Origin of the sequence: Salmonella sp. SAL04157 (genome assembly GCF_046551635.1) — a bacterium.
GTDB classification, from domain to species: Bacteria; Pseudomonadota; Gammaproteobacteria; order Enterobacterales; family Enterobacteriaceae; genus Salmonella; species Salmonella enterica.
The window spans coordinates 1-56,674 of sequence record NZ_JBGDVS010000014.1 but is presented as its reverse complement, the minus strand read 5'-3'; the positions used below and the strand labels follow the sequence as shown (position 1 = coordinate 56,674).

The 56,674-nt window shown below is 52.0% G+C and carries 61 protein-coding genes (1 of these 61 cut by a window edge); 54 read left to right on the top strand and 7 right to left on the bottom strand.

The window, feature by feature from the left end; translation table 11 throughout:
• The 29 genes from ACLJRE_RS21245 to ACLJRE_RS21105 form a co-directional block, all read left to right on the top strand.
• A protein-coding gene (locus ACLJRE_RS21245; protein WP_410957554.1) for a transcription termination factor NusG crosses the window boundary here: on the top strand, positions 1-55 show its 3' portion. It extends 491 nt beyond the left edge of the window; only the last 55 of its 546 coding nucleotides appear in the window; the start codon falls outside the window, past its left edge; it ends in the stop codon at positions 53-55.
• 182 nt (positions 56-237) lie between these two features.
• Complete coding sequence (locus ACLJRE_RS21240) at positions 238-894, top strand: hypothetical protein (protein WP_410957553.1); 657 nt, start codon at positions 238-240, stop codon at positions 892-894.
• On the top strand, positions 866-1,168 hold the full coding sequence (locus ACLJRE_RS21235; protein WP_410957552.1) for a TraR/DksA family transcriptional regulator: 303 nt from the start codon (positions 866-868) through the stop codon (positions 1,166-1,168). The genes ACLJRE_RS21240 and ACLJRE_RS21235 overlap by 29 nt, the downstream gene beginning before the upstream one ends.
• A 288-nt stretch (positions 1,169-1,456) precedes the next feature.
• Complete coding sequence (locus ACLJRE_RS21230) at positions 1,457-2,440, top strand: TcpQ domain-containing protein (protein ID WP_410957551.1); 984 nt, start codon at positions 1,457-1,459, stop codon at positions 2,438-2,440.
• On the top strand, positions 2,440-2,871 hold the full coding sequence (gene pilM / locus ACLJRE_RS21225; protein ID WP_079849693.1) for a type IV pilus biogenesis protein PilM: 432 nt from the start codon (positions 2,440-2,442) through the stop codon (positions 2,869-2,871). The genes ACLJRE_RS21230 and pilM overlap by 1 nt, the downstream gene beginning before the upstream one ends.
• A 17-nt stretch (positions 2,872-2,888) precedes the next feature.
• Entirely contained in the window at positions 2,889-4,508 is a 1,620-nt protein-coding gene (locus ACLJRE_RS21220; protein ID WP_170875672.1) for a PilN family type IVB pilus formation outer membrane protein, read from the top strand.
• Positions 4,509-4,512: 4 nt separating this feature from the next.
• Positions 4,513-5,796: a type 4b pilus protein PilO2 gene (gene pilO2 / locus ACLJRE_RS21215; RefSeq protein ID WP_410957550.1), complete on the top strand. Its 1,284-nt coding sequence runs from the start codon at positions 4,513-4,515 to the stop codon at positions 5,794-5,796.
• Positions 5,783-6,313 (top strand): type IV pilus biogenesis protein PilP, encoded by a 531-nt coding sequence (pilP, locus tag ACLJRE_RS21210; RefSeq protein WP_410957548.1) that lies wholly within the window; start codon positions 5,783-5,785, stop codon positions 6,311-6,313. The genes pilO2 and pilP overlap by 14 nt, the downstream gene beginning before the upstream one ends.
• Before the next feature lie 31 nt (positions 6,314-6,344).
• Complete coding sequence (locus tag ACLJRE_RS21205; RefSeq protein WP_410957546.1) at positions 6,345-7,844, top strand: GspE/PulE family protein; 1,500 nt, start codon at positions 6,345-6,347, stop codon at positions 7,842-7,844.
• On the top strand, positions 7,837-8,952 hold the full coding sequence (locus ACLJRE_RS21200) for a type II secretion system F family protein (protein ID WP_165801328.1): 1,116 nt from the start codon (positions 7,837-7,839) through the stop codon (positions 8,950-8,952). The genes ACLJRE_RS21205 and ACLJRE_RS21200 overlap by 8 nt, the downstream gene beginning before the upstream one ends.
• 25 nt (positions 8,953-8,977) lie before the next feature.
• Positions 8,978-9,571 carry a type 4 pilus major pilin gene (locus ACLJRE_RS21195; RefSeq protein ID WP_410957544.1) on the top strand — a complete coding sequence of 198 codons (594 nt, stop codon included), beginning with the start codon at positions 8,978-8,980 and terminating at the stop codon, positions 9,569-9,571.
• A 13-nt stretch (positions 9,572-9,584) separates the two neighbouring features.
• The gene (locus ACLJRE_RS21190) at positions 9,585-10,055 is read left to right on the top strand and encodes a lytic transglycosylase domain-containing protein (protein ID WP_410957543.1); all 471 of its coding nucleotides are present in this window, start codon (positions 9,585-9,587) and stop codon (positions 10,053-10,055) included.
• Positions 10,055-10,657 carry a prepilin peptidase gene (locus ACLJRE_RS21185; protein ID WP_410957542.1) on the top strand — a complete coding sequence of 201 codons (603 nt, stop codon included), beginning with the start codon at positions 10,055-10,057 and terminating at the stop codon, positions 10,655-10,657. The genes ACLJRE_RS21190 and ACLJRE_RS21185 overlap by 1 nt, the downstream gene beginning before the upstream one ends.
• Positions 10,658-10,726: 69 nt before the next feature.
• Positions 10,727-12,007 carry a shufflon system plasmid conjugative transfer pilus tip adhesin PilV gene (gene pilV / locus ACLJRE_RS21180; protein ID WP_410957540.1) on the top strand — a complete coding sequence of 427 codons (1,281 nt, stop codon included), beginning with the start codon at positions 10,727-10,729 and terminating at the stop codon, positions 12,005-12,007.
• A gap of 735 nt (positions 12,008-12,742) precedes the next feature.
• Positions 12,743-13,249 carry a DapH/DapD/GlmU-related protein gene (locus tag ACLJRE_RS21175; RefSeq protein WP_410957539.1) on the top strand — a complete coding sequence of 169 codons (507 nt, stop codon included), beginning with the start codon at positions 12,743-12,745 and terminating at the stop codon, positions 13,247-13,249.
• A 462-nt stretch (positions 13,250-13,711) separates the two neighbouring features.
• Positions 13,712-14,863, top strand: coding sequence for a site-specific integrase (locus ACLJRE_RS21170; protein WP_410957537.1), 1,152 nt, complete (start codon positions 13,712-13,714; stop codon positions 14,861-14,863).
• Between the two features lie 730 nt (positions 14,864-15,593).
• Positions 15,594-16,049: a DotD/TraH family lipoprotein gene (locus ACLJRE_RS21165; protein WP_410957535.1), complete on the top strand. Its 456-nt coding sequence runs from the start codon at positions 15,594-15,596 to the stop codon at positions 16,047-16,049.
• On the top strand, positions 16,046-16,867 hold the full coding sequence (locus ACLJRE_RS21160; RefSeq protein ID WP_410957534.1) for a type IV secretory system conjugative DNA transfer family protein: 822 nt from the start codon (positions 16,046-16,048) through the stop codon (positions 16,865-16,867). The genes ACLJRE_RS21165 and ACLJRE_RS21160 overlap by 4 nt, the downstream gene beginning before the upstream one ends.
• On the top strand, positions 16,864-18,033 hold the full coding sequence (traJ, locus tag ACLJRE_RS21155) for a plasmid transfer ATPase TraJ (protein WP_410957533.1): 1,170 nt from the start codon (positions 16,864-16,866) through the stop codon (positions 18,031-18,033). Before ACLJRE_RS21160 ends, traJ begins: the two co-directional genes overlap by 4 nt.
• The gene (gene icmT / locus ACLJRE_RS21150) at positions 18,023-18,289 is read left to right on the top strand and encodes an IcmT/TraK family protein (protein WP_079896959.1); all 267 of its coding nucleotides are present in this window, start codon (positions 18,023-18,025) and stop codon (positions 18,287-18,289) included. The genes traJ and icmT overlap by 11 nt, the downstream gene beginning before the upstream one ends.
• 11 nt (positions 18,290-18,300) lie before the next feature.
• A complete protein-coding gene (locus ACLJRE_RS21145; RefSeq protein ID WP_410957532.1) occupies positions 18,301-21,765 on the top strand; it encodes a DUF5710 domain-containing protein in 3,465 nt (1,154 codons plus the stop codon).
• A 15-nt stretch (positions 21,766-21,780) separates the two neighbouring features.
• Entirely contained in the window at positions 21,781-22,251 is a 471-nt protein-coding gene (locus ACLJRE_RS21140) for a hypothetical protein (RefSeq protein ID WP_109272561.1), read from the top strand.
• Between the two features lie 62 nt (positions 22,252-22,313).
• On the top strand, positions 22,314-22,988 hold the full coding sequence (locus ACLJRE_RS21135; RefSeq protein ID WP_410957530.1) for a DotI/IcmL/TraM family protein: 675 nt from the start codon (positions 22,314-22,316) through the stop codon (positions 22,986-22,988).
• Positions 22,988-24,016: a DotH/IcmK family type IV secretion protein gene (locus ACLJRE_RS21130; RefSeq protein ID WP_410957529.1), complete on the top strand. Its 1,029-nt coding sequence runs from the start codon at positions 22,988-22,990 to the stop codon at positions 24,014-24,016. Before ACLJRE_RS21135 ends, ACLJRE_RS21130 begins: the two co-directional genes overlap by 1 nt.
• Positions 24,016-25,218 carry a conjugal transfer protein TraO gene (gene traO / locus ACLJRE_RS21125; protein WP_410957528.1) on the top strand — a complete coding sequence of 401 codons (1,203 nt, stop codon included), beginning with the start codon at positions 24,016-24,018 and terminating at the stop codon, positions 25,216-25,218. Before ACLJRE_RS21130 ends, traO begins: the two co-directional genes overlap by 1 nt.
• The gene (locus tag ACLJRE_RS21120; protein ID WP_410957526.1) at positions 25,215-25,970 is read left to right on the top strand and encodes a hypothetical protein; all 756 of its coding nucleotides are present in this window, start codon (positions 25,215-25,217) and stop codon (positions 25,968-25,970) included. Before traO ends, ACLJRE_RS21120 begins: the two co-directional genes overlap by 4 nt.
• A gap of 9 nt (positions 25,971-25,979) precedes the next feature.
• Positions 25,980-26,510, top strand: coding sequence for a conjugal transfer protein TraQ (traQ, locus tag ACLJRE_RS21115; RefSeq protein ID WP_410957525.1), 531 nt, complete (start codon positions 25,980-25,982; stop codon positions 26,508-26,510).
• A 15-nt stretch (positions 26,511-26,525) separates the two neighbouring features.
• Positions 26,526-26,924: a DUF6750 family protein gene (locus tag ACLJRE_RS21110; protein ID WP_410957523.1), complete on the top strand. Its 399-nt coding sequence runs from the start codon at positions 26,526-26,528 to the stop codon at positions 26,922-26,924.
• Positions 26,925-26,981: 57 nt separating this feature from the next.
• Positions 26,982-27,434: a hypothetical protein gene (locus ACLJRE_RS21105; RefSeq protein WP_410957522.1), complete on the top strand. Its 453-nt coding sequence runs from the start codon at positions 26,982-26,984 to the stop codon at positions 27,432-27,434.
• 288 nt (positions 27,435-27,722) lie between these two features.
• Here the strand turns inward: ACLJRE_RS21105 and ACLJRE_RS21100 are convergent, their stop codons facing one another.
• Positions 27,723-27,968: a hypothetical protein gene (locus ACLJRE_RS21100; protein WP_410957520.1), complete on the bottom strand. Its 246-nt coding sequence runs from the start codon at positions 27,966-27,968 to the stop codon at positions 27,723-27,725.
• A gap of 323 nt (positions 27,969-28,291) precedes the next feature.
• Between ACLJRE_RS21100 and ACLJRE_RS21095 the strand changes: the two genes are divergently transcribed.
• The 8 genes from ACLJRE_RS21095 (at position 28,292) to ACLJRE_RS21060 (ending at position 37,589) form a co-directional block, all read left to right on the top strand.
• Entirely contained in the window at positions 28,292-28,900 is a 609-nt protein-coding gene (locus tag ACLJRE_RS21095; protein ID WP_410957519.1) for a hypothetical protein, read from the top strand.
• On the top strand, positions 28,897-31,959 hold the full coding sequence (locus tag ACLJRE_RS21090; protein ID WP_410957517.1) for an ATP-binding protein: 3,063 nt from the start codon (positions 28,897-28,899) through the stop codon (positions 31,957-31,959). Before ACLJRE_RS21095 ends, ACLJRE_RS21090 begins: the two co-directional genes overlap by 4 nt.
• A gap of 18 nt (positions 31,960-31,977) precedes the next feature.
• Complete coding sequence (traW, locus tag ACLJRE_RS21085; protein WP_410957515.1) at positions 31,978-33,198, top strand: conjugal transfer protein TraW; 1,221 nt, start codon at positions 31,978-31,980, stop codon at positions 33,196-33,198.
• A complete protein-coding gene (gene traX, locus ACLJRE_RS21080; protein WP_079916342.1) occupies positions 33,195-33,713 on the top strand; it encodes a conjugal transfer protein TraX in 519 nt (172 codons plus the stop codon). The genes traW and traX overlap by 4 nt, the downstream gene beginning before the upstream one ends.
• Positions 33,714-33,764: 51 nt before the next feature.
• Complete coding sequence (locus tag ACLJRE_RS21075) at positions 33,765-35,915, top strand: DotA/TraY family protein (RefSeq protein ID WP_410957514.1); 2,151 nt, start codon at positions 33,765-33,767, stop codon at positions 35,913-35,915.
• Complete coding sequence (locus tag ACLJRE_RS21070; RefSeq protein ID WP_410957513.1) at positions 35,912-36,520, top strand: hypothetical protein; 609 nt, start codon at positions 35,912-35,914, stop codon at positions 36,518-36,520. Before ACLJRE_RS21075 ends, ACLJRE_RS21070 begins: the two co-directional genes overlap by 4 nt.
• Before the next feature lie 155 nt (positions 36,521-36,675).
• Positions 36,676-36,990, top strand: coding sequence for a hypothetical protein (locus tag ACLJRE_RS21065; protein WP_410957512.1), 315 nt, complete (start codon positions 36,676-36,678; stop codon positions 36,988-36,990).
• Positions 36,987-37,589, top strand: coding sequence for a hypothetical protein (locus tag ACLJRE_RS21060; RefSeq protein ID WP_410957511.1), 603 nt, complete (start codon positions 36,987-36,989; stop codon positions 37,587-37,589). Before ACLJRE_RS21065 ends, ACLJRE_RS21060 begins: the two co-directional genes overlap by 4 nt.
• An 82-nt stretch (positions 37,590-37,671) precedes the next feature.
• Here the strand turns inward: ACLJRE_RS21060 and ACLJRE_RS21055 are convergent, their stop codons facing one another.
• Entirely contained in the window at positions 37,672-37,830 is a 159-nt protein-coding gene (locus tag ACLJRE_RS21055; protein ID WP_001644829.1) for a hypothetical protein, read from the bottom strand.
• Positions 37,831-38,054: 224 nt separating this feature from the next.
• On the opposite strand from ACLJRE_RS21055, the gene ACLJRE_RS21050 reads away from it, so the two are divergent.
• The 8 genes from ACLJRE_RS21050 (at position 38,055) to ACLJRE_RS21015 (ending at position 46,323) form a co-directional block, all read left to right on the top strand.
• Positions 38,055-38,708, top strand: coding sequence for a DUF5710 domain-containing protein (locus ACLJRE_RS21050; RefSeq protein WP_410957510.1), 654 nt, complete (start codon positions 38,055-38,057; stop codon positions 38,706-38,708).
• Positions 38,709-39,206: 498 nt separating this feature from the next.
• Positions 39,207-39,302 (top strand): DinQ-like type I toxin DqlB, encoded by a 96-nt coding sequence (gene dqlB / locus ACLJRE_RS21045; RefSeq protein ID WP_000247681.1) that lies wholly within the window; start codon positions 39,207-39,209, stop codon positions 39,300-39,302.
• A gap of 875 nt (positions 39,303-40,177) precedes the next feature.
• Positions 40,178-40,273, top strand: a complete 96-nt coding sequence (dqlB, locus tag ACLJRE_RS21040) for a DinQ-like type I toxin DqlB (RefSeq protein ID WP_000247681.1) — start codon at positions 40,178-40,180, stop codon at positions 40,271-40,273.
• Between the two features lie 143 nt (positions 40,274-40,416).
• Complete coding sequence (locus ACLJRE_RS21035; protein ID WP_410957509.1) at positions 40,417-41,715, top strand: conjugal transfer protein TrbA; 1,299 nt, start codon at positions 40,417-40,419, stop codon at positions 41,713-41,715.
• Positions 41,716-41,848: 133 nt separating this feature from the next.
• On the top strand, positions 41,849-42,871 hold the full coding sequence (locus ACLJRE_RS21030; RefSeq protein ID WP_410957508.1) for a hypothetical protein: 1,023 nt from the start codon (positions 41,849-41,851) through the stop codon (positions 42,869-42,871).
• The gene (gene trbC / locus ACLJRE_RS21025; RefSeq protein WP_410957507.1) at positions 42,858-45,053 is read left to right on the top strand and encodes an F-type conjugative transfer protein TrbC; all 2,196 of its coding nucleotides are present in this window, start codon (positions 42,858-42,860) and stop codon (positions 45,051-45,053) included. Before ACLJRE_RS21030 ends, trbC begins: the two co-directional genes overlap by 14 nt.
• Before the next feature lie 60 nt (positions 45,054-45,113).
• Complete coding sequence (locus ACLJRE_RS21020; protein WP_410957602.1) at positions 45,114-45,653, top strand: phospholipase D family protein; 540 nt, start codon at positions 45,114-45,116, stop codon at positions 45,651-45,653.
• A gap of 94 nt (positions 45,654-45,747) precedes the next feature.
• The gene (locus tag ACLJRE_RS21015; protein ID WP_023208040.1) at positions 45,748-46,323 is read left to right on the top strand and encodes a DUF2913 family protein; all 576 of its coding nucleotides are present in this window, start codon (positions 45,748-45,750) and stop codon (positions 46,321-46,323) included.
• A 96-nt stretch (positions 46,324-46,419) separates the two neighbouring features.
• On the opposite strand, the gene ACLJRE_RS21010 is transcribed toward ACLJRE_RS21015, so the two are convergent.
• Together ACLJRE_RS21010 and ACLJRE_RS21005 are read right to left on the bottom strand one after the other, a co-directional pair.
• Complete coding sequence (locus ACLJRE_RS21010) at positions 46,420-46,908, bottom strand: hypothetical protein (RefSeq protein WP_410957505.1); 489 nt, start codon at positions 46,906-46,908, stop codon at positions 46,420-46,422.
• A 68-nt stretch (positions 46,909-46,976) separates the two neighbouring features.
• On the bottom strand, positions 46,977-47,348 hold the full coding sequence (locus ACLJRE_RS21005) for a hypothetical protein (protein WP_410957504.1): 372 nt from the start codon (positions 47,346-47,348) through the stop codon (positions 46,977-46,979).
• Between the two features lie 268 nt (positions 47,349-47,616).
• On the opposite strand from ACLJRE_RS21005, the gene ACLJRE_RS21000 reads away from it, so the two are divergent.
• A complete protein-coding gene (locus ACLJRE_RS21000) occupies positions 47,617-47,874 on the top strand; it encodes a TfoX/Sxy family DNA transformation protein (protein WP_410957503.1) in 258 nt (85 codons plus the stop codon).
• 98 nt (positions 47,875-47,972) lie between these two features.
• On the opposite strand, the gene ACLJRE_RS20995 is transcribed toward ACLJRE_RS21000, so the two are convergent.
• Complete coding sequence (locus tag ACLJRE_RS20995; RefSeq protein WP_410957501.1) at positions 47,973-48,275, bottom strand: hypothetical protein; 303 nt, start codon at positions 48,273-48,275, stop codon at positions 47,973-47,975.
• A gap of 262 nt (positions 48,276-48,537) precedes the next feature.
• On the opposite strand from ACLJRE_RS20995, the gene ACLJRE_RS20990 reads away from it, so the two are divergent.
• The 3 genes from ACLJRE_RS20990 to ACLJRE_RS20980 all read left to right on the top strand — a co-directional run bounded on the left by ACLJRE_RS20990 (position 48,538) and on the right by ACLJRE_RS20980 (position 51,286).
• Positions 48,538-49,071, top strand: coding sequence for a hypothetical protein (locus ACLJRE_RS20990; protein ID WP_410957500.1), 534 nt, complete (start codon positions 48,538-48,540; stop codon positions 49,069-49,071).
• A gap of 149 nt (positions 49,072-49,220) precedes the next feature.
• Positions 49,221-50,174, top strand: coding sequence for an Rpn family recombination-promoting nuclease/putative transposase (locus ACLJRE_RS20985; RefSeq protein WP_410957499.1), 954 nt, complete (start codon positions 49,221-49,223; stop codon positions 50,172-50,174).
• A gap of 311 nt (positions 50,175-50,485) precedes the next feature.
• On the top strand, positions 50,486-51,286 hold the full coding sequence (locus ACLJRE_RS20980; RefSeq protein WP_410957498.1) for a nucleotidyltransferase domain-containing protein: 801 nt from the start codon (positions 50,486-50,488) through the stop codon (positions 51,284-51,286).
• 276 nt (positions 51,287-51,562) lie between these two features.
• Here the strand turns inward: ACLJRE_RS20980 and ACLJRE_RS20975 are convergent, their stop codons facing one another.
• Positions 51,563-51,925, bottom strand: coding sequence for a hypothetical protein (locus tag ACLJRE_RS20975; RefSeq protein WP_410957497.1), 363 nt, complete (start codon positions 51,923-51,925; stop codon positions 51,563-51,565).
• A gap of 287 nt (positions 51,926-52,212) precedes the next feature.
• Here ACLJRE_RS20975 and ACLJRE_RS20970 point away from each other — a divergent pair, with 287 nt between their 5' ends.
• The 3 genes from ACLJRE_RS20970 (at position 52,213) to ACLJRE_RS20960 (ending at position 54,916) form a co-directional block, all read left to right on the top strand.
• Complete coding sequence (locus ACLJRE_RS20970) at positions 52,213-53,460, top strand: phosphoadenosine phosphosulfate reductase (protein ID WP_023208046.1); 1,248 nt, start codon at positions 52,213-52,215, stop codon at positions 53,458-53,460.
• Entirely contained in the window at positions 53,445-54,086 is a 642-nt protein-coding gene (locus ACLJRE_RS20965) for an IbrB-like domain-containing protein (RefSeq protein WP_410957495.1), read from the top strand. The genes ACLJRE_RS20970 and ACLJRE_RS20965 overlap by 16 nt, the downstream gene beginning before the upstream one ends.
• Positions 54,087-54,169: 83 nt before the next feature.
• The gene (locus ACLJRE_RS20960) at positions 54,170-54,916 is read left to right on the top strand and encodes a MipA/OmpV family protein (protein ID WP_023208048.1); all 747 of its coding nucleotides are present in this window, start codon (positions 54,170-54,172) and stop codon (positions 54,914-54,916) included.
• A 127-nt stretch (positions 54,917-55,043) separates the two neighbouring features.
• On the opposite strand, the gene ACLJRE_RS20955 is transcribed toward ACLJRE_RS20960, so the two are convergent.
• On the bottom strand, positions 55,044-55,397 hold the full coding sequence (locus ACLJRE_RS20955) for a hypothetical protein (protein WP_033904338.1): 354 nt from the start codon (positions 55,395-55,397) through the stop codon (positions 55,044-55,046).
• A 243-nt stretch (positions 55,398-55,640) separates the two neighbouring features.
• Here ACLJRE_RS20955 and ACLJRE_RS20950 point away from each other — a divergent pair, with 243 nt between their 5' ends.
• Complete coding sequence (locus ACLJRE_RS20950) at positions 55,641-56,135, top strand: AAA family ATPase (protein ID WP_410957493.1); 495 nt, start codon at positions 55,641-55,643, stop codon at positions 56,133-56,135.
• Positions 56,125-56,613 (top strand): GyrI-like domain-containing protein, encoded by a 489-nt coding sequence (locus ACLJRE_RS20945; RefSeq protein ID WP_410957601.1) that lies wholly within the window; start codon positions 56,125-56,127, stop codon positions 56,611-56,613. Before ACLJRE_RS20950 ends, ACLJRE_RS20945 begins: the two co-directional genes overlap by 11 nt.
• Positions 56,614-56,674: the final 61 nt, after the last annotated feature.

Below are 56,674 nucleotides of genomic sequence, written 5' to 3'. Positions count from 1 at the left end.
CACGGATACCCTTTTTTCTGATTTTCCATCACCAGAGAACTCTGGAGCCATGTAGCAGGTTCCTTTTGCCCCCTTGTGCAGGGGCATTTTTTTCGTTTCCGGACTGATGCCTGACCGGCACCCTTCATGAACAGCCCTGTTCTTCTGCCGCGTACTGTCACTCTCCTTCCCTGTCCCTGACAGCGGGTAAACAGGCATCAGTCCGGAACCGTTTCCTCTGTAAATCTGGTATCGCTTATGCCTCAACAAGAAAACCCTGTTTCGCATCTGCTGTGGTGCATGTTACTGGCCCTGCGTTGCGCCGATAATGACACACCTTTCACGACCGAATCTGCACGAAGAAAATTTCTGGCACAGTGGCTGACGGGGGCACGTAAGGTACCGGTCTTCTCAGGTCTGGCCCGCGAATTCACCGCCCTGCGCGAACTGCTTGGCAAAGATAAAACGCAACCGATCGACGGAATTTTGACAGCCCTCTGGCAACAGTCGGTCCTGAGCGAGAAGTGTGATTTCATCCGGCTTAGGGACGCCAAAAACGCACTGCATGGCAACCGCTGGCGCTGTTGTCTGTGTCGTTTCCCTGAACAAACTGTTTCGGAAACTTTCACCAGGCTGAGAACCCGGCACAATCACTATCTTCAGCTGACGCGAACAGAAGATACATTTTTGTCGACCGGCCAGATGAATGCCCCGCTGACATTCCAGCTCGTTCTGAACAAACCGTCCCACCAGTTCGAAGAGATTTTTCATCTGCATGGCTTTTCAGTAAAACCAGGCGCTGAAATCCAGACAGGGCACGCCACGCTGAGAACGGTATATATCGGCATGCCATCGCTGTCCGAAAACGTCTGGGGCGCAACCCCGGATGACCTGTGGACACCACAGTATCACTGATAAACACCTCCCCGTACTAAACCCCCGTCTTAACGCACGTTTCACCCTGATGGAGAACGCCATGCCGGATATTTGTGATCATGCCAATGAAGAAATGGAGTTTTTAAACCAGATTCAACTCTCGCGTATTTCCTCTGCCACACATCAGCCTTCAGCGACACATTGCTGCGACTGTAGGGCCCCCATTCCTGAGCCTCGCCGTGAGGCAGTACCGGGCGTCAGGCGATGTGTGGATTGTCAGGATCTCCTGGAACATTTCATCCCACTAACATAAGGAATCTAAAAATGCAGCGTAGCTTCTCGCTAAAAAGACAACATGCACAGACTCTGGAATACCAGGCAATTCGTTCCACAAACGACTGTAACACCCCGGTCAGTGCCCGCCAGGTACTGAGCGCCCTGGTGGAGTTATTGCCCTCGATCGACAAGACACAGCTCAATAACACCATCACAAGATTAAATCAGAGGAAAAGCTCATGATCCCCCTCTGGTCTGGCCGCCTCCCCCCTTCACTCTGACCTGCGTGATTACGTTTTGAAAAAAATCACCACATGGAGCCCCCATGAAACAACACACTGTACCCGCTTTAGGGCTGTTGCTCAGTGGCTGCGCGGTGCAGGGTAATCCCCAGCCGGATGTGCCTGCCGATAATGTTGTCGACCAGATGATAGCGGTCAATACACAGAAGGTCAGTTTCGTACAGCAGCAACTGATGGCAGCACTGACGCCCGTTTTACCCGCCCCTCCCCGGCCATCAGGCACATCTTCTTCGCCACCCTCTAAAAATGTGCCGCCGCAGGTGCCACCCCGGGCGATAACTTCAGCACCTCGCGTGACCACATCATCTCGCTGGCCTGCGTTGACCATTACAGGCCAGCGCCCGGCCATACCGGCACTGGCTCAGACCGGTACGGCACCGACACTGCGTCAGGCACTGGCAAAGATAGTGCCTCCCGGCTGGACCATCCACTACGACATGGGCCTGAAGCCGGAGGTCAGGCGTCCTCTGACCTGGCAGGGGAACGATCAGTGGCCCTATGTGCTTAACCGGCTGCTGGCGCAGGAAAAAATGCGCGCCGACATTAACTGGACGACGCAAAAAGTTTCCGTATCCGCGGCCAGCCAGGCAGACGGGCCTGCTGTCTCCCCTCCGGTCGTGAAAGCCACACCAGGTAAAAACACGGGTAAAAATCCCTTTACCGGGAGCAGAGTAAAAACCAGCACCGTTCCTGTGGCAAGTCAAGTCAGTGTGGTTAAAACGCCGGTAGTCAGACCCCTTATCTGGCAGGCCAGCGTGGGGTCCACCCTCAAGGACACGCTACTGGAGTGGACGACCCGGGAGAAGTGTCCGGCAGGCGGCACCTGGAAGCTGGCATGGAATACCACCGTGAATTACCGCATTGATGCCCCACTGGCGTTCAGTGGTTCATTCCGCAGTGCGATCAACGACCTGTTTATTCTGTACGGCACTGCATCCACCCCGCTTTACGCCGCGACACAGTCAGCACAGTGTGTACTGCTGGTAGATGATAAGGAGCCGCGCTGATGCCCCTGATATTTTATCTGCTGGGGATATTTGCGGTGGTGATTTATGGCGGTCAGCCGACGCCGTCAGGTCTGGCAAGAACAGAGCAGAATATCCAGAACCAGCTGCCCCAGCAGGCCCGACAGACGCTTGCCTACGTCACAGCCATCAATGACTGGCGGTATGACCACCCCCTGCAGAACGGCACCATCACAGCCAGCCAGCTGGGTATCCCGTTTTCCGGTCATCTAAAGAATCAGGTTGTCAGCAACCGCCTGTGGGTATGGCAACCGGCAAAACCGGGTCTGTTCAGCGCCCTGCTTGCTGAGAGCGGGCACTCCGCCCTGACGGGTCAGGTCCGGGGCCGCCGTCTGTTTGATGCCACCAACACCGATATGCAGGTCACCGTGCCCGACGCCGTTCCGGACGGCAGCCTGGTCTGCCTCAATTAAACAAGAGAACCCCAATAATGAAAAAAACGCTTTCTGCGCTGGCGATGTTGTGCCTGTTATCCGGCTGCAGCACGCTGGACCGCATTGACGCCGTGGGTAAACAGGCCCGGGACGATGAGAAGCTCACCAGTCAGCATCTGCAGAAGATGAAAAGTGGTGAAGTCGTTCGTGAACTCCCCAGCCAGTGGATAAACCCTGTCCCACTCAATGCCAGAGGCAATGACCGGGAACGCCTCCCGTCCTGTCTGGTACAGATTAACCGTCCTGGTGTGATATCCGTCAATGACATCAGTGCGCACATCACCCGGACCTGCCGTATTTCGGTTGTACTTACCCCGGACGCGCGGCAGGTCACGCAGGCCAGTGGGCCGACCGAACAGATTAAAGGCCCGGTTCCCGCACCGGATGCTAACGGCATGCTGCCGCTGGCACAGATGGGTGGTGCCGTGCCGGCACCTGCACAACGTGCAGGCAGCGAAGCCACACTGCGGGGTGTCTACTGGAAAGGGTCACTCGACGGTTTCCTGGACAATGTCACGGCCCGCCTCGGTCTGTCATGGCGATATGAAGAAGGCCGTATCGTCATTTTCTATCTGGATACCCGAAATTTCCCGGTGCTGTTCATGGACTCACAGGCGGGATTCACGTCGAAAACCGTCAGCGGTACCACATCCTCAACGGGCAGCAGCGGCGGCGGGAGTAGTGGAGGTATCAGCGGGGACAACAACACCTCGCAGTCCACCGACATGGCCATCAAGTCCAATCTGTACGGGGATGTCTCCGCAACCGTGAAGGCGATGCTCACACCGGGTGTGGGACGCATGAACCTGTCTGCCGGTGTACTGACCGTCACCGACACCTCCCGCGTGCTCTCACAGATAGGACGGTATATTGACGACCGTAACCGTGAGTTAAACCGCCAGGTTGTCCTTAACGTTCAGATTTACAGCGTGGAGAGCAGACGCTCTGACCAGCTCGGTATCGACTGGGATGCGGTATTAAACCTCAGCAGCGTGAAAGCCACCTTTACGAACGCATTCACCAGTGCCAACGACGCAATTGCCAGCGGCGGCGCGATGATCGTCGACGGCAAGGGAGCCGGGACAAAAGCTCTGGTCAAGGCGTTATCCGAACAGGGTAACGTCAGCGTGGCCACACAGTCCTCGAGTCTCACCACCAACCTGAGTGCCGTGCCGATTCAGGTGGCGCTGCAGCAGGACTATATCTCTGACGTTACCAGTGAGCAGACCGCCAACGTCGGCAGCAGCGTGTCCTCAACCCGCTCCACCATCACGACCGGCTTTAACATGACGGTCCTGCCGTATCTGATGCCGGCCAGCAGCAATATGCAGCTGCAGTTCAGCGTCAACATGTCTGACGACCCGACCATGCGTACCGTCCCACAGGGCGAAAAAAGCTCCGTGGAGCTGATGAAAACCCGTCTGAAGACCTTCACGCAGCGCGTCAATATGAAGTCAGGGCAGACGCTGATTTTAAGCGGGTATGAGCAACTCAATAACACCGCTGATCATCAGGGCGTCGGCTCATCCCGCTTCTTTGGCATGGGTGGCGGTGCAAGCGGTGCGCAGAACCGCACGCAGCTGGTCATGTTTGTCACACCAATCATCCTGGGATAGCCTCATGGAAAGACTGCATAACATCCACGTTGTTGACCATGTGAAAGTGCACTATGTCGCCGGGCTGAACTGGCAGGTTATTGAAACCCAGTCGGCCAGACGATCCCGGAAACAGGCAAAGGCGGAAGGGGCCGAACATTACCTGGTGTGGCGCCAGCCGGATACGGTGCTGCTGGGCATGACGGTCCTGTCGGCTTTTCAGGAAACACGGGAGCGACAGGCTTACCGTTCTCTGGCATTGCAGATTCTTCCCCTGTTGCCGAAGGACGGATATGCCGTTATTCCGCTGTCTGAATCAACCCTGTGGTTTGTGGCCACTCTCGGCGGTCAGCTCTCTCCCCTCAGTGATATTGTCGGCTCTGCCGAACAGATAAAAAAAGCCATCGATGTCTTTGTCACGATGAACCCCCAGCCCCCTGCGGGCTGGCAGGTCATTGCGCCAGATGGCTTTGCGCAGGGAGAGACACAGCCGCCACCGGCACTCACGGACTGGCTGGCACTGGAAAAAACGCGCAGGACACCACGGCTGTCACCGACGAATGTCAAAGCGGCGGCCGGGTTATGGATTGCACTTCTGGCGCTACTCCTGGCCGGTCACTTTGGCTGGCAGTATCTGCAGGAGCGCAGGGAAAATGCCGAGATTGCAGCCGCGCAGGCTGCCCTGGCGGCAAAGCGGGCTGCAGCTAAAAGTGACAGCCAGCCACGACCGTGGGCCAGCCAGGCGCGGTTTAATACCGTGTTGCGTACCTGCCATAACCACTGGAAAACGTTGCCACTCTCCATTGCCGGCTGGACATTTGCCCAGGCACAATGTTCACCCACAGGAAGTCTGTCGGTAAATTACGCGCTCCCGGAGGGCGGGACGGTGGCGGATTTTGCCAGCCGTCTGCCTTACTGGTATCCGGGCATACCGGCGGGCTTTAACATTCCTGGCGCGGCCAACATGGCCACCTTCACGCTGACCTTTGCGCCTCCCGCCAGCACCGGGGCCGAAACGGTTGGGGATAATGCGACCCAGACCCAGCGATTCACCAGTTTTGCCCAGCGTCTGAACGCCGCGTTGCAGCTTACCAAACAGGACAACGCGCTGCGGGATGAGGCCGGCAATATCATTCCTGTCCCGTGGATCACCTACGCCTTCACCTTTGTGACCGACATACCTCCTGACCGCCTGTTTCTGGCCCAGCACTTTGATGACTCCGGGCTGCGTCTGGAACAGGTTTCGCTCACACAACGCGACGGTCAGCTGACCTATACCCTGGAGGGTTATCTCTATGCTGCGAACTAGCCTGATTGCTTCGCTTGTTTTATTTCCTGTGCTGGTCCATGCGGGGTCCCCGGGCGTGGAAAGCACCGGCATCGTGCCGCCCCCGTCAGGTGAGGTGACAGTCTCTGCCCCGCCCACGGGCAAAAACGTCATTCACATGGAGGAAATCCAGGCACAGACCATGTTGTACAAGGCCCAGCTCCTGCGGGATAAGGCGCTGACAGAGCTACAGAAACTGAGCAGTGGCGCTGACAGCCCGTCAATGGCCAGCGCCCCCCTGCCGTATGACACCTCAGCCACACAGTCCGCACCGGCGGCGTCTGCCCGGGACGAACCGCCTCCGCAGGTGATTCAGATAACCGGAGAAGGTAAAACGCTCTCTGCACTGATACGTCTGAGTGGCGGTAATCAGCTGATGGTCCAGGCCGGTAATACCATTCCTGGTGCCAATCTGAAGGTGGAAAAAATCACCTTCGATGCGGTGACCGTCAGTAAGGCAGGGAAGCAACCCTGGATGCTGGCATTTACTGAGGATTAACAATGAACGATACGACTGACGGGGCAACACCATGAGCGAAGCCGCTGAACGTTATGTCTGGCTGGCCCCGGACAGGATCTTTGTTTCTGCAGACCATGCTGCCCTGCCGGAAGTCCAGAGCATAGTGGCCAGGCTGTTGCGACAAAAGTCCGGTTTTTCGCTGGAAACCTGTACCCTGCAGCAACTGAGGGAATATCAGGACGGGGAGGAAACCCGCACCGGGGTTGCCGATAACAACGCCGACAATTCTGCCGAGCAAAACCGCGTACTGGGGTATTTTCGGGACGCGCTGCTGCAGCATTCCTCGGATATCCACTTTCGCATTGGTGAAAAAGGGCTGACCCGAATTCTGTACCGCATCCACGGAGAACTCGGTGAGGCGGGTCACCTTGAAACCGCTGAAGGCGAGACGCTGGCTTCCACCATCATTCAGTCTATGTGCGATCAGGCCGAGCCCAGCTTTCATTCAAACCGCCCGCAGAGTGCGCGGCTGCGCAAGGAGTTTCTGCGACAGGTGGGGCTGTTCGGCGCACGATATGAACACTATCCCACGGAGTTTGGCCTGCTGGCGGTCATGCGGCTTATTCCCGATGACGGGGATAAGCCGCCATCACTGGTTGAACTGGGATTCCTTCCGGAACAGATAGCCCTGCTGGAGCAGATGCTGATGACACCCGAAGGCATGATGCTTATCTCAGGTCCGACCGGCTCGGGTAAGACCACAACCCTGCGCACGTTGTGCCGGATGTACATGGTACTGACCAACTTCACCCGGCATCTGCTGACATTTGAAGACCCGGTGGAAGGCGGCATACCCGGCGCGGTTCAGTGTGGTATCAAAGCAGACCGCAGTAATCCGGAAGAAGTGAGTCAGGTCTGGGCGAGCGCCTTATCCAGCGGTATGCGACTAGATCCGGATGCCATTCTGGTCGGTGAGCAGCGCGACCGTAACTCCGCTATGGCCAGTATTATCGCCGCCCTCACCGGTCACATTGTCCTGAGTACGGTACACACCCCGGATGCCATTCGTATCCTCGACCGGCTGATTGAAACGTTCGGTGTAAGCGGATCTCTGGTCATCGACCCGCAGGTCATGATGGGGCTGATGTCCCAGCGCCTGGTGCAGACACTCTGCCCTCACTGCAAACTGGACTATGCCGAACGACTCAAAACGGAGTCGTTGCCCGCGCTGAGCGCACTGCAAAAGAACCTGCTGGCCGAACATACTGACACGCAGCGTATCGCGTTCCGTCATCCGGATGGTTGCCCTCACTGCTGGAAGGGCGTTAACGGACGGCGGGCTGTCGCTGAAATTATCCGTCCCGACGCCATGTTTATGGATATGTACCAGCGACACGGCAAGCTGCAGACCCGCAGTTACTGGGTGCATTACATGCAGGGCATTACCCGCCGTGCCCATTTACAGCACTACCTTAACGCCGGAGCGGTTGATCCTTTAAACGCCCACTTCATTTGTCCGCTGGATGAAGACAAACGTCTGTTATTACCCAGGGAGGCGGTTCATGTTTAACATTATCCCCATACTGACCCGATTCATCCCTCTGCTGTCACCTTTAATAAAAGGATGGACGTACGCAGAGATCTGGCTGGGCCGAAAAACCTTTAATGCCCGCGATCGTTTAATGATTTATGAGGATCTGGCCTTTCTGCTGGATAACAACGTCAAACTTGAAGACGCTGTCAAAGGCATGAGGGATAACAGACGGGAAGGCACGTTACGCCCCGGCGCCAGCGTTTACTGTCTGCAGGAGGTGGCACAGTCTCTGACTCAGGGGAAACCTCTGGACATGGGGCTGCGGCGCTGGATACCCAGGAATGAGGCTGCCATTATTCAGTCCGGGGTAAAGGAAAAACGTCTGGCGGACGCTCTCAGACGTGCTATTTACCTGGTGCAGGCGGTACGGGAGATTCGCACAACAGTAGTGGAACGTCTCACTCAGCCGTTAATTTTGTTTATCAGCCTGATCGCGATGGCCTGCATGATGTCATGGTACTTTGTTCCGAAACTGGAAACCCTGAAACCACGAGAACTGTGGACAGGGAGTCTGGTATGGATGGCTGATATTTCCGATTTATTTGGCCAGCACCTGAGCCTGTGGGTCACCGGTATCCTGTTTTTCACCGCATGGGCTTACTGGTCTTTCGGGAATCTTACCGGGCCAGCCCGTCGCATAATGGATCGATATCCTCCCTGGTCAATTTATCGTGAAATTCAGGGAGCGACATTTTTGCTGAACTTCTCTGCACTCTCCAGAGCACAGGTCAAAAACGAAGATGCACTGAGCCAGCTAAGCCTGCATGGTTCCCCGTGGTTACGCCAGCGCCTCAATGCCACACATCGTCTGATGAGCAGTGGTCGTTCACTGGGGCAGGCACTGTATGAAAATGGCTATCAGTTTCCCTCCAGAGAGGCGATCAATCGCTTAAAACTCCTGACACAGGGGGATGGCGGGGAGACGATTATAGACAGTTTCGCCCACAATCAGCTTGCCCGCACGCTGACCAACATCCGGATGCTGGCCAGCTGGCTAAATCTGATCATTTACCTGCTTTCAGGTCTGTATCTGGCGCTGGTCGCCTATTCAACGCAAAACCTCAGCGCTGTTACCGGCGTTTAATCTCATCAAATCAAAAGGAACCTTTATGGACAACATTATGTTATCCCGACGCCCCACGTCCGTTAATCGTGGAGAAGTAAACCTGCTGGGACTGGGTCTTTCTATTGCAATAGGTGCCGTTCTCATCTACGGAGTCATTAGTTATGCCACCGGCGTTTTTAGTGCTAATGATGTGCAGGCCGAATACAGCAACGGCACGACAATCATCACGAATGCCCGCGCCCGTCTGAAAACAGACGGTATTTATGATTTCAGCGGTGCTGCTGACATGACCGGCACGTTCATACAGTTAGGTGGTGCCCCGAAAGGCATGATTGTGGGTAATAAAGCTTCGGGTTCTGCAACACTGAAAAATCAGTTTGGTGGCTCAGTTACCCTCGCGCCTGCAACCAGCAATGGTGCAGCAAAAGCGGCCTTTACGGTGACCTATAATGCCATTCCTTACGAAGCCTGCACGCAGTTGTCGACACAAATGAGCGGCAGTCCAAATGTGGCCACGACGTCGATTAATGGCACCTCAAACAGTGGTGTGGTGTCTGCAGCTAATGCCGGGAAGCAGTGCGTGGCTGACAGCGGCAGTACGGGGACCAACTCGCTGGCCTTCACCACCAACAGCTAAGACCGGAGGAGACATGGCTGTCTTACGCAACGCGTTCCTCCTGCTTGCAATGAGTCTGGGCCTGACGGCTCAGGCTCATGCCTGGTGTTTTGCCGAAGCGGGACAGCGCTACCACATTGATCCCCTGCTGCTGAAGGCGATCGCCATCCGGGAGACGGGCCTTAAACCGACGCTTATTGGTAAAAACCGCGATAAAAAGGGCAACATCACCAGCCGTGACTACGGCCTGATGCAAATTAATGACGGCAATGCCAGACGACTTATCAGCATGGGCGTCATTACAAGTTATCAGGATTTACTGTCCAACACCTGCCTGAACATTCAGGCAGGTGCCTGGGTGCTGGCGCGGCATTTTCAGGTCTGCGGTATCACCTGGGATTGTCTGGGTTCCTATAACGCGGGATTCAGCGACAAAAACGCGCCCATACGCCAGCGATATGCGCGGGATGTTTACGCCATTTATCAGCGTTTGCGGGGGAGCTGATGAATCTCTGGACCTGGGGACTCACTTTCGCGTTACTGTGCCTGTCTCTTTTTTTACAGCTACGGCAGGTCAATGCATTTCTGCATGAGCATGATGCCCCGCCTTTACCCTCCCGACTGTCAGACATTGTGTCACTGCTGTTTCTGCTGCTCGGGATGTTTCTTGTTTATCAGGGGAATTTCCCCGCTCTGCTTATGTTCAGCGCCCTGCTGCCGCTGCTGTGGCTGGATTCCTGGCAGCACTGGCTACCGCTTCGTTTTACCAACGCATTCTGGTTTGCCGGTCTCCTGGTCCGGCTGCTGCCCGACGGGGAGACCCTGCCGCTGCTACAGGCGCTGTTCAACAGCACAGTGATGTTCTGTCTGATGTGGGGCGTGTGGTGGAGCGTCAAGCGCCTCTGTAAGCGCGAAGCTCTGGGGCGGGGTGATGTCCATCTCATCGCAGGGCTGTTTGCCTGGCTGCCGGCGACCAGCGCACTCTACAGCTGCGGCCTCGCTTTTTTAATGATGCTTGTGGCGGTCGCCAGAAAACCCCAGCCACTGGCACCCTGGTTATGTCTGTCCTTAGTGGCGGGTTTGTTTATCGGGGACTCACTTCTCTGAATTTAATTATCCACCCGATAACGGGACGAAGAATAAACATGCTGTTGTTTAACTCAGCAGGAGGATTCGATGAAAAAAATCAACCAGGGTAATGCGCAACTGATGTCTCTGGTGCTGGTACTGGGTCTTGCCATGATGGCCGCCCCCAGAGGAATTGAAATGATGGCGCAGCAACAGTCAGAGCGGGTCTGGGATGTGACGGCGAGCCAGTTCAATACCGTGCAGATGGCCGCCCGGCAGTACATCAGTGACAATATCAATACTCTGGTCACACAGGTAAGACCGGGACATCCTGTGTATGTCACGGTAAACACCCTCAAGACAACCGGACATCTTCCTGCCGGTTTTGGTGCAAATGATCATAATCAGAGCTACCTCATCGCGGTGGTCAGTAACCCCAAAATGACCAGCCAGTTGCAGGCATTTGTTATGACCACGGGCGGGCAACCCTGGGATTTTGGCGCACTCCGCCATATATCGAGCAATATATCGGGCCTCGGGGGTTATGTCTGGCCAGATAACCAGGCTGTCGGCGCGGGCGGGGGCTGGAAAATGAAACTGGCAGACTACGGTCTGAGCAGTAAGCAGGGTTCACTGGTAACCTTTATCCCTTCCGACCAGTTAGGCACCAGTGGGCAGGGGAACGATCGTCTGTATCGTTACGCCGTCAACGGCCATCCCGACTTCAACCGTATGCACACCGCTATCGATATGGACGGGAATAACCTGAATAACGCCGGCGATATTACCGGTAAACAGGCGATTATCAGTGGTGAAATTAAAGGACAGCAAGCCACGATCACTGGCGATATAAAAAGTACGGGGGGATGGATAACCACGCAGGGTAATAAAGGCTGGCTGAACGAAACCTACGGCGGTGGTTTTTATATGTCAGACAGTAGCTGGATGCGCAGTCTGAATAACAAAGGAATTTATACCGCCGGAGAGATCAGAGGTGGCCAGTTACGATCTGATGGTAACGTATCTGTCGCCGGTATTCTGACACTGGATCAAATCAATGTTGCAGACACTTCATGTCCCACGAACGGGGCTGTAAGCCGCACTGTAACAGGTGCCCCACTTTCGTGCCAATCCGGTATCTGGAAAAATGTAGGAGAAGGAGATATTAAGGTGGTAAGTATTACAGCTGAAGCATGGCGCTTCCCATCCGCAACTGCGTGGTGTCCAGCGGGTAAAAAAGTCACCGGTGGCGGTGCAAACTGTTTTACTCCAGGCGGTAGTATCTGGCTTGTTCATTCAGCCCCGGCTGGTGATAACGGCTGGGTTGCGACTTGCGATACAACAAAAGATAAGAACGCATCGATAATCGTGCATGCCTTATGTCAGTGATTGTTGTTGATAACGCAGGAGCGTGGCCGAAATCATAGACATAGTTCACACCATAAAAATGGTCGACACTGGCAATTAACTCAAAGGTCAATAATAGACATTGACGTGTTCATCATCCATGAGCACGTCAGATAAAACAGTAAATGCCCATATAGTACGGTGCATACTGAGTTGCATTCGTTGCTCGCCAGTTCATATAACCGTTCGCGTCCGGAGCATCAGTGGGGATTAGTTCAGTAATAGCCAATTCGCGGCCATCAATTCTGTACGTATTTATGCATAGTTTGAATCGCCCCAGATTTACTGTTTGACCAGGCCAGATCTGGAACGTCCCTCCAATTCTCAATGAGAAATTAATGTCTTTCCAGATACCGGATTGGCACAGGGGCAAACGTGCCAATCCGGTCGTTGGACAGAAAATGGAAAGGTATCCTCATTCGAAGTTATTTCGGGCAATGATGCTTGTGGGAAATATGTTTACTCAAAAGCCTACTGCCCTGCCGGAAAGCAACTGGTTTCCGGCGGTTATATCCTTTCTAAATGGAGTGGGGGCAGCGGCTGGAACAGTCCCGACCTTTCCATGCCTGCAGCAGCAACAGAGAATGCCTGGCAAATATATACTGGTGGTGGTGTTACGGGTGGAACGTGCATGCGTGCAATTGCATGGTGCGCCAGGAACTAACTGAATGATAAAATAGGATAACTCTTATTTTTATAATGCCATGGAGGCAGACTATGTTCACTTACCTCTTTAGTAAATTCAGTAAAAAACTGAAAGTACCCACTGCCAGAACACTGTTCAATACAACAAACCTGAGAAGAAAATCACGCAATAAGTTACTCATAAAATCGGGAGTGATGTTCACTGGTCAAAGCACAGTAACCCCACCCTTTTTTTATGAATATGGGCGTATAACGATTGGTCATGGTGTGTACATCAACACTGGATGTAACTTTCTCGATCACGCCCAAATTTCAATTGGTAACGATACCCTCATAGGACCTAACGTAACACTAACGACAGCCAGCCATGAGGTTTCACCTGAATTAAGAGGTAGTGGTGTAACTCAGGCGCCAATAAGTATTGGTGATAACGTCTGGTTAGGTGCTGGAGTCGTTGTTCTACCGGGAGTTAAAATCGGCAACAACAGCGTTATTGCTGCGAATAGTGTTGTACTTTCAGATGTACCAGAAAATGTACTATATGCGGGCAGTCCAGCTGTTTTTAAGCGCCACATCTGACCTGGGCTATTGATAGCGAAAAACGCTGAAAGTGCCGTAATCACACCCATAGGACAGCATTCCATTTGATGTGATCGAAAACGATGCCCCTTTAGGCACATCAAATGAAAAACTGCCAGATTTTCCCCACTCAGAATTCCCATCGACTGAGTGCGCCACTGTTTGACCTCCCACACTGGCAGTCAGTGAAAACGTATTGGCACAGTTATCAGAGTTACCGAAGTTGATTTTTCTGGGTGGAGGATTGCCTCCCCATACATAGATTTTAAACTGCTTTCCAGTTGTGTTGTTCCCGCTAAAAACACCTTTAAAAGCCCCGAGATACGCGTAAACGCCATCTTCAGGACCAGGTAAACGCCAGATACCGGATTGGCACGTATGTGTTTGTATATATTAAGTTCATCCTGAATAATCGTTTACATTTGAGAACTTTCTCATGAATCGATTATCAAGGAACCTGTCATGTCCCGGCCGTTGCGTATCAAGAAAATGTCTCTGTATAACGCGCTCTCCAGATATTACGCCACCACCTCTGTGCATAAACGGGGGCATCAGCAGGAGTTTTACCGTGTATGCGTCATACAGCGTCACCCTGTGGCCCAGAAAATGATGGATGAAATCACCACGGTGGATATTGCCGCCTATCGTGATTTCCGCCTTTCACAGATTAATGTCCGTACCGGGCGTAACATTTCGGGCAACACGGTTCGACTGGAACTGGCCCTGCTTTCATCGCTCTATAATCTCGCCCGGGTCGAATGGGGAACCTGCAGAACTAACCCGGTTGAACTGGTGCGCAAACCTAAAATCGCAGGCGGCCGCGACCGGCGACTGACATCACAGGAGGAGCGACGGTTATCCCGCTATTTTCGGGAACAGAACCCCGCGTTATACACCATCTTCCATCTGGCCATTGAAACGGCCATGCGCCAGGGCGAAATATTATCCCTGCAATGGGAGCATATCGATATCCAGCACGGTGTTGCCCATTTGCCACACACCAAAAACGGCAGCACACGTGATGTCCCTCTGTCACGTAAGGCACGCCGTCTTCTCCAGGATATGGGCATAGCCATGACGGGGCCGGTTTTTAATTACACCTCTGCTGGCGTCAAAAGTGCCTGGCGGACAGCGCTTCAGCGACTCAATATTCAGAACCTGCATTTTCACGATCTGCGCCATGAAGCTATCAGCAGGTTATTTGAACTGGGCACGCTGAACGTGATGGAAGTGTCGGCCATTTCCGGTCACCGTTCGCTTAACATGCTTAAGAGATATACCCATCTCAGGGCATACCAGCTCGTCAGCAAACTGGATGCCAGACGTCGACAGACACAAAAAATTGCGCCCTATTTTGTACCCTATCCGGCCTGTATTGAATCTGTTGATGATGAGGGGCAGACCGTTTTCCAGATCCGCCTGCACGACTTCGATAATCTTGCGGTATCTGGTCATTCACGGGAGAGTGCGATGGAGGCGGCCTCCGTTGCGTTACTCCGGGTTCTGGCGCTGGCCGCTCAGCGAGGTGAACGCGTACCACAACCGGGCGGATTGCCTGACGGCATGGCTGAGCGGGTGATGATTAATCCTCTTTGTAACGGCCAGCCTGCCTGATGGTATCCCGTTGTAACCACATTTGAGCGTCACCCGGGTGAGTGTCTGACAATTAACAGCTCTCACCCCAGATTATTTCAAAAAATCATATACAGAATCCAGGAAGAAAGGTGAAAAATGAATGCAACAGAGATAATTCTTACCTGTTATATGGTATTAGCAATAATTGTCATATTAATATGCGTGGCAAAAGCACATTCACGTGAGCTTGAAAGTGAATCAATCATTCTTACTATGCTGTTTGTGTTTTTGATTGGTGTCCTGTTAATGATTATAGTTTTAATAATAAATCAGCCTCATGTAATACAATAATATTTCTCGCGACATATCTTTTACTTAAATTCAGGGCAATCTCATGAAAAACCAGTTCTTTCAGGGATACTGGTGCCAGTCCTGCCATCTGGTTACCAGTACACCCGACACTAACCCTCTCATTTATATCAACGTCATTTTCTCCCACTCATGCACAATTCACGCTCAAACAAGAACAACAGCGCCTGAAGGTAAAAAATGAACACAAAAGAAATAATCATTACCTGTTATTTGGCATTTGCAACAATCGTATTATTAACCGTCATGAGTAAATAACAAAGTAATGTAGACAGTATAACCACCATCATTACTTCGTCATTTATTAATCTGTCTGGGGTTATTGTAATGATTACACTCCCTCATTTAACACAGTGATACTTTTCACAACATCTCTTTAATTTAAATTCAGGGCAATCTCATGAAAAAACCAATCCTTTCCGGGATACTGGTGCCAGTCCTGCTGTCTGGTTGCCAGTACGCTCCGGCATCAACATCCACTTCTGTATCAACGACACTCTCTCCCTCTGCGGCACAGATCGCCTTTAAGCAGGAACAACAGCGCCTTGCTCTGACGCTGACCGAAGATGGCTGGTTATTGCCAGGTCGTATCAGGTCCAACTCACAGCGCGTTTCGGTGGACTGGGACGGGGATGCGATTGAACTGCTCTCAAAACTGGCGCATCAGCGGGGGATCACCCTGCGCTATTCCGGTGTCCGTCTGCCCCTGCCTGTCACCATTCACGAGCGGGACGTCACGTTTGAAACCCTGTTGCGCCTTATCCGTACACAAATCAGCTGGCGCGCGACAGTGACACAGCAGTCCGACGCGCTGGAAGTCGGTTTCATGCCACCACTCAAAGGGAAAATGTCATGACAACACACCCCCTTTACGCTCTGGGCCTCATCGTCCTTGCTCTTTTTACCCCGCTGTCCGGGGTTATGGCTGCCACCACAACCGCCAGTCCTGCCCCGCCGCCGCCTTCAATGTCGGCCTATCTCAATCCTGAAGCAGACGACCACAACGGGGTTAACGATACGGTGTATCAGATGCTGACTGAGGCCGGCAAAACTGAAGGGTTTCGCGGGGGAAAAGCGCAACGGGCATGGGAACTTCGCCAGTCTCTGGAGCAGCGCGCCCGCCAGCTCGACAGCACGTATCTTTTCTCACCGTTGATTAACCGGCAGGGCTGGCTCCCGCCGGTGATTGCCGAGGCGACATCGCTGGCCACTATCACTGACAAACAAATGCGCACGGCCAGCCATGTTTACAACATTCTGGTACCGGAGCGTTTTGTCAGTAACCCGCCCGGCTGGCGCCAGTATCTTTTCGCCGGGTTATCCATCCAGTCAGCACCCACAGATACGGTCATTCCGCGTAACCGGGCAGAACGCACCGTCTGGCAGAACGCCATCCGGAAGGGCTGGCTGGAGGGCCGTCAGAGCGCTGACGATACACTGGCGGCTAACTTCAACAGGCTGACCCGTGATTACACCGGGATGATGCGCTATTCAATTCTGGTGAAACAAAAAATGATCACCCCGCCCGTCATTGCCGAACAGCAGCAGAGCGTCAGCGGCAGCCGTGAGGAGCTGATGCTCGGTGACAAGGTTCGTGACCTGAAGCAACGCGCCGGCTTTGATCTGGACAAGAAGAAATGGGAGCCGCTGATTCAGACAAGGGCTACGCAATGACCGCACTGGATAAATTTGATTTCTCAGCAGGTCTGACGCCCGATGTATTCCGCGCCTTCTTTGTCCACTGTTACCGGCATGGCGTGTCAGACATTCATTTACAGTCCGGCGGCCCGCTGGTACTTGGCCACCACGGCCGGAAGATACGGGCCTCGGCGTTCACGCTGGACCATTCGACACTGCTCCTGCTTATCGACGCGCTCTTCAGCCCGCTCGTCAAGGCCCGTATTCAGGGGGGCAAGGGCGATGATGCGGCGTTACAGCTTGAAGGTGACAGTCAGCAGCGCTACGGCCTTGAAAGAGGAGAACGCATCCGTTTTCGTGCCAACTTCACCCAGGCCACCATCCGGGGCCTCAGTACAGCCGTTGCTGTCACGCTGCGCGTCATTAACAACCATATCCCGGCGCTGAACAGCCTCGGGCTTCCCGATCCACTGTATCAGACGCTGGCGCATCTCCCGGTTGAAGGCGTCGGCCTCATCGTGGGACCAACCGGTTCGGGAAAAACCACGTTGCTGACATCGGTATATCAGCACCACGGTGAAACGACCCCTGACTGCAAGGTCACCACCTATGAAGATCCGATTGAAGGCTTGCTGGGGGGACCGAACTGGTTGCTGCAGCCGCAGCAGTGTGAAATCGGCCGCGACGTTCCGACCTATGCCGAAGGCCTGCGCCTGTCAATGCGTCAGGCGCCGACGATTATCGGGATTGGTGAGGTGCGCGACAGTGAGACCGTCGAAGGCATGGTCAGTGCGGCACTGTCCGGCCACCTATGTCTGGGAACGGAGCATGCTTTTTCTGCAGGACATGCCTTTGCCCGCAGCATTCGTATGCTGCCTGCAGAAAACCGCGAACCGCTGGCCCATGACATGCTGGAACTGATGCGTTTTATCGTCATGCAACGCCTGGTCCCCACCACGGATGGCCGACGCTGTGCCATCCAGGAATATGTGCTGTTCGATGATGAGCTGCGCGAGTCATTGCGCCGGCATGAATACACGCAGTGGGCCACGGTGCTCAATAAAGACCTTGCCGCACAGGAAGCCCGTATCAGTGACCTGGTCTGGAAAAAGTACCAGGAAAACCGCGTATCCGAAGAGACAGTGCGCAGCTATCTCGGTAACAGTGAATTTATTAAGCGGAGGCAACATCATGTCCGGTGATTATCACCCGGGGCGGGATGCCTCCCCCCCGGTTAACATTTTTGGTATTCCGGCGCTGGCATGGCTCATTTTCGCGCTCTGGTTTAAGTGGCCATCCACGAACATGTTTCTGTTCTGCACGGGACTCATCCTCTTCTATGCCGTTCTGGCCCACTTTGGTTTCACGGTGACGGTACTCAGCCAGCGCATCTTCCACCTTCTTCGCGGTCGTCGCCTGACAGGGCGGCCCTGGTGGTACCGAAAATTCTTTGAGTAAAGGAGACAGTGATGGAGACGACGCAGACCCGCACCTATCTGGCGGTACCCCACGACGAAAAAGATGAAGCCCGTAAGGCCGCAGGAAAACTTGAAAATAACAAATCCGCACTCCGTTTTGATGACGAACGCAAGGTCTGGTATGCCATTCCCGGTGCCGACATGGAAGCGCTCAAACGGTGGAAACCTGACCCGCTGCTGACCGGCGTATCGGCGGGTGATGCGCTCACGCAGTTTGCTGACTTCCTGCGGGCTAACGGTGCCGATGTACCGGATAAGGTCATCATGGACGGCACCCGGCAGCGTATTCGTATGAGGGATGACAAGCCCGGTAAAAAATCCTGTACCTATGTGGGGCACCTCGATGGCCTGCCCAATGGCTGGTTCAACGACTTCCGGGATGGCGGTAAGGATGAACTGAGTACCTGGTACTTCAGCGGTGAAGAAGGCGACCCTGTCGCTTCGCTGCATATGAAAGCCGTGACGGCCCAGAGTCAGTGGGATCGCGCTGAAGCAAAGCGGGTATTGCAGGACAGGAAGGCAGGCAATGTCCGGTACGTCCACGGCAAATTTGGCCAGGCCGGGCATCAGCACCCCTATCTGGTGAAAAAAGGCGTGCAGGCAGCCAGAGGCGTACACATTGACGACAAACAGAGGTTACTTATCCCCCTGCAGAACGTTGACGGTGTCATACGCTCGATGCAGACCATCGATCCCGAAGGGAACAAGCGCCTGACCAAAGACGCGGAAAAGAGCGGCAATTTTTTTGTTGTCGGCGGTACGCTGAAAAACGGCAGACCCATCGTCTGTGCCGAAGGTTATGCCACGGCCGCCAGCGGGGCAATGGCGCTGAGGATGCCTGTCGTGATGGCCATTGACTCCGGCAACCTGGTCAAAGTGGCCGAGCGCCTGCATCAAAAATACCCCGACAGCCCGATGCTGTTCCTCGGGGACGATGACCCTCCCAAACCCCACAGGCCGGGTAACCCGGGTAAAGAAGCGGCGGAGAAAGCGGCCCGGTTAACGGGCGGGATTGCCGTATTGCCGGCACTCACCCCGGAAGAGAAAGCGCAGGGCCTGACCGATTTTAACGACCTGCATCAGTCCCGTGGTCTGGCGGCATTAGCCGAAGAACTGGCCCCCCTGCGTCAGAGGCTGCAGCCCACAACAGCGCCTGCCGCTGACGTCCCCCCTGAATTACAACCGACTGAGACTGTTATCATGAATGAACCGGATAATGTGAATAGCGAACCCGCAGGCCTGGCTGAAGAAGAAAGCCAGATGGCAGCGTATGAGAACTGGATGGCATCCGGACAGGATGCCATACCTGAGACTGTCCAGCCTGAACCGGTCCCTGCATCCCCTGTTGCGCCAGAAGCGGCTGTACCAGAGATCGTCGCGTCAGAGAATACCGGGCCAGAAACTGCCGCGCGGAAGACACAGTCTCCGGACAACGCTGACGCAGCCGGCGCAGCGCCTGCGGTGAGAAAAGCCCGCCGGACTAAAAAAACAACACCGGTCGATGCGAAAGAGAAAGGCAGCGCAAAACCGGCAGCCGTCCCCAAAAAGCCCCGGCAAAAGAAAGCCACCGCTGAAGATAAACAGGACAAGCCACAACAGACTGCCCCCGCGGCAACTGAAAGCCAGAGCGCCACCCGGGCAGACCCGACGCCGTCCCTGTCGTCCCTGCTGAAACAGGAATCGCCCCCGATATCTCCGAATCCTGTACCTGAAGACGAGGAGGTTCAGCCGGTTATACCGCCCGTGAACGAGGCCGCGCCGCCGTTACGCAAAGCAGATACCTCCGGGACAGACGAGAATGGCACACCGGACAATGACACCCCGGTCAGCGACGCCACGCCGGAGCCTGATGGTATCCGGTTCGAGCGAAGCCGGCAGGCGCGCGAGCGGATCGATCTGGTTGCGCTGGAAGGCGCGTTGTTACACAAGCCGGGAAATGAGCGCGGCACCCAGCAGTACCTGCTGGACGGGGAGCGTGCTTTTACCCGGTACCTGCAGCAGGGTCGTATCATTATGGCCACGCCGCAGGCCAGTCAGAATGACCGCATGATCCTCGGCGCTCTCCTGGTGGCAAAGCAGGACATGGTTCTGCAGGGTAACATCGAACTGACCGGCAGCCCGGCGTTTAAACAGCGGGCAATCAACCTGATAGCGGAGTATGACCTGCAGCTGAAGCTCACTAATCCGGAGCAGATTAAAATGCTCGAGGACGCGCGTGAGAAGTTACGCTCCGAGCCAGGTCTGCCGGATGAACCGACGCCCCTGGGCAGCGAGGCCTCCGAAATTCTGGTCCACCCGGCAGGAAACAACACCGCTCCCCCACGGACGTCAGCGCCTGTTGCGGCGCAGGCGGCCAGCACTCAGCGGGCATCCACCGACACGCTCCCGCCAGATATTCTGCCGCAAAAAGCCCCGGCCCCCGTCCCCATGAACGCCAGTCATGACGAAGCCTCCGCAGGCCTGACGGGGACCCTGCTTGAACACGGTGCCGCACCGTATAACTTCCGGAAGGATGAAAGCCACAGCTATTACGCCCGGTTGCGTACCGCCGAGGGTGAGCGCGTGGTCTGGGGGATCACCCTGCGTGCTGCCATTGCCGACGCCGGGCTGAAAAATAACGATCTGGTCACGCTGCAGATGACGGGGAAAGAGACCGTCACCGTGGATGTGAAACAGAAAGGGGAGGACGGGAAACCACTGCTGGATGGGAAAGGCCAGCCCGTCTACCGCAAGGAAGAGCGGGAACGGAATAAATGGACCGCCCGGCAGGCCATTGACCCTGGCGTCGTCAATGCCGACACCCGGACGATGACCCCGCCCGGTGAACTGCTCGCGTACTCACTCAAGGACTGGAACACCCTCCAGGCCGGGGTGGAAGAACTGGCGAAAAAGGCCGGGGTATCCCTGCCTGACTGGCCGGACCTGCCCGATGCGTTATGGATGGAGCCGGCAGGGAAAGGTGTGCCCAGCCCCGACCGTCGACCTGACAACCCCACACTCCCAGCCCCGTCCCGCGATGCCGGGAAGGCGCTGTTCCAGGCGATGGATGCGGAACAACAGCTCAAACTGTTGCTGGTCAAAGCCCACGGCGACTATGTCCAGGGGGTCGTACTTCATGACGATGTCTACAAGCCGGTACTCGGAAGACTGTGTAAAAACGCCCGGGGCGCGCCTCACATGACGCTCAACGAAATCACCCCTGACGGGCTGAAACCCCTGGGCTACGGTAACCCGATTAACAACGAGACCGGCAGCTTTAATGACTATGTGTTCCGCCTGAATAATGAACCCCAGCGTTTGTATGCCCAGGGCCTTGAGCCGGAAAAGCGCCCGGCGGCACTACAGCAGCAGCTGGGATTTGACAGTGCACCGGTGGCACCTGACCAGCTGGTAGTCCGCCGTGAACAGGAATCCACCCACCGGCACACGCCCACCATGCCACGCCCCGGCCGTTAACGGAGGTCAGAATATATGAAGAAGTTATCACTCACCTGCCTGTTGCTGTACGCCTCGCTGTCAGGCCCTGCGGCGAATGCCGCCAGCTGTGCCGCTGCCTCGGCGGCGCTTGCCGGCGCGCAGGCCGGGTATGAGCAGAACCGGAAAGCCGCAGAGTCATGGTCGCAGCGGGAAAAGCAGGCCAGCAACGGGTTCCAGCAATGTCTCGGGGACATCAGTACCAGCATCACGGTGCCGACGTTCCCGGACTTCAGTCAGATATTTGACCAGATCAAGGACAAAATCTGTTCTGCTGCCCGGGATAAAGTGTCATCCCTGTTACCCGGAAATATCGATCCGTGGGGCGACCTGGGCGGGGGCTATATACCGACAACCGACATTCCTGTCAGTACCCGGGCCACAAAAACTGCCGCCCCCAGACTGACGTCACCGGCGCCCTCATCCGGTACCCCGTCAGCCAGTTCCGCCTACCCCTTCTCACTGTAGTTTTTCCTGTTCTCTGTTGCCCGTCCGGCGCTCCGGCCGGGCGGCGACATATGGATATTTTTATGAAGAAGAAACCTGTCACCCCTCCGGCGACGGATGAAAACCCATACGAAAATGCAATGGCACAGCATCAGCATGCCCAGCTGAATGTGAGTTTTACGCGTAAAAGCCTGCAGACCAACGTATGGCAGTCCGTTGCGATTGTCCTCCTGGTGTGCAGCACCATTCTGTTCGCCTGGAAAGCCGCCAACCCGCCACAAAGCGTCATTGCCAGTGACAACGGCCGCATCATTCCGATACCCACCATCAACGACCCCGTATACAGCGATGCGGACATCATCGACTACGGCGCGAAACATATCCGGGAAGACTTCACGCTGGACTTTGTGCACTACCGTGAACAAATCAATGCCCGGCGGGACGGTTTTTCCACGACGGGCTTTACCAGCTATTACAACGCGCTGGTCACTTCAAACGTGCTGGCCAATATCAGGGATAAAAAAATGAACCTGTCGGTTCTGACGTCGACGGGCGTGATTAACAGCAAGGGTGTGCTCGACAACGGGGCTTATGCCTGGCGTCTTCAGTACCCCATAACGTTACGCCTCACCGGTCAGACGTCGTCACTGCCCCCGCAAAACTTCACGCTCGTCCAGATCGTCACCCGCGCCGATCCGCGGCTCAAAAAAGACGGGCTGGAAGTCATACAGGTGATTACCCGGGAGGCCGCAGAGTAATGAAAAAGACACTGATATTCATCACCGCACTGGTCAGTTGCACCGCCGTGATGGCGGCGGAGACGCCACAACCACAATGGCAACCGGCACAGTCATTGTCCACCACCCCCACCACGGCGCTGCCGCCTGCACCTGCACCGGTGACAGTGGCTCAGCCGGCAGTCACTTCACCTGCGCCTGCAGGTGTACCGGCTCAGGAAAGTGCCGCGACAGGCTCAGCACCTCCGGCTCCGGTGCCGCCGGATGCAGCCCTGCAGTATGCGGAGAATGTGACGGCCCCCCTGTCTCCGGAGGCGATAAAACAGCTCCGGGCCGGACTGGATGGCGTTCAGCGCAGCTCGGGAACGGCCCCGGTCACCGCCGCCCCCCGGATACGCTCTCTGACAGTGAAGCTCGAACCCGGGTCATCCCTGCCGATGGTACAGGTTTTACCCAACTTCCCCGGCGTGGTGAATTTCACCGACCAGACCGGCGCGCCGTGGCCGATAGCGGCCCCGCCGGTGAACGGTAATCCGGCAGGCTTCCAGGTGAACTACCTGCCCGACACGCCCTCGATGTCCATTCAGGCCCGCCGGGCCTACGACACAGGCAGCGTGACGGTGTACCTGAAAGGCCTGGCAGTGCCCGTCGTCATCAGTATGACCAGCGGTGAACCCGGTAATCCGGATGCATCGCAGCCCACGGACAGCCGGGTTGATTTACGTATCCCGCAGCGGGGGCCTGCCGCCCTTCCCGCCTCTGCGCCCCGGCAGAAAGTCGGGTTGTATGACAATACCCTGCAGGCATTTCTGGACGGTGTTCCCCCGAAAGAAGCACAGCGCATCAAAACACAGGGCGGTGTTCCGGATGTCCAGGCCTGGCAGCTTGGCGATGACATTTATCTGCGTTCCCGCGCTGACTTACGCGATGCGTTCGACAGCACGCTCTCGTCTGCTGACGGCACACACGTCTGGAAAATGCCGGTGACACCGTATGTCACCTTTTCCGTAATGGGACATAACGTCCCGCTGACTCTGGAGTTGCAATAATGTCGATCGAACAGGATGCAGCCAGTGACGGTAAAAAAACACTGGCACTGGTAGCCGTCGCCGTACTCATTGTTGCCGCCGCCGGTTATCTGGGATGGGGATGGCTGCACCAGTCGGCCGTCCCCGAGTCGCAGTACAACCTGAACCGCGTGGCCAACAACGCGACAGTATCTGCCCAGGAAAGTCGCCAGTACCGTGAATTACTCAGGCTGGCCAACCAGCAGGGCGCGCAGGAGGCTGAAAACGACGGCAACAGTTTCGTGGCCTCGCTCAGCGAAAGTTCTCAGCACGACGACGTGCCCGTTGTTCCCCGCGTTCAGGCCACGCCGGTAGCCCTGGACACGCGTAACGGAACCGCTCCCCAGGATACAGGACAACAGGGCGGGCTGAATGATGAGCAAAAACAGCAGATCACTAATCTGCTCACGCAGCTGAATGCGCGCTGGCAGACCAGCGACATGCAGCTGGCCTCCGCGTTTGGCAGTGAGGGACAGGACGGAGCCTCACCTTTCAGCCAGTGTGCACAGAGCGTTCCGGGTCTGGTTTCTTCGCCACCACAACCAGCACCGCAGGACCTGGCAGGCACATCAGCGACAATGACGACATCCCATATCAACATACCGGGATTAAGCCGCTATCCGGGCACCATCGACACCGCCATTGATTCTGATAACCCGGAGTCAAAAGTGCTGGCCACCATACCGGCCGGTAAGCTGGCAGGGGCCACGCTGGCGGCCCCCGGCGTCCAGCTGGCCGGAGACGGGGTCATTGTGAATTTTAAAACGCTCGCGTTCAAAGGCATGACCTGCACCATCGATGCGTATGCACAGGATGATGAAACCCGGCGTTCGTCCATCGCCAGTGACGTGAATCACCGGTATGTCACCCGCATCATTTTGCCGTCCCTCGCCAACGGTCTGGGCAAAGTGGGCCAGCTGTACGAGGACCAGAATACGCAGATCCTGACCACCAACAGCGGGACCATCACGGGACGAACCGGCTCCCCGGACAGTAAAGCCATTGCCGGCGTCATCGCGGGCGGTATCGGGCAACAGACCGCGCAGGTGATGACGCAGGATGCGTCCCGGCTGCCGGTCACGCAGGTCAACGTGGACCTCCACCAGGTTGTCTCCATTCTGTTTATGAAACCCGTCACTGACAAAGACTGCACCCCCACGCCCGCAGGAGAAAATGCGAAATGAAACCACACTTTGACCCGGAACTCGACGCGCCCGTCCCCCTGGATGACGAGGCGCTACAGGATCACGCCCCCATAACACCCTCTGCCAGACCTGCAAAGCGCCCGTTATGGGATCAGCCTAAAGTCCAGATCGCCGCGCTGGCGGTTTTTGCCGTTCTCGGGCTGACCTGGAAAATGGCCGGCAGCAGTACCCCTCCGACCGCCCAGCCACAGTTCACGGCAATGGAGCCGGTAAGTACGCCCACGCCGGTGAAAGTGGATACGCCCGTCCGGGCTGACCCCTTACCGATGCAACAGACGGATGCGCCGGTGACCGAAGACATCCCGCCAGCGGCAGCGCCGCATTCAGAGACGGATTCTCTCGCCGGGGAAGTGTCCCGGGCACTGAACTCACAGCAGGTCTACAGCGAGAAAACCCGGGAAGGACTGACGGCCGTTGCCCGGCGTCTGGATAATCTGGAGCGACAGGTCGCTGAACTGAAGCAACAACGTCAGACCCCTCCGGCAACGGTCAGACAGGCCACGGTGGCCGCCACGGTCTCCCCTGCCCCGAAATCCTCGCGAACGTCATCCACCCGGACCTGGTCCGGAAACAAAGCGAAGGTTAACAGCCTCTATCCGGGGCTGGCCTGGGTGACCTGGCAGGGAAGCAGCTGGGCACTGCGTCCGGGAGACCGGTTTGCGGGGGCCACGGTGTTGCGCATCGATGAGAGTAAACGGGAAGTGGTGACGTCATCGGGTGTCATCCGGTAAGGAGCCGATATGGACTTTGTCCAGATGCTGGCGAATGCGTCCAACAGCCTGTCAGCCATCACAACGCAGCTGGTTCTGGCCATCGCCGGCGTGGGGGGCATTGCCCTCATTATTTTGTATCTGTCCGGGCAGGCAGGCAGGACGCGCCGGGGCCAGCGGGCGGACTCCGGGGGTACCTTTCTGGCTGTTCTGCTGCTGTCCTGCTGCATTATCAGCCTCGAAAGCGTCGTGAATGCCGGTTCAAACCAGTTTGCACTCGGGGCCGTCACCTTCGATGCCATCTCTTACGTTCCCGAAGCCCGGTATGGCCCGGCCGCTGTGGCGGTGAATGCCGGCCTGACGGCCCTGCAGTCCATCGGGTGGATATTTGCACTCAACGGACTGTTACGCCTGCGCCGCTCCCAGAAGGATGGCCACACCGGGTTAACCCGCGGGGATGACATCTCTTCAGGTATCAAACGCTTCGTCTGCGGTGTGCTTCTTGTCTGCAACCCATCGGTGCTCAGCGCCCTCCAGAACACAATCAACATTCACTGGTAACAACTAAGGAATATTATGGAAATCCTGAAAAATATGATGCTGCGGACCGCAGTAGAACTTTCCCTGCGCGTCTGGCAGGTGCGCCGTCGCATATCGCTGTGGCTGAGTGGCTTGCTGTTAGGGGCACTCGCCAGTCAGCCGGCACACGCTGCGGGTGATGACCTAGCCGATACAGTAAAGAATGTCCTGAGATTTTTCACCGATATCAAGCAGCCTCTCCTTGATGCTGCGCCGGTAATTGGCATCATTTTTCTCATTCTGGCGATACTCATGATGCGCTGGAAAAAGAATAACCCCAATATCAAGCCGTGGGAGATTGCCGTGATGTTTGGGATTGGCCTGTTTTTACTGGCACTGAGTCAGATCGCCAGCCGTGGTCAGAAACAGCTGGGTTTAAACCCGGTAGGATTCTGATAACTCGAGTTCCCCGGTTCTGCCGGGGAGTTTCACTGGCGTCCAAAAGGTATAATAATGATTAACTTATTAAAAAAAACATCTTCATTAGTAAATAAAGCAACAGGAAACACTACATTTCAATTTATACTCATCTTTATTGGCGGAATAATCGCAGGGTATCAGGCGGGAGAACAAATTAAATTTTACAATCTGTCGAAAGATCCGCACGCATCGCTTGTTGAATTGATATACAAGAAATGTGGAGGTAATACAATTGTAGTGAAAGACATCAGAGGCCCGTGGACTACGGAGCAAATGACATGCTGGAGTGAGGAACTTACTCATGCCAGTGATAACACATTCAAAGCTGAGATGTATTTTAAAATCAGTAAATTTATCCATGAATGCAACGTCAAAAAAGAAGACCAAAAAAAATGCATAACCGACATTTCATCTGAATATCAAAAGCGGGTGATGAAATATCGAGAACTTAAAACCCTGATGAGTGAATCATCCCGATATAATTAACATGGAGTAGCGGTCTACACTACAGCAACAAAGATTTTCAAGAGCATAATTAAACAATACTCCCTGTGGAGTAATCAACACCCTGTTTAATAAAGGTGTATTTATGATAACAGAAGGTATCATTCTAAAAACTGAAATACTTAGTGAATATATCTATACTTTAAAACTAATCTGGCTCTTAACTGAAAATAACTTATTGAGTAACCAAATGAAAGAAGGTTACACAAAGGAACAGTTAATTGATGAACTGAAAGAAGCTGTAAAAAAACAACGCTATCAGAACTCTTATCAGACACTGGCCACTATGAACTTGCTGAATCCATCCTTTTCATTATTGAGCAAAGAGTCAATGAATGCACTTAACAAGTTATAGGTGAGTACCAAAAGGTCACTTTCTGTTAGCCCTTTAATTAAATATGATTTCAATTTTTCAGGTTTAAATTCTCCATTTACAGGCAATCGTCGGCCAGCACGCTTTGGATTATAATTTCTAAGACGCTTTTTTATTTCAATGTCATCATTACATACTTTCATTCCAACTCCTTTTTTGAACATCGTATAACAATATATCTCCACAGGGTAACACAGACCTCATTTACTATTTACTTTATATTGCGGCCCTCCCGCATAAGGTGTCTTCATGCCTGAATCAGACCTCAAACAGACCATTGCCGATAAAAATCCAGAAACAGACAACGCAGAGCGAAATGCCTGTGCGCAGTCACCCGGGTGTGAATGCGAATATTACGCCCTTCCTTGCGAATTACCTCATTCAAAGTCGGCTCCATTTTATATATCAGAGCGCCCTCACCAGGGACATACGCTTTTTTATGGTCCTTCGTCCCGGAGATGTTGTGATGCCTGAATTAGACCTCAAACAGACCATTGCCGGTGAACCCCCGGAAACAGACAGCGCAGATCGAAACGCCCATGCGCAGTCACTCGGATGTGAATGCGAATACTGTGGCTACCCTTCCGGCCACAATACGGCGATACACCGTGACGGAAATCCTCTCAATCGCGATGACAGTAACCTGACGGTCGCTGATCCCTTCTGTCGCGCATGGCGGGAGTTAAATACACTCAATGCCGACAATGCGGTGATGACCATCCTCCCCGGTATTTCATCGGAAGATATCAGTCATTTACAACGCACCATCCACATCGCTCTTCATAGTGACGATCCGTCCACGCGGGAGGATGCCCGCCAGTTACTGGACTGGCTCACCGAACATAAATCACTCGCAGAGAAGCGTTTCGACACGTCGCATCCGGGCGCGTTTGCACAGGCACTGCACCGGACCGCCCCCTCGCAACGTCATGAGACCCGGGTGGCATGGCGTCATATCGCACCGGTACTCAACCCGGCCCGTCTGCCTGACCCCACAGAGTTAACGCCACTTGAGTCCACAACGGACTGGTGGCCAATGATGTATCAATATTACCGCACGCAGGGTGGCGCATGATCATCGATAAAGTTGAAGACGCACTGGCGTGGCTTTCGCGCTACACGCTGGGAGAGAACTTCGCAGACTACTGCGATTTGCGCACGGTCATTGGCTTAACCGCCGATGACAAAATCCGCCATCCGTCGATGGACGCCCCGTATATTCAGGTCACCAAAAATAATGACTATGTCAGTTGTCTGGAAATTAAAGGGGCATTTCGTGAGTTCAGCTTCGAAGAGGTGGCTGAAGGACTGCCACCGAAGTCCGGCACCTTTCAGTTTTTCTACACCAGTCTGGCAGACAAGCTCACCGGGGATTTTAAAGAACTGGGCCATAAACTCAGTATTGTCTTCGAGCATGACCCCGACCGCGGCAGGGAGGAAGTAACCGACCTGATGACACCGCTGCGTCGTGGATGGAAGCGCCTGCATCTGGACATGGACGACCTGGCAATGGAGCGCATTGAAAAAATGGCCCCCTGGCTGGCAAGAGAGCGTGTTTTCCTCGTCATTTACACCGCCATTGGCGCCCTGCCCGCGGATGAACTGAAAAGTGAGATCCGTCGTCAGAATGCTGTCGGTGACCTCCCGGAATCCCGTTTCTCGCAAAACCCGCTTTATGCCGAATTTGAAGGGCTGAAGCTCCGCCATGACGCGTTTATGGACAAGCTCATCTTTGACATGAATGCCGGGAACAATGGTGTCTCTGTGCGTCTGATGGATGCGCATGAAACGGGCCGTGTGATCCGCGACGAGATCGAAAAAAGCAGCACGTCGCCGTCCTGGCAACCGCTTCTTCCTGGCGACAGGGTGATGCCTCACGGCCGTCTGCGGGGGGACGGGAAAGACATCAGCGCCTGTCTGGCACCGCATCTCAACTATCAGTATTGCGACACGCAAATCGACACCGACGGACCTTTCGTGGAGGTGGATGACTTTTGCCACGGCCAGCTGGCCATGACGCTCTTTCCGCAGCGCCCTCAGACATTCCCGGAGCTGTTTGCCAACGTCCCCCGGCAGATCCCGTGGCGCGTACGATTCGACCTGATGCCGGGCGGGGCCTCGCAGCTGGGGTACAAAAACTTCCTGCTGACCTTTCTGGCCATCATTCCGGCCCTGCGCCAGCAGTACGAATCCGTGCAGTGGTTACTGAATCGCGACAAGAAAGATCCGGTTGTCAGCCTGAGCATCACCGCCAGCACATGGCACCGGGACAAAAAAACCATGAAACGAAACCTCACGTTACTGAAAAAGTCACTTCAGGGCTGGGGTATCTGTAATGTCACCGGCACGTTCGGCGATCCGGTCCGGGCATGGGTGTCAACGCTTCCGGCCGCTTCCAGCTACAGCGGCCCGAACCTGATGTTCTCCCCGCTGACTGACGCACTGCGCCTGCTCCCCCTGCAGCAGCCGTGCAGTCCGTGGTCGGAAGGGAATGTGATTTACCTGACCACCGGGCGAAAACCGTTTGTCATCAGGCTGGCCAGTTCCCTGCAGGAGAAACACACAGAACTCGTCATGGGGCCTCCCGGTTCAGGTAAATCGGTCCTGTGCAACAGCAGCCATCTTTCTTTCCTGACCAACAGCAATACCAATATCCCCTTTATGTTGCTTATCGATAAGGGGTTTACCGCGCAGGGGTTCCACGACATCGTCTATGACGCACTGCCGAAAGATGCCAAACACAAAATTGCCAGTATCGTGCTGAAAAATACGGCAGAGCACTGTCGTAACCCGATGGATATTCAGCTGGGCCTGAAAACGCCGCTGAGTAGTGAACGTAGTTATATTCTGAATTTGCTCAAAAGCCTGTGTGCAGACCCTGAAACAGGGATGCCCCCGGACCCGACCAGCTGCGCTGATATTCTGGGCAGGATCATTGACGGCGCATTCAAGGAAAAAGGCGAGATTAACCCCTCGCGCTATGGTGCCGGCCTGGTTCCTGAAGTGGATCGCGCCCTGGAAGAAAGCGGCATACTGCATGAATATTCACCGCAGTGGTGGGAGTCGGCCACATGGTATGAAGTCCGCGACATGCTTTTTGATAAAGGCTATGTCTCTGAGGCTACTCGCGCGCAGTGTCAGGCAGTCCCGCTGATTAATGACCTGCAAAATGAGCTCAATCGCAAGGAGATGGCCGACACATTCCAGGGCGTGACACGGCCGGGGACCCAGGAGCCGTTACTGCAGTATGTTTCCCGTTGTCTGGCCAAAGCGCTGACCGATTACCCGGTGTTGTCAGGCAGAACCCGCCTCGTGTTCAGTCCTGAAACCCGGATCGTGATTGTCGATGTTAACAACGTCGCCGGCGACACGACCCCGGAAGGAAAACTGAAGACCGGCATCATGTACCAGTTTGCCCGCCAGATTGGCGGGGGGAATGATTTCTACCTTCCGCAGATTCAGGATGAACTCTACGACAAGCTGGACCCGCGTTACATCCCGTTGCACAGGAAACGTATTGAGCAACTGGATCAGGAAACCAAGCTGATATTCATTGATGAGATGCACAATATCAAAGGTGTTCCGATGTTGTGGGATGCGCTGCAGACGGAAGATCGTGAGCAGCGTAAGTTCGGTATTCGTACCGTATTTGCCTCGCAGTATCCGGATGATTATCCCCCTGACCTGCTGGCCTCCGCCAACTCCATCTATCTGATGCGCGTTCGTGAGAAAGATTTCCCGCTGCTCAGTCAGTCCTGTCAAATCCCGGAAATCACGCTCCGCCGTCTGCTGATGACGCCACCCGGTGCAGCACCCGATGGTTCCGGCACGACCTTCCTGGGGATCTTCAAAACCTCACGCGGCAACGTGGCCCAGTTACTCAAACATGCCGTGGGACCACGGGAACTGTGGGCGCTGAACTCCACCCCGGAAAACCGCGCCCTGAGAAAGCGGTTAACGGCCAGTCTGGGCGCACGCACTGCCCGCGAACTGCTGGCATCCAAATTCAGGTACGGCAGCGCCGTGGCGCAAATCGACTACATCAAATCCAGAACGGGTGACGATGATGATACCAGCGCGGTAAACCGCCTGGCCGATCAACTCCTCAACGAATACGGCTACCTGCAAGGCTAAACACACAAAGAGCAAAATATGGACAAACATCTCCGCCGGTATTCCCGGCCAGCTGTCTTTACGCTATCCCTGATTTCATTCCTCATTACCACACCGGCACAGGCTTTCCCGGTCAATGTAACCAGCAGTGTGCCCGTTACCACCCAGATTGTTCCCCAGCTCAGTACGGCCAACGGTACGCTGACCGAAATTGCCACCACCCAGCATCAGGTGGGAGCGGCCATCAATGCCAGCGCCAACAAGATTTCATCCTCAATTGAGCAGGCAGAACAGTCCAGGTCCACACAGGACAGTTTTGCGCGCCAGTCAGAACGGCTGGAAGAATCACGGCGAAGTTTTGCTGTACCTGAAACCATCTGTACGGAGTCGACATCAGGCTCGGCTGCCCGGGTCAGCAGCCAGGCCCGCGCCACGCAGGGCAGCTACGCCAGAGGCGGTGGCGTCAGTAACAAAACCATCAAACGCGCACTGACCGACGCCACCCCGGCACCAGAGCAGGTGCAGTACCAGAGTGCCGCCATCCACGGGCAGTGGTGTGATGAAACCGATTATGCCGCTTATGGCGGTACCGACCTGTGCCCGTCTGTATCGCAGTATCCGGGCGGTGACAAGCAGCTGGCCTCCCTGCTCGACGGGGCCGGTAAGCCGGGTAAAACACCCGACTTAACGTTCACGCAGAAGCAGATTGATGCCGCCGTCGCTTACACCCTCAACACCACCGCGCCCGCAGCGGGTCGCCAGCTTGGGAAAGGTGAAGTCAAAACCGCCTCCGGTAAGCAGTATGCCGGTCTTATGACGCAGTACGAGGGCATCATGGACGCGGCCCGGGAGCCGCAGATGGCCATGATTGCGGCGAGTACCCCCAACAAGGCCACCAGGGATGCCCTGAAAGATGCGCTCAGGGTGCCGTCAGCACAAAGTTACTTTGACGACACCGCGTCAGAACAGGCGCGCTCATCCGGAGAGTTATCCCAGCGGGAGTTTGAGTCGTTTGAGGTGGGCAGGCGCTATGCCAACACTGCCTACTTATCTGACCTGCAGCAGATGGAAGGTGACAACCTCATCCGGGAACAAATCCGCGTGCAGAACCTGGGGAACTGGCTGGCGCTGGCCTCAAAGCGTGAGCTGGAAAAGAACAATATTCTCACCGGGCAGGTGCTTGCCCTGCTGGCCACGGAGCAGTACCGGCCGCAACTGGCCGCCAAAATGGAGCAGGTGAAAGCGGGGAACGCCAGATGAAAATGAAAACCGGCCTTTACTGGCTGGCCAATATCTTCCTTCCGCTTTCAGAAGCCCGCTATACCAAAAACAAAATCATTCCGTCCTTTGCGAAGCAGCTGCAGCGTATGCGGGTGGCCAAAAAGCTGATGGCCCGACGTCGCCGGCAGCCCGGGTTATCCTGGGCGGAGGCCGTGGCGGCCAGTGGTATGGATACAGCCAGTATCGCGCGCCGCCAGCTGCGGCGTAAGCGACTGTATCTGGTCATGGCCGGTATCCCCATCCTGCTGGCCACCGGCCTGTTCCTGGCGGTGCTGGCCAGCGGGATATATGTCGCGCCCCTGCTCATTCGTGTGGGGGTCATCATCGTCGTTCTGCTGGGACTCGGGAGCATCCCGTTTCTGCAGGCGATTATCTGTACCTGGCGGCTGTGGCAGTTACGCGAGCGCCGGGTCAGCGAGGCGGAAAAAGGCACGTTCACGGATTTTCGCCGGGAAACCCACTGGATACGCATGACTCTGCTCCCCTGGCGTTAACGCCACTCTCATCCATCCTGCATTAACGGTCATTCAGGCCGGGGTAAATTTATGAAATGGTTACGAATCCTCTGTGCCAGTGTTCTGGTGAATGTACTGTGGGCGCAGTCAGCACTCGCTGATACCGCCGTGAGCTTTGACAGCATTGAAGCGGCAGCGAAACGTTCAACCGACCTGTCCCGCCAGCTTCTGGTGATGATATTCGGGGACGTTGTGACTGACCCGTTATCCACCAATGCGACAATGGTCGGCCAGCTGTTCTTCATCTTTAACGGAATTGTCTTTGCCCTCGCGGTCATCTGGTTTCTGCTGATAAGCCTCAAACACATCACCAAAGCCGGGCATACGGGGAAAGTGTTTGGCAGCGGAGCCACGCCAATGGCTGTGGTGACCACCGTCGCGGGATTCCTGTTCCTGGTGCCGACCGCCTCCGGCTGGTCGCTCGCCCAGCTGGTATTTCTGTGGGCGGTGTCCGTGATGGGCATCGGTAGCGCCAACCTGATGACCGACAAAATTGCGGACCTGATGAAACAGGGTTACTCACTGGTGATGCAGCCGGTGGCGCCACAGACCGTCAGTTCTGCGCGCGCCATCTATGAGATGAATCTGTGCATGTACGCCACGAACGCAGAACTCAGCGGCATGTACAGTCAGTATGGCAAAAGCGACACCCCACTGATGGCTATCAAAACCACCACAGAGGGTTTTGAAATCTCCAACGGCAGCGCCAGCTGCGGTTCGGCCCGACTGCCGGCATCGAGTAAACATAGCCTGACCGGCTGGCTGTTCGCGCCGGATGTAAACACGGATGCCATTGAGTCGGCTCAGCGTAACGCCATGAATCAGATGCAGAACACGCTGAACCAGAACGCCTCGTCGTTTGTCACTGCCCTGCTGAACAAGCAGAAGAACGGCGGTGGCACCCTTCCAGATGCAGAAACGGCCATTCAGCAGGCCGCCCGGACCTATGAGGACTCGATCAATGCAGTCGTCAACGCACAGGGGAATGGCGATGAACTGGCCACCGCAATGACAACAGAACTCAAGAGAAGTGGCTGGCTCTCTCTGGGGGCGTGGTATCAGACGTTCGCGACAGCTAACCAGAAAGTCAACGATGCGGTAGCACTCAAACCAGTGGTCAGCGGTCAGTCATCTATGGGCGATATTGGCGTCAGCGATACGTTAAATAACGTCATGACGGCTTATCAGGCACAGCTTCAGAATTCACCATACACACCCCCACTTGGAACTCAAACAGCTAAGAATACTCAAGAAGCTAAAGACTCATCGAATCCTGATGCTGTCTTCGTTAATATTTTAGACAAGCCGTTTCTGGGTTTAACTGAATACATAGCAAAATTAAATATTGGAAGCAACCAGGTTAACAGTAACCAAATGAATCCATTGCTTAAAATGAAAGCAATAGGCGATTATACTTTAATGAGCACGGAATTAGTTTTTGTCACCTTTAGCGCGGTAAAAATTTCCGTGGACACATATGGAAATGGATTCACTGGAATAATCGCTTCAGTTCTTTCACTCAAAGGTAGTGAATTATTAAAGAACACTATAAATACCATATCGCCATTCGTATACTTCATCTTGCTAGTACTTTTTGGTATTGGATTCAGCCTTTCAATCTATCTTCCACTAATTCCATTTATTTTTTGGTTGTCAGCGGGCGCAAACTGGATTGTAAGCGTATTAGTTGGTGCAACGGGTGGTTCATTATGGGCTGCCACGCATATAGGGACAGAAGAAGAGAAAGGTAGTCGTTCTGCTTATGGCTACATTTTCTTAATAGATGCACAGATTCGGCCCATGCTAATGGTTCTTGGATTTACATTCGCTAGTCTGGTGATCGTGGCTATTGGAACCCTATTGAATATGCTATTCGGACCAGTCATAGCCAATGTTCAAGCAAGTTCTATAACAGGGATTGTGACGTTAGTTGGTTTACTAATGATATATGCAAGAATTTGTACAACAACTGTTACTCGAGTATTTGCATTACAAGTTACCATGCCTGATTATGTTATATCATGGTTAGGTGGGCGAGAAGCAGCAAGTATTCTTGGAGGAATGGCAGAGTCAACTAAAAACTTATTTGCTGGATTTTCTCATGGACTTATGCGAACACCTGGTTTAAAATCGAACGGTAACAATAAATCCCCCGACGACGGGCAGGACGGTATAAAATGAAAAAGAGCTATATTTATAGAGAGTTATTTATACTCTTGTTAGCCATTATAACAGCAGGATGTTTTTTTTACGCCGTAATATACTTATCAATTGCAATTTTAGACATTAACGAATCTTTTATATCTGCTGGCACTATAGGGATAGTTTTCCTTTTAGCCTCTTTTTTTGCTTTTTTCGGCATACGAAAGATCAGAAAAACTGAAGCAAAGCGAAACAAGGCTGTATTAGAATCGTTAAAAAACAAATTATTTCAACCTGAAGATCATTTAGAGTTGTATAAATGGAAAATGGGTAAGTACATCGGTTTTGATGATAAAAACAAAACGATACTGGCACTTGATCTTTACAACAAGAACACTCTTATAAAAGCTATCGATTTTAATACTTGGTCTGGCTATGAGTGCAGAGGGAGCGTTGTAACCTTTAAGTTCCGTGATATTAACTTTCCCACATTTATTATGGGATTCAGAAGTGAAGGGGAAAGCATGGCTTTTTGTCACAAACTCGATGTTCTTCTATCTCCTGAATACAAACCAGCCTCAAATGTTGGTCATGAGTTTTCTGAATATATCAAGACAAAACAACTCAACCTCCAGACAGTTTGATTTTCGATTATAGTTTCAACTCTCAGAGCACCTATCCAGGTGCTCTTTTTTCTTCCTGGTGCTAATCGACAGACTTCAGACGTAAAATAAACCGACTGGTAAGGCCGTTTTTTTACTTCTCCAGTGTTATCGTAGCTATTGGAACATTGCTGAATATGTTATTTGGATCAGTAATAGCTAATATTCAGTCAAACTCAATTACCGGAATAGCCTCTATTATAGGATTGCTAATGATTTGCGCTCGTATTTGTACCGCTACTGTATCCCGAGTTTTTGCTCTTCAAGTTACAATTCCAGATTATGTAATTTCTTTGCTAGATGGACGTGAAGCAGCAAGCATTCTTGGCGGAATGGCTGAGTCAGCTAAAAGCATGTTTGCTGGTTTTTCTCATGGACTTCAACGCGCACCCGGTATAAAACATGAAAATAACACTAGCGTCCCCAATAATGGACAGGATGGTATGAAATGAAAAAAACTTATATCTACAGAGAGTTATTTATATCCCTCTTGGGTGTGATTTCAACAGGTTGTGCTGGCTTGGCCTTAATGTTTATTCTACTTGCTTTGTTCGAAGGTATATTTAGCCGTGATTATGCATTCGGACTTGTCTTTCTTGTGGCCTCATTAGTAATGGTTTTATTTATAAGGCGAATAAGGAGATCTGAAGCTACACGGAACATGGCCATTTTGAAATCGTTAAAAAACGAATTATTTCAACCTGAAGAACACTTAGAGTTGTATAAATGGGAAATGGGTAAATACATCGGTTTTGATGATAAAAACAAAACGATACTTGCACTTGCACTTTACCACAAAGATCCTCTTATAAAAGCTATCGATTTTAATACATGGTCTGGTTATGAATCCAGAGAGAACGTTGTAACCTTTAAGTTTCGTGATATTAAATGTCCCACATTTGTTATGGGGTTCAGAAGTGAAGAGGAAAGCATAGCTTTTTGTCACAAACTCGATATTCTCCTGACACCTGAATACAAACCAGCCTCAAATGTTGGTCATGAGTTTTCTGAATATATCAAGACAAAACAACTCTACCTCCAGACAGTTTGATTTTCGATTATAGTTTCAACTCTCAGAGCACCTATCTAGGTGCTCTTTTTTCTGCCTTGCTGTATGCCACGATGTCACACAGTTACAGGCTACCGAAGAATTCGTCATCCGTAAGCAGTCCTGCTTTTTCCATGAACTGGTTAAGGGATCGTAGATCCTCTTTATCCTGCTCAGGATCGTTGAACAGCCCCATACTGGTGCTTCCTTCGTCACTATCTGGGATGCGAGTCTGTGTGCTCATGTCATTCTCCTTTACATAAAAATTATTAAATATCAGAACGATAGAGGTTTTAAATAAAATCAAGTAACAAGTAATAAGCCATCATCTAAAGCTCTCTTACTTTAGACCTGATTTCAAAAATTGAACGCCTGACAAATTTAGAAAAATTTTCCTTTGTTAGCATTAACTGCTTACTCGAGGGGGGATTCCCCTCCTTATGTTTACTAAAGAGTCGGGGTTATAGCATGGCAAGGATAGACATTAACGTACCCTACGCTGAAAAAGATGAAGCAAAAATGTTAGGGGCCAGATGGGACGCTGCGAACAAAACCTGGTATGTGCCTGATGGCGTATCCGTTGACCACTTCTTGAAATGGTTATCAGATTGTAATGTCATCGCACCTCACTGGTATATCGCTCAGACATCCAGCCAATGCTGGAAGTGCGGATGTGAAACTGTAGTGACCTCAATTCTTCTTCCTGAGGGACATCAGGCACTTAAGCAGGATGGTGATGGTCCCATTTACTGGAAACAATATGAAAACCCTGCATTTATATTCTATATCTATGATATTCCAGACCATATCCTGAAAAATTTTGAACGGATAACGCACTATTTATCAAAGGACTATAGTAAGACCGTAGATGAAAAATACTGGATGAATCACTGTAAGCACTGTCATATGAAGCAAGGAGATTTTCAGTTGCATTGTGAGGTTGATGGTGCATTTACACCATCGAATCGGGAACAAGCCTCTGGAATCTATCTCACCAGAATCGAACAAAGCTTTTCTGCATCATGTGGCAGCATTTCGCACGAACACCTGCATTTCAGGTTTGGCTCGGAAGAGAAGTTCTTCACTTCCGGGGAGTGGTTTCCGTATATGGGCATAATATAGAAAGAGCATATGGGTTAATACCGACGTAAAAAAACCGACTGGGGAGGTCGGCTTTTTTACTGCTCCGGTGCTGAGTTGGTGACTCTGACCGGAGGAAATCTTTCTACACCTAACATCAGCACTATACACCAGAATCCAGACGTAAAAAAACCGACTGGTGAGGTCGGCTTTTCTACTGCTCCGGTACTGAGTTGGTGACCCTGACCGGAAGAGAACATCATCATCTAACGTTTCAATAATATTACCTTTAGGGTGATTTCTCAAGTATAGGGTAGAAGTCCGAATAGCAGGCTGTATAATCATGGAGTTAGCTCTGTGATACTCCCTTCCGGAAACGCGCATGAACGTTTTTAAAGCCCTGACCAGTTTTACGGGTGGTGCCGTTAACTGGTGCTCTGACCGGAGTGGGAACATCATCATCTAACAATGAGATATGCTCCGTGACAGGCAATGTAAGAGTAAGCGGAGATTCTCTCACTCCATATGATGGAGAAACGGATGGTTAACCTGTTAATCATCGTTCTGAGAGCAGTCGCGGCGCTTGCAAACGCGCTGATTGCTGTTCTGGAACTGATCCGCAATTTCATCGACTGATGACAGCGGAAACGTAGCTAAGGGCGGGGAATTAACCGCTCCCCGCCCTTTAATAAATCTTTATATGCCTGGGCAGCCCTAAGTAATTTTTCGTGCACTACAGGCTCACTCTCCAGCGCCGCTATTAAATCGTCTGCACCCGCAACTGACAGATTCAGGACATCATCAAACAGGCAATCCCTACGGGGCATTTTAGGTTCTGTATAGCTCATAATCTCGGCTTCCCACCAACATTCTGGTGTAAAAAAACGACTGGTAAGGTCGGCTTTTCTACTGTACCGGTATCGAGTTGGTGGCTCTGACCGGAGGAAATCACTCTACAACTGACGTCTGTACTATAACCTAAAATCCAGACGTAAAAAAACCGACTGGTGAAGCCGGCTTTTTTACTGTTCCAGTGCTGAGTTGGTGGCTCTGACCAGAGAGGAACACTCAATATCCAACATCAGCATTGTACGCCAGAATCCAGACGCAAAAAAACCGACTGGTGAGGTCGGCTTTTTTACTGCTCCGGTATCGAGTTGGTGGCTCTAGCCGGAGAAGAACGCTCTGTATCTAGCCCTCTAATAATATGGTTAGAGACACCTTGTGTCAATTTTCTCCAGGCTGTATACATCAAGTGGCTGAAAACAGGGTGAATAATTATATTCGTGCAAGTACAATCTATAGGTTAGCTCTATTTTGCTTCTCCCTGCCCTTAACCCCAGCGTAACCGGGTATGAACGATTTGAAAGTCCTGGCTGAACAAACAGGTGGTGCTGTGTCCGGTGCTCTGGCAGGAGGAGAACGCTCTGTATCTAGCACAAAGAGAGCCACAGTGACAGGCAGTGGAAGAGTAAACTGTGGTGTTCTCTCTCCATATGATGGAGAAACGGATGGTTAACCTGTTAATCATCGTTCTGAGGGCAGTAGCTGCGCTTGCAAACGCGCTGATTGCTGTTCTGGAACTGATCCGCAATTTCATCGACTGATGACAGCGGAAACGTAGCTAAGGGCGGGGAGATAACCGCTTCCCGCCCTTTAACAAATCTTCCTTTCTTAAACACCCGGACCGTCACGTTCTACTGAACACTTCCCGACCTCAACTTCACCATCCTTAACCGGAGACTTTGTCATGTCTGCCTATCAACCCACCCCGTCACCCAACAATGACCAGGGGACTATGATGTTGATGGCGCTGGCCCTGATACTGATAGCCATCGCCATATTTCATTCAATTTTTTACTATGCATGTTGTGCCATGCTGTATTACCTGTGGTATCTGGCAGACTTCGCATCGATACACACCTACGTTGCCGGGAAAATTAACCTGCTGGCCTGGGCCAGTAACAGGGTGGAAGACCTGAGCCTGGGCGAGTTTCTGGAGGTCATGAACCAGACTGCCGGTATTCTGTATGTGTTTATGCTTCCCGTCACGGTGTACGGCCTTGTGGCCACACGCAACCATCCACTAAGCATCACCCGCCGAAAAATTGACATACATACACTGCCGAAGATTATGTCCACCTTTTCCCCGGCCATTATCCCTGCCCTGCAGTACGGTGACCCGAAAACACAGTTACTGAACGTGGACCCGCCGGAACACCGCAGCGCCATGACCCCGGATGAGTTTGCCATCAGCCATAAACTGGTGATCGGACAGCGCCTTGACCATGAGCGGGCCAGACAGGCCTTCGATGCCCAGCTGGGAACACCTTTGTTCAGCGAGTCCAGCTTCTGTGCGCATGAGCGCGCCCTGGTGGCCATCATCGGCCTGCAGGTGTTTTGCGACGATCGAGCTGCGGCACTTGAACTGCGGGATGCGTTAAACCGCTCCTGCGGGAAACGTCAGCGCGAACACGGTAATAAGCGCGGTTATCCCCAATTAAGCCTCGCTGAAAAGGCATTCAGACAGGTGATGTCCACGCCACAGGCGAAAGCCTGGATACGCCGGCACAGCACAACACGCACGGCACTTTCAGCGCTGCATGCGCAGGATCTGCGCCTGCCTGCAGGTCAGTTCCGGTGGCTGAAGGGTATCGACCGGACACTGTGGTATGTGCTGTCCTCATCAGATCGCAGTAAATGCTTTGTCGAGGGAGCCGGTGTGGTGACGGCGGCACAATGGGAATCGCTGGTTTCACAGCTGTCTAAAAAACTCAAAGTCGTGATCCCTGCGCCTGAGAATCTGACCGCTTTTGCTGTGCGCGGTCTGGAGGATGACCTGCGTAATATCGGCATGGTTATCGACGACCATGAACGCAGTGCCCGTATTGAGGAGGAAGAGGACAGTACCACGTTCGATGACCTGGTTTTTCTGCACAATGCTGATATCCCTCCCACTGTGACGCCCTCCGCCGGGCATACACCAGAAATGGTTATCCCGCAGGAAAGCCAGAGTAATTCTCAGCCCCTTTTCAGGCCGCAAAAATAAGGATCACAGGAATGAAAGGCGCTGTTGATCGGTTTTTGGTCTTTTTCATTATTTGTGTGATTTGCTTTCATATTTACCAGACCCTGCATTAATCCCCCCTCATTTATCTCTGTATAACAAGGAGTTAATTATCATGTCTGATACCTTTTCCGTCCTGTTTAAGAACGGGATGCTGGCAGCTTACGCTGGTAATTCACAAACCCCGTTATTTCTGGTTATGCCAGGCCCCTTAAGTCGTTTTTATCTTCGTGGGAACGTGGTGGTGCATGACAGCAAAACGCAGTCCCCCCAGGAGATCTACCAGGCTGAAACGCCTGAAGAAGCGGCCATGCTGCTGAAGGCTGTGCAGGATGAAAGACAGCACCGTCATAAAGTGCAGAATAAAAGGGCTCTGATAGTCCTGGGGATGATACTGGTGATTGTACTGGCGTCATTATTACTTGCCGCCGCAGCCAGAGAGATGTACCGGCCTGATGAACGCAGAATCCATCCCCCGTTCCCGCTTCTGTCTCTTTCAGAACCCGCCAGAAATGAGCCCATTTCCGTGGACATCGCAGCAGCGCCACGTTCAGATGTTACGCAGCAGAAACCCGCGCCGGTTAAGCCATCCATCCAGGTTACACCTGACGACTCCCGGGTTATCCGTGCTGCCAGTCTTAAAAAGGCCACCGACAGCGGTCGTTACACCATTAATTTATCCGGCGGCCGTGCGCGGACGATTTATGTTTTTTCCGATCCGTTCTGCCCTGGCTGCCGTCAAATCGAACCCACGCTTGAAGCACTGACGCGTGATTACAACGTGGTCATCTTCCCTGTGACGCTGGTTGGAAAGCAAAAGACCACTGAAGCCGTGACTCCGGTACTTTGCGCTGCGCCGCAAAAACGTGCGCAGCTCTGGCAGTCACTCTTTAAGGTGGACGAAGTGATGCCTCTTTCCTCCACTGCGTCTGACACACCGACACCGACCAATTGCACTGACGGCGAGCACGCTGTCGCGATCAATGACCGTGCCTTTGACTATTACCAGCTCCCGGGCACGCCACAGTTAATTGCAGATGATGGCCGTGATATCCCCTTCAGCGCCCTCACCAGTGATGATGCGCTTGCCCGCTTCATGAATACCCCCATAAAGGAGCCTGGCAATGACCACCGGTAATACCCAGCCTGTTGATAAACAAAGAGTCAGACAGATAACACAGTCCACCTGGATAGACGATTACCTGCTGGCCCCGGCCACCGTACAGGCGGGGCTTGTGGTTATTCTGGTGCTGACATTCCTGCGGACCTGGATACTGCTCCCCGGCGTTTTCGCCACGTCCATCTGGCTGCTGACCTTCTTCGGTCAGGTATTCCGGATGCCGCTGCGTATGCCAAAGGATATCGGCGGTGTTGACATGACCACCGAACGCGAAAACGCACTGGAATTTGTAGGGCCGTTGGGCCTTTTTCGTTTCACACGGCGCAGACTGGTATGGGATAAATCTGCCGGCATTATGTGCCTGGGGCATGCCAGACGGCGGTTCCTCGGCCGGGAACTGTGGCTGACGCGTGATGACTGCCTGCGGCACATGCAGCTGCTGGCCACCACCGGCTCGGGTAAAACCGAAGCGCTCCTGTCTCTGCTGCTCAACAGTCTCTGCATGGGACGGGGCATGATGTTCTCCGATGGCAAGGCAGAAACAAAACTGGCCTACGCCATCTGGTCGCTGATGCGTCGTTACGGGCAGGAGGATAATTACTATGTTCTCAACTTTCTCAACGGCGGTCGTGACCGGTTCGACGAACTCCTGGGCAATGACCGGACCCGTCCTCAGTCCAACTCAATCAACTTCTTTGGCGATGCCACCGCAACCTTCATCATCCAGCTGATGGAATCCCTGTTACCGCAGGTCGGTTCAAATGAAGCCGGCTGGCAGGATAAAGCCAAACCCATGCTGTATGGTCTGGTGTATGCGCTGTATTACAAGTGCAGGAAAGAGAATATCCGCCTCTCACAGTCGATGATACAGAAGCACCTGCCCCTGAAGGAAATGGCGGATTTGTATATTGAAGCGAAGCAAAACGGCTGGCACGACGAAGCCGTCAGTGCGCTGGAGGCGTATCTCAGTAATCTGGCAGGCTTTCGCATGGAACTGGTCAGCAAGTCGTCGGAGTGGGACCAGGGCGTGTATGACCAGCATGGTTTCCTGACGCAGCAGTTCTCCCGCATGCTGGCCATGTTCAACGACGTCTATGGCCATATCTTTTCTTCCGATGCCGGCGACATCGATCTCAGCGATGTACTGCATAACGATCGTACCCTGGTCGTGCTCATTCCTGCGCTGGAGTTATCCAAAAGCGAATCCGCGAACCTGGGGAAATTATACATTTCAGCAAAACGCATGGTCATCGCCCGTGACCTAGGCTATCAGCTGGAGGGGAAAAGCAGGGATGTACTGACCAGTGCGAAATTTTATAACCCTTTCCCCTTCCCTGATGTGCATGATGAACTGGGAAGTTACTTTGCGCCCGGCATGGATGACCTCGCCGCACAGATGCGCAGTCTGGGTGTCATGCTGGTCATTTCGGCCCAGGACATTCAGCGCTTCGTGGCACAGTTTAAGGGTGAATACCAGACCGTGAACGCCAACACGCTCGTGAAGTGGTTTATGGCCATGCAGGATGAAAAGGACACCTTTGAACTGGCCAAAGCCACGGCCGGGAAGGACTACTATGCCGAACTCGGGGAGATGAAACGGACGCCCGGTACGGTCAGCAGCAGCTATGAAGAGGCCAATACCACCTATATCCGTGAGAAAAACCGGATAACGCTGGATGAACTTAAAGACCTTAATCCGGGGGAAGGGTTCATCTCCTTCAAAAGCGCGCTGGTACCTGGCAGTGCCATCTATATCCCGGATAGTGAGAAGATATCCTCAAAACTGTCACTTCGGATCAACCGGTTCATCGATACAGGAAAGCCGACAGAGGCCGACCTGGTCGCACAGAATCCTCATCTCAGACGCCTGCTTCCTCCGTCAGAACTGGAAGTCAGCATGCTGTTGCAGAGAACGGATGAAATCATCGCCGGCAGTGAAACACACACGCTACCGCCGCTCATGGACCCGATACTGGCCAGACTGATGAAGGTCGCAATGGATCTCGATAACCGCTGTGATATCAGCTACACCCCGACACAGCGCGGCATTCTGCTCTTTGAAGCCGCGCGCGACGTCCTGAAAAAACGCGGGAAAAAATGGTTTACCGTCAAGACACAGCCGAACCAGCTCAGGGTGTCTGACGCAATGGCACATCGTCTGGCCAGAAAGTCGACGGCGTTTATGCCCCTGGAGCAGTAACCCCCGCCCACCATTCAGCATAAGGAAATAACAATGTTCAGATCCCGTTCCGCACATGTCATGAGCGCATCACTCAGGTCACTGACACTGGTTCTTCTGGCTGGCATCCCGGTATGCACGGTGACAGCCGCTTCCATCCAGGTGGGTTTCTCTCCGGAAGGCACCGCGCAGCAGGTTGTACTGAATACCATCAACCAGTCCAGGCAGTCTGTCCGGATGATGGCATATTCTTTTACCTCGCCCGAGGTGGTAAAAGCCCTGATCAATGCCAAAAAACGCGGCGTTGACGTCAGGGTCGTTATCGATGAAAAAGGGAATACCTGCGAAAAATGTAAAGCCAGTAAATCAGCGATGAACCTGCTGGTAAATGCTGATATCCCGCTGCGCACGGTCAGCAAATACAAATTCATGCACGACAAGGTCATTATTACGGATGGCGCCAACGTTGAAACCGGCTCTTATAATTTCAGCAGCGCCGCCAATAAGTCCAATTCTGAGAACGCCATCCTCATCCAGGATGTACCGGAACTGGCACAGCAATATCTTCAGCACTGGCAGTCACGCTGGCAGGCTGGCCGTGACTGGAAATCAACGTATTAACCCCGTATTCATCTGGCGTCATCCCCTCGCAGATTTTCTCCCTGACCGTACACCTTTGTGCGCTCAGTTCTCAAAACCGTATCCGGAAACAAACATGACCACAGACACTACCGATTTACTCGGCCATTTCGCATGGTGCGCACAGATTGCGCTTGGCATAGCCCGCCACGATAACATCGTCACCAACTCCGTTCAGGAACATATTTTTTTAATGAACTGGCTGACAACGGCACAAAAAAAGAAACTATTCCCACGGGAGATTGCGTGTGAAATCGATTATCTGATCCGCCTCGGAAAACAACAGGGGATCATATCGGGACTGAAACGCAAGCTCACTTTTATCTACAAGTCCTGCTGTGAAGATATCAGTAAACAAAGCGATTTATTTCGGCTGACTTTTGCGATAGAGGAGCTGAAAAATAAAGGCTGGAGAAGCTACACCGTATCGAGCGCTGACTGGAAAAAAGGGTGGGAAGGACCGTTCAAACCCGCTATCTATATCGAACTGCCGGCGTTGCAGGCAGCCTTCAGTGAAGAAGGCCTGCAAATAAAGCCACTGCCTATTCGTGTTACCGGCGACACTGAGTATATTTCCCGGACGTTGTCCGATCTCCTCAGCCCATCTCCGGTCATCAGTACCACTGACAATATCCTTCTGCTGACCCCATAGTCTGCCTGATAATGCGCTCCCCGGAGCGCATTACCTCCAGCGAATGTTACCGACGGTACTGTTGATTTTTCCCGGACATCCACAGTAGATTGATAACTAATTCACTGGATAAAATACATCCATATAATGGATACCATTCACCTCGTACTCTTTCTCAAAGACCAGTCTGTTTTCCCAGCGTGACGTTTTGGCTGCTTCAGAAAGTATCTGATAGGCTTCAGGGATTTTACTGAACGAATCACTGTGTGGGTCAGTGATTGTGAGTGTTACATAGGTGTCAGTCTCGATGTAAGCAAGTTCTGCGCCATCGCACGCCGGGATAAAATCCTCGGGAATGATATATGCGCTCACGTATCCACGCAGCCCAAAGCGTTCCTTCTGCTCTTTTGAAACAAACGGGAAATCCCATCCGATCTTTTGGGCTTTATAAGCCGGATAATCAAGTAGTCCGCTTCTTTGTGCCCACTGCGTCATGTACGGAATGACCAGCAATTCAGGAGAAGGACTTATAGCAACATACCGGGCAACCCGGAATCTCTCCAGAGTGACTGTACTGATCGTACTGTAATAATTTTTATTCATCATGGCTCCTTACGGGAATCTTCCATAGGGGTTTCTCATGCCCGCAATTCTTCGCTGATATAAGGATAAGTTTACTTTATATATGGTGTTCTTTTCAGTTTAGTCCTTTCACTTATCAACTCATTCATTCTTTTCTGGTACTCCGTTTCCTGCATATTCCCTTTTTGCGTTCTGAGCAGGTTGATTTCAAGTTCAACACTCATAATCTTCTGGTTTATTTTTTGCCGTTCTGAGACAGCGTCCACAATTTTTCTACTTACATCTTTCTGTCTTTCCGAAGAGGGATTAAAAGAACCATCACTGAGAGTCGACTTTGAGTCTTTCATATTTCCACTCAAAACATTACAATCATCAGAAAAACAAGAAGATGCAAAGGCATCAGGTATAATCAAGCATGTTGAATAGAAAAGAATCAGGCCTGGTCTGAATATATCCGCATACATGTTTAATCCTTAAGACATATTAATCTGTTTTGTCATCACCGAGAGTTTAAACCTGTATGAATAGTGCCTTCAAAAACACCACATATTTATACCAAAAATGCTGATTTAAACACTCAAACTGGTCAGGCAACGGGTATTCCCTGACAGTATTCGAAACCTTAACGTTGATATATGATGTCGTAAGAGATATGGCCGGTCCGGATGACAGCTTCATGTTTGCAGGAAACAGGCGTGAATACTCAGGTTGAGACCTGAATACAAGGAGAAGATGATGGGAAATCTGATGTCGATGATGAATATAGGTAAAGAGATTGAGAGAAAACTCAATAGCGTTGGCATATTCACGCCTGAAGACCTGATCAATGCAGGAAGCAAGAAGGCATTTCTCAGACTAAAACACGCACATCCCAATGTGTGTCTTGTCCATCTCTATGTTCTTCACGGTGCGATTAGCAATACAGACTATCGGGAACTGGCATCCGAATCCAAACGGATGTTAAAAACTTACAGCGATGGTATTAAATAACAGCTAACCACCGTGAATGTCCTGATTATAATGAGCAAGGCTACCGGAAGCCTGGCTCATTATAAATCACACTTCACATTTTATTTTTTCATCATTTTTCAAAGTCTGGATACATGGCAATCCTGTTTATTTTCAGGTAATAACTCTTTTAGTTTAACGAGATCGTCTTTATTCCCTTTAAAACAGGTTGCCATATAACCGCAATAGGATATAACAACACCATGAGTTTTACAGAATGCTTTAATGGCATTATTGGTTTCTATCAAATGGACACTCAGAATGTGTGTTGGCTCCGATGGAATATATTTAACACGACTTTCCGACAGACACTCAACCAACGTATCTAACCGGGACTTACCCTGCATTTCACTACTGCCTAAAACCGTTGTTTTCTTTTTCATGAATAGCTCCTTTCGAAAAACGATACAATATAATTCACTTAAATCAAACAACTAATAAGCAATGAATGCCTATCAATTTAATAGACAGACTCTTTATTTTATACATAAGTTAAATTTTTAATGTTGAGCAAAACTTAATAATTAAAGCAATCTAATGAAAATAACTTAGTGTCCGGAATACATGAAATAATGAAAACATTATGGAACTCATCTGTTCAGAACATAAACTATTGTAACCATTAAAATACAGAAAGAAATAATAATGACAAACATTACCATTCGCAAAGATCTATATGATTATCATTTCCAGCAAATGCATTCTATTATAAGAAGAAAATTAAACCGCATTGAAATACTTTATTACTGGATAAGCAACAAGAAAAATATACATCATATTTTTCTGCGTAACGGAAGCAAAACACAGCGAATCAATATAACACTGGGTAAAAATTTCAGGATGCCTGGATTGACGAATTTGTGGAATAACAGTAACTGGTCTGTCACTCTGCCAGAAGAGTACGATGCCAGCTATTTAATTTATGAATTAGTTTTCAGGCAAAATGGTGGGAAAAAATACAAACCAGTGAGCACACTTATAGGTATCTCCCCGGAGGCTGATAGACGCCAACAGATTGAATTCAGGAAGAAAGTCAAAAGGTTAGCATTATGCCTCACCTACGAAGTGCAAACGGGCATTCTGACATATGACACAGCGGCTTCACATTTTTCTGCCACTACCGGACTGCGTATTGAACATGCACGACGATATTTCTGCAGATTTCTGCCTTATTCCTGACCTCTGTTAAAGGTCTTTGTTTCGTTTCTTTCTCCCTGTCTCCTGGCTTTGCCCTCTCCCATGCCAGCCCCCGCCAGACAACAGATGAACAAAATTCCCTGCTTCCGGTTTGTGGTACCATAGATAAATCACCATTCAGGTCAGGGCCGATGAAGAAGAAAAACAGCACACCCACACCGCATGACGCGGCATTCCGGCAGTTTCTGGCACAGCCAGAGATAGCACGCGACTTTATGGAACTCCACCTTCCGGCCGAACTGCGCGCCATCTGCAACCTCAGTACACTCAAGCTCGAATCAGGCTCTTTTGTCGAAGATGACCTTCGCCAGTATTTCAGCGACGTGCTTTACAGCCTGGAAACGACTGAAGGGACCGGATATGTGCATGTTCTGATTGAGCACCAGAGCTCGCCGGATGTTCACATGGCCTTCCGCATGACCCGCTATGCAGTCGCCGCGATGCAACGGCATCTCGATGCTGGCCATAAAAAACTGCCGCTGGTGATACCGGTGCTGTTTTACGTGGGGAAACGCAGCCCATACCCCTACTCCACCCGATGGCTGGATGAGTTTGATAATCCGGAACTGGCGGGTAAAGTCTATGGCGGGGCTTATCCGCTGGTAGATGTGACCGTCATCCCGGATGATGAAATAATGAATCATCGCCGCATGGCGGCACTGACGTTGCTGCAAAAGCACATCCATCAGCGTGATATCGCCACGCTGACCGATCGTCTGGTCACGCTGTTGATGGCGGATTACCTCTCTTCACCCCAGGTGATTGCGCTGATACACTATCTACTACAGGCAGGCGAGTCAGCTGACTCCGAAGCCTTCGTTCGCGAACTGGCACAGCGTGTGCCGCAACACGGAGACGCACTCATGACCATCGCACAACAGCTTGAACAGAAAGGCATCGAGAAAGGTATTGAGAAAGGACGCCTTGAAGGTATCCAGATCGGCGAAGAGAAAGGCCGTAATGAAGGCAAACTCGAAGGTAAACTCGAAGTGGCCCGTACCATGCTGCAAAACGGTCTCGACCGCAGCACCGTCATGAAGATGACCGGTCTGGCTGCTGACGAACTGGATCTAATCCGCCATTAATCGGCCTGTTCCCCTGAATATAACCCCGTTGGTTCTGTGCTGACGGGGTTTTCTTTAGCGTGTGCCACACGTACTCATGTGAATTAGCTCAAACCTGAACTGACAGTTTTCACCAGTGTCGGGCACTTCCCCTCACTGGTTGTCAAATAGACGCAATGCGACATTTTAATATCAAAAATCAGGTAGTGGACATGCGGCTAAGTAAGTAAATTATCTAAGGACATTACTGTTCCTGTAAAAGAATATCTGGCCTGAATATAAACTACTCGATATTCTGAAATACTTTGTATTTTTTGTGAACAGGAAAAAGTATGCTTAGTACATTACCCGATTTACATAGAAATTTTGCAGAGCAACTCAAGCTTAAATTTCAGTCTGATTCGCGGATTCACTCCCTTCTCGCTGGCGGCTCAATGATTCATGGAGGATTTGATAAATACTCCGATCTGGATTTTGTCGTTGTTGTTGATTCTCTCCACTATGACGAAATTATGGCGCAGCGTAGGGAACTTGCCGGGACATTAGGCCATCTGCTGCATGCTTTCACCGGGGAACATGTGGGAGAGCCTCGCCTGCTTATATGCCTGTATGGCCCTGAACTCCTTCACGTCGATCTGAAATTTGTCACCCTGGAAATGCTCACTCAGCGCGTTGAGGAGCCAGCAGTGTTATTTACCTGTGATAACACTGCTCTGGAGCGACAACTGGCAAAATTTAGTGCTCACTGGCCCAATATGACGCCGGAGTGGTTTGATTCCCGAGCCTGGATCTGGCTTCATTATGCAGTGGTTAAGCTGGGAAGAGGCGAACTCTTCGAAGCGATGGGTATGCTGGCATTCTTCCGCGAGCAGGTGCTGGGACCTATGCTGTACCGTCGTGCCAGTCTACCGCAACGTGGAGTTCGCCGCATTGAATTCCACGGCATTGATCCTGATGGCCTGCTGACTTCCACGCTGGCAACGCACGATCGTGACTCCGTCAGCATGGCCATCAGAATGGCTGTTGATGCTTATATCAATCTTCGTGCTGATGCTCTGCCCGAAAATATTGCAGACGATGTGGCACGTCGGGCGGTCATTGCCATGCTGAAAGAGTATTCTGACAGGGGTTAAATCCAGACTCCGGCCGCTTTACCGCAGGCTATCTGCCATAGAAGACGCGCTGGTAAGGACGTTTTTCATTGGACTTGCGGCACGATTCGCCAGCGCAACTTCATAACCGGATAGTTAAACCGCCGTATTTCCGTACTCAAAAACAGGATAACGAGAGACAAATTATGGATACATGCACAACTCCTTTACATTAGCTTGTCACTTATGCTGGATGTGTATACGGGCTATTGAATCAATCATGATATCCATTCAGATGAAATAGTTTTATTGCGTTGATTATTTAATTTTACTTTTTAAAGCTGAACGTTTATTTGTCAGCTCACGCATTTTACTCTCATAATCCTGTGCAGTCATACTTCCTTTCTTCGTCCGCAATAATCCTATTTCAAGGTCAATTTTCATAATTTGTTGATTTAACGTCTGTTTCTCAGCAACAGAATCTATGATTTTTTCACTTACTGATTTCCGTGAATTTGAATCAGTATCATTACAATCTCTGTTTCTGGAGAGCCCGGAACGCATTTGTGTGTCTTTCGTCGCATAACTGTCACTGAAACAAGGAGAAGCAGCGACATCAGAAGCCAGAATGGGAAATATTAAAGCGGAGATGACTCTGAACCAGAGAATACTTCCAGACATAACTTATCCTTAAGATTTTCTTATGCATGCAGGAGTTATTACAATTTCAGACGGTAACGATAACACACCCGGCAATGTTAATACTACAATATCTGAAAATAGCTCTCTGCATATATTAGCCCGCACTCTGAGAAATCAGGTGACTAAACTTTACATTTCCATTTTCGGGGCTCAGATCAAATATAAATCAGAAAACCCACCTTAATATTGTCATCCCAGTAACAATTGGATTAATAGATAACATAACAGTTATTTTAACATTACCGGGCCTTGGCCTTCAGGTATTTATGACAGACAACGTCATTATGGAACGTAATCAAATACAGAAGATCAGAACCGGGGAGGATGTGCTGTCTGCGGTCACAGACCGTGTGGAGTGGATATTTGATACCTTCTCTCAGGTTTGCCTGTCTTTTTCAGGTGGAAAAGACTCAACCGTTTTGTTTCATATCGCCGCCACAATAGCCCGCAGGAGGCACCGGCGTTTCTCTGTCCTGTTCATTGACTGGGAAGCCCAGTATCAGTGCACGATTGAACATGTGCAGAAAATGAAGGATCTCTACAGTGATGTGACGGAGATGTTTTTCTGGGTGGCACTTCCGCTGACGACTGTAAATGGTGTTTCACAGTTTCAGCCGGAATGGATCTGCTGGGAACCCGATGTGGAGTGGGTCCGTCAGCCACCGGAAGATGCCATTACTGATATGGCGTATTTTCCCTTTTACCGTTACGCCATGACATTTGAAGAGTTTGTCCCGGCGTTTTCGACATGGTTTACGGGCAATCAGTGTGGAGTGGCCATACTGACCGGCGTTCGTGCTGATGAATCCCTGAACCGGTTTATAGGCCTGACCAGCCAGCGAAAGCTTCGTTATGCCGATGACAAACCCTGGACCACCGCTTCTCCCGAGGGGTTTTATTACACGATGTGCCCTCTCTATGACTGGAAAGCCCGGGACATCTGGATTTACCACGCCCGTACGGGAGCCATTTACAACCCACTGTATGACCTGATGTACAGAGCCGGCGTCCCCTTGCGGAATATGCGGGTCTGTGAGCCTTTTGGCCCCGAACAGCGCCGCGGTCTGTGGCTTTATCATGTACTGGAGCCTGAAACCTGGGCGCGAATGTGTGCCCGTGTGTCCGGCGCGGCCAGCGGGGCCATTTATGCTAATGAAAGTGGGGATTATTTTGCCCTGCGCAAACGCATCTCCAGACCAGCACATCATACCTGGCGAAGCTATGCCATGTTTCTTCTCGATGTTATGCCACAGAAAACAGCCGAGCATTACCGGAACAAGATAGCGGTATACCTGCGCTGGTATCAGACGCACGGTTATCCGGAGGATATTCCGGATGAACAGGAGAATGACCTCGGCAGCAGGGACATTCCCTCCTGGCGGCGGATATGCAAAACACTCATCAAAAATGACTTCTGGTGCCGGACCTTATCTTTCAGCCCGAATAAGCCCCGGCATTACGAACGTTACCAGGAGCGTATGAAACAGAGGAGGAAGGAATGGGGGATATTGTAACCAGGGAGCAGGTGGCCAGTCTCATTACCCGGTATTTCAGTCAGCAGATTTCAGATGACGAAAAAGTGGCGGCCCTCAATCATTTACGCCAGACACTTCATGAACTCAGTCCCTTTTCCCGGGAGCCTGTGGACCTGGTGTTGTGGGTGAAAGCCGGCGAAGTGGTGGCCAACGATTACAACCCCAATGTTATGGCTGCCGGAGAAAAAAAATTACTGCAGCACTCACTGCAGGAGGACGGTTTTACCCAGCCCGTCGTGGTATCTGAAGAAAAAGGTCAGTACCTGGTCGTGGATGGTTTTCACCGGCAGTTGCTGGGCAGACGCGAGTCAGGAGCAGGAAAACGCCTGAAAGGCTGGCTGCCCGTCACCTGCATCAATCCCGAACGAAAGGGGCAGGCGGAACGAATTGCCTCCACGATCAGGCATAACCGCGCCCGGGGGAAGCATCAGATAGCGTCGATGTCAGATATCGTCAGAGACCTTGCCCGTCTCGGATGGGCAGATGAACGTATTGGCAAGGAGCTGGGAATGGACAGGGATGAAGTTCTTCGTCTGAAACAGATAAGTGGACTGACTGAATTATTTGAAGAAGAAGATTTCAGCCCGGCCTGGACGGTTCGCTGAAGTGGACAGCAGCTTATCGCAAATAAAACTATTCCGGGCGGTGACATATCGTCCGTTAATTCTGTAATTAAGGATGATGTATCATGCATAAAATCAGTACATTAACAGCAATCTTGTTGATTTCAGTTTCTTCTGGCGTGGTGCAGGCTGAAAGTAAATTTACGCTCGGCGCTGGCGTGGGTGTCGTTGAACACCCTTACAGAGATTACGATACCGATATTTATCCTGTTCCGGTTATCGACTATGAGAGTGCACATTTCTGGTTCAGTGGATTAGAAGGCGGTTATTACCTGTGGAACGACGAAACGGATAAACTGTCGATCACGGCGTACTGGTCTCCGGTTTATTTTAAGCCTGGTGACAGTAATGACCGCCATCTGCGCCGTCTCGACAAGCGAAACAGTACCATGATGGCCGGGATGACTTACGTACATAATACCCAATCAGGTTTTCTGCGTACCACCCTGGCGGGTGATACGCTGGATAAAAGCAATGGTATCGTCTGGGATCTTGCGTGGCTTTATAGCTACTCCACAGGGAGACTGACCTTAACTCCGGGAATCGGGGTTGAGTGGAACAGCAAGAACCAGAATAAATATTATTATGGTATTTCCCGTAAGGAGTCCACTCGCAGCGGGCTACGTAACTACAACCCTAATGACAGCTGGAACCCGTATCTGGAAATGAGTGCAAACTATAACTTTCTGGGAAACTGGAATGTATATGGTCTGGCACGCTATACGCGTCTGTCTGACGAAATTACCGACAGCCCGATGGTAGATAAATCATGGAGTGGCCTGCTTTCTGCCGGGATAACCTATACGTTCTGAACGCATATTTCCACATGGATATTCCCCGCCCTGAAAGGTCGGGGATTAGCCACCATATCAGTTCATGAACATACATTTTTAATGAACTGTCTGACAAGAAAGTATTCCCCCGGGAAATGATGCTAATTCAACGTGGCAGATGAATGAAATCCAATGCGACACATGGGGTGTCGCCCACAACCCATGCGTCATGATTTTCAGCCACTTCAAATGCTTCACCTGCGTGGACCAGATTTTCATTTCCATCGCTGTCACGCACCATCATTTCACCGGAAATTATAAAACCAGTATGACGTTCTGACAGTTTTCCCGTCATTGCCCCGGCATGAAGAGACCAGCGCCAGCCGGGTTGATATGTGCCTATGCCAATGGCAGAAGAATTTAATCTCACTGAGTTTCTTAAACTACCATCAAGAAAAGTTGTTTCTGAATCAGGATATTGCGTACTCTTTCTTATAAAAAATCGAGTATTGTTGTTCATATTCACTCCGGAAAGACTATCAAGTGTCCTTAGCCCTTCCCCGCTCTGCGGGGCTGAACAGGATGACTTTACTGACACAACTTGCCGCAGCTCAAAAAATAATTATGTGCAGATGTTCTCACTTTTTCCTTGGAGATCCGGCTGATACTGTCCAGCCCAGGAGCAGCAGTGATAAATTAGGGAAATCACTGACATACAGGCTGAGATATAAAACTCAATCTGCATAATTAGAGGATTTGAAAAATGTTTATCATCTTTGCCGGATTACCTGGAAGTGGTAAAAGCACCATAGCTAATGCTCTCGCGAGGGAACTTGGCGCTGTATACTTACGTATCGATACCATCGAACAGGCAATCCGTTGCGCAGAAAATCATGATAAAGAGACGGGCCCTGCAGGGTATTTTGTGGCATACGAACTTGCCCGGGATAATCTGAAGCTGGGTCTGAATGTCATAGCAGATTCAGTTAACCCACTACTACTTACACGAGAAGCCTATCGGGAGGTTGCTTTATCTACTGGCTCAAAATTCCTGGAGGTTGAGGTGATTTGTTCAGATGTGAATACTCATCGTTCACGTGTAGAAAGCAGGATTTCAGATATCGAAGGATTAAAACTACCGGACTGGAATGCTGTCATCACACGTGATTACGAACAATGGGACCAGGAGCATTTGATAATTGACAGTTCAAAATTGTCGGTAAAGCAGTGCGTTGAAACTATTGTTGATGCCTTATGATGTATCCACAAAATCAATGCCTTATAACATGAAAACTATTGAGATGGACGCCCGGACTCTGGCCTACATACGTGTAACCGGTCCCTATGGCGAGGGATATGATTCGGTCTACGGTCAGTTGCATCAATGGGCCCTTACCCGCGGCCTTGAAGGCGGAGAGTGGATCTTCATCTATCACGATAATCCCGAGGTGACCCCGCCAGCCCAGTGTCGCACTGACATCGGGGTTACGGTGCCAGCGGGAACGGTGGGGACGGGGGCGATCGAGATCCAGCTTATTCCCGCCGGTCGTTACGCTCAGTCCCGATATCTTATTACCGACCGCAGTGAGTATGGCCCGCGTTGGCAGGAGCATATCGCCGACATCGTTGCTGCCGGCCTGGAGTTTGGCAATGGCCCCTGCTTCGAGCTCTATCACAGCATGAGCGATAAGCCGATGCAGGCTGATGTCAGCCTCTGCTCCAGCCTTAAGAGATAGGGTACTGAAGGGAAAACTACACTGTGTTGCGCATCATGCAAACACTTATGAATGAGATTGG

Bases quoted from the DNA above. Each gene is read 5' to 3' on its own strand.
- ACLJRE_RS21000 (WP_410957503.1), top strand. From the start codon at position 47,617: ATGATGGGAAATCTGATGTCGATGATGAATATAGGTAAAGAGATTGAG.
- ACLJRE_RS21220 (WP_170875672.1), top strand. From the start codon at position 2,889: ATGAAAAAAACGCTTTCTGCGCTGGCGATGTTGTGCCTGTTATCCGGC.
- ACLJRE_RS21165 (WP_410957535.1), top strand. From the start codon at position 15,594: ATGAAAAAACCAATCCTTTCCGGGATACTGGTGCCAGTCCTGCTGTCT.
- traJ (WP_410957533.1), top strand. From the start codon at position 16,864: ATGACCGCACTGGATAAATTTGATTTCTCAGCAGGTCTGACGCCCGAT.
- ACLJRE_RS21130 (WP_410957529.1), top strand. From the start codon at position 22,988: ATGAAAAAGACACTGATATTCATCACCGCACTGGTCAGTTGCACCGCC.
- ACLJRE_RS21050 (WP_410957510.1), top strand. From the start codon at position 38,055: ATGGCAAGGATAGACATTAACGTACCCTACGCTGAAAAAGATGAAGCA.
- ACLJRE_RS21100 (WP_410957520.1), bottom strand. From the start codon at position 27,968: ATGAAAGTATGTAATGATGACATTGAAATAAAAAAGCGTCTTAGAAAT.
- ACLJRE_RS21175 (WP_410957539.1), top strand. From the start codon at position 12,743: ATGTTCACTTACCTCTTTAGTAAATTCAGTAAAAAACTGAAAGTACCC.
- traO (WP_410957528.1), top strand. From the start codon at position 24,016: ATGTCGATCGAACAGGATGCAGCCAGTGACGGTAAAAAAACACTGGCA.
- dqlB (WP_000247681.1), top strand. From the start codon at position 40,178: ATGGTTAACCTGTTAATCATCGTTCTGAGGGCAGTAGCTGCGCTTGCA.
- ACLJRE_RS21140 (WP_109272561.1), top strand. From the start codon at position 21,781: ATGAAGAAGTTATCACTCACCTGCCTGTTGCTGTACGCCTCGCTGTCA.
- ACLJRE_RS20955 (WP_033904338.1), bottom strand. From the start codon at position 55,397: ATGAACAACAATACTCGATTTTTTATAAGAAAGAGTACGCAATATCCT.
- pilO2 (WP_410957550.1), top strand. From the start codon at position 4,513: ATGGAAAGACTGCATAACATCCACGTTGTTGACCATGTGAAAGTGCAC.
- traQ (WP_410957525.1), top strand. From the start codon at position 25,980: ATGGACTTTGTCCAGATGCTGGCGAATGCGTCCAACAGCCTGTCAGCC.
- ACLJRE_RS21060 (WP_410957511.1), top strand. From the start codon at position 36,987: ATGAAAAAAACTTATATCTACAGAGAGTTATTTATATCCCTCTTGGGT.
- ACLJRE_RS20980 (WP_410957498.1), top strand. From the start codon at position 50,486: ATGCTTAGTACATTACCCGATTTACATAGAAATTTTGCAGAGCAACTC.
- trbC (WP_410957507.1), top strand. From the start codon at position 42,858: ATGACCACCGGTAATACCCAGCCTGTTGATAAACAAAGAGTCAGACAG.
- icmT (WP_079896959.1), top strand. From the start codon at position 18,023: ATGTCCGGTGATTATCACCCGGGGCGGGATGCCTCCCCCCCGGTTAAC.
- ACLJRE_RS21075 (WP_410957514.1), top strand. From the start codon at position 33,765: ATGAAATGGTTACGAATCCTCTGTGCCAGTGTTCTGGTGAATGTACTG.
- ACLJRE_RS21205 (WP_410957546.1), top strand. From the start codon at position 6,345: ATGAGCGAAGCCGCTGAACGTTATGTCTGGCTGGCCCCGGACAGGATC.
- ACLJRE_RS21015 (WP_023208040.1), top strand. From the start codon at position 45,748: ATGACCACAGACACTACCGATTTACTCGGCCATTTCGCATGGTGCGCA.
- ACLJRE_RS20985 (WP_410957499.1), top strand. From the start codon at position 49,221: ATGAAGAAGAAAAACAGCACACCCACACCGCATGACGCGGCATTCCGG.
- ACLJRE_RS21030 (WP_410957508.1), top strand. From the start codon at position 41,849: ATGTCTGATACCTTTTCCGTCCTGTTTAAGAACGGGATGCTGGCAGCT.
- ACLJRE_RS21230 (WP_410957551.1), top strand. From the start codon at position 1,457: ATGAAACAACACACTGTACCCGCTTTAGGGCTGTTGCTCAGTGGCTGC.
- ACLJRE_RS21090 (WP_410957517.1), top strand. From the start codon at position 28,897: ATGATCATCGATAAAGTTGAAGACGCACTGGCGTGGCTTTCGCGCTAC.
- ACLJRE_RS21200 (WP_165801328.1), top strand. From the start codon at position 7,837: ATGTTTAACATTATCCCCATACTGACCCGATTCATCCCTCTGCTGTCA.
- ACLJRE_RS21190 (WP_410957543.1), top strand. From the start codon at position 9,585: ATGGCTGTCTTACGCAACGCGTTCCTCCTGCTTGCAATGAGTCTGGGC.
- ACLJRE_RS21135 (WP_410957530.1), top strand. From the start codon at position 22,314: ATGAAGAAGAAACCTGTCACCCCTCCGGCGACGGATGAAAACCCATAC.
- ACLJRE_RS20990 (WP_410957500.1), top strand. From the start codon at position 48,538: ATGACAAACATTACCATTCGCAAAGATCTATATGATTATCATTTCCAG.
- ACLJRE_RS20995 (WP_410957501.1), bottom strand. From the start codon at position 48,275: ATGAAAAAGAAAACAACGGTTTTAGGCAGTAGTGAAATGCAGGGTAAG.
- ACLJRE_RS21235 (WP_410957552.1), top strand. From the start codon at position 866: ATGACCTGTGGACACCACAGTATCACTGATAAACACCTCCCCGTACTA.
- ACLJRE_RS21065 (WP_410957512.1), top strand. From the start codon at position 36,676: ATGTTATTTGGATCAGTAATAGCTAATATTCAGTCAAACTCAATTACC.
- ACLJRE_RS21020 (WP_410957602.1), top strand. From the start codon at position 45,114: ATGAGCGCATCACTCAGGTCACTGACACTGGTTCTTCTGGCTGGCATC.
- ACLJRE_RS21095 (WP_410957519.1), top strand. From the start codon at position 28,292: ATGCCTGAATTAGACCTCAAACAGACCATTGCCGGTGAACCCCCGGAA.
- ACLJRE_RS21010 (WP_410957505.1), bottom strand. From the start codon at position 46,908: ATGATGAATAAAAATTATTACAGTACGATCAGTACAGTCACTCTGGAG.
- ACLJRE_RS20965 (WP_410957495.1), top strand. From the start codon at position 53,445: ATGGGGGATATTGTAACCAGGGAGCAGGTGGCCAGTCTCATTACCCGG.
- pilV (WP_410957540.1), top strand. From the start codon at position 10,727: ATGAAAAAAATCAACCAGGGTAATGCGCAACTGATGTCTCTGGTGCTG.
- ACLJRE_RS21120 (WP_410957526.1), top strand. From the start codon at position 25,215: ATGAAACCACACTTTGACCCGGAACTCGACGCGCCCGTCCCCCTGGAT.
- ACLJRE_RS20975 (WP_410957497.1), bottom strand. From the start codon at position 51,925: ATGTCTGGAAGTATTCTCTGGTTCAGAGTCATCTCCGCTTTAATATTT.
- ACLJRE_RS21145 (WP_410957532.1), top strand. From the start codon at position 18,301: ATGGAGACGACGCAGACCCGCACCTATCTGGCGGTACCCCACGACGAA.
- ACLJRE_RS21185 (WP_410957542.1), top strand. From the start codon at position 10,055: ATGAATCTCTGGACCTGGGGACTCACTTTCGCGTTACTGTGCCTGTCT.
- ACLJRE_RS21195 (WP_410957544.1), top strand. From the start codon at position 8,978: ATGGACAACATTATGTTATCCCGACGCCCCACGTCCGTTAATCGTGGA.
- ACLJRE_RS21160 (WP_410957534.1), top strand. From the start codon at position 16,046: ATGACAACACACCCCCTTTACGCTCTGGGCCTCATCGTCCTTGCTCTT.
- ACLJRE_RS21240 (WP_410957553.1), top strand. From the start codon at position 238: ATGCCTCAACAAGAAAACCCTGTTTCGCATCTGCTGTGGTGCATGTTA.
- dqlB (WP_000247681.1), top strand. From the start codon at position 39,207: ATGGTTAACCTGTTAATCATCGTTCTGAGAGCAGTCGCGGCGCTTGCA.
- ACLJRE_RS21105 (WP_410957522.1), top strand. From the start codon at position 26,982: ATGATTAACTTATTAAAAAAAACATCTTCATTAGTAAATAAAGCAACA.
- traX (WP_079916342.1), top strand. From the start codon at position 33,195: ATGAAAATGAAAACCGGCCTTTACTGGCTGGCCAATATCTTCCTTCCG.
- pilP (WP_410957548.1), top strand. From the start codon at position 5,783: ATGCTGCGAACTAGCCTGATTGCTTCGCTTGTTTTATTTCCTGTGCTG.
- ACLJRE_RS20950 (WP_410957493.1), top strand. From the start codon at position 55,641: ATGTTTATCATCTTTGCCGGATTACCTGGAAGTGGTAAAAGCACCATA.
- ACLJRE_RS21035 (WP_410957509.1), top strand. From the start codon at position 40,417: ATGTCTGCCTATCAACCCACCCCGTCACCCAACAATGACCAGGGGACT.
- pilM (WP_079849693.1), top strand. From the start codon at position 2,440: ATGCCCCTGATATTTTATCTGCTGGGGATATTTGCGGTGGTGATTTAT.
- ACLJRE_RS21055 (WP_001644829.1), bottom strand. From the start codon at position 37,830: ATGAGCACACAGACTCGCATCCCAGATAGTGACGAAGGAAGCACCAGT.
- ACLJRE_RS20960 (WP_023208048.1), top strand. From the start codon at position 54,170: ATGCATAAAATCAGTACATTAACAGCAATCTTGTTGATTTCAGTTTCT.
- ACLJRE_RS20970 (WP_023208046.1), top strand. From the start codon at position 52,213: ATGACAGACAACGTCATTATGGAACGTAATCAAATACAGAAGATCAGA.
- ACLJRE_RS21070 (WP_410957513.1), top strand. From the start codon at position 35,912: ATGAAAAAGAGCTATATTTATAGAGAGTTATTTATACTCTTGTTAGCC.
- ACLJRE_RS21110 (WP_410957523.1), top strand. From the start codon at position 26,526: ATGGAAATCCTGAAAAATATGATGCTGCGGACCGCAGTAGAACTTTCC.
- traW (WP_410957515.1), top strand. From the start codon at position 31,978: ATGGACAAACATCTCCGCCGGTATTCCCGGCCAGCTGTCTTTACGCTA.
- ACLJRE_RS21170 (WP_410957537.1), top strand. From the start codon at position 13,712: ATGTCCCGGCCGTTGCGTATCAAGAAAATGTCTCTGTATAACGCGCTC.
- ACLJRE_RS20945 (WP_410957601.1), top strand. From the start codon at position 56,125: ATGCCTTATGATGTATCCACAAAATCAATGCCTTATAACATGAAAACT.
- ACLJRE_RS21005 (WP_410957504.1), bottom strand. From the start codon at position 47,348: ATGTATGCGGATATATTCAGACCAGGCCTGATTCTTTTCTATTCAACA.